Source organism: Alistipes onderdonkii (genome assembly GCF_025145285.1).
GTDB lineage: Bacteria > Bacteroidota > Bacteroidia > Bacteroidales > Rikenellaceae > Alistipes > Alistipes onderdonkii.
Genome location: NZ_CP102251.1, coordinates 2245710 through 2303380, shown reverse-complemented (window position 1 = coordinate 2303380; position 57671 = coordinate 2245710). Strand labels below are relative to the sequence as shown.

General features: G+C 59.2%; 45 protein-coding genes and 1 tRNA gene (2 of these 46 cut by a window edge). 29 read left to right on the top strand and 17 right to left on the bottom strand.

All coding sequences use genetic code 11. The features are described from left to right. From NQ559_RS09340 to NQ559_RS09315, 6 genes are all read right to left on the bottom strand, one after another. Positions 1-620: the 5' portion of a hypothetical protein gene (locus tag NQ559_RS09340; RefSeq protein ID WP_154653981.1), read on the bottom strand. 277 nt of this gene lie to the left of the window's left edge; the window shows 620 of its 897 coding nt (coding positions 1-620); the start codon lies at positions 618-620; its stop codon lies beyond the left edge, outside the window. A gap of 513 nt (positions 621-1133) precedes the next feature. Beyond that, entirely contained in the window at positions 1134-1643 is a 510-nt protein-coding gene (locus NQ559_RS09335) for a hypothetical protein (protein ID WP_018694667.1), read from the bottom strand. Between the two features lie 89 nt (positions 1644-1732). Next, the gene (locus NQ559_RS09330) at positions 1733-2725 is read right to left on the bottom strand and encodes an aspartate-semialdehyde dehydrogenase (RefSeq protein WP_026318157.1); all 993 of its coding nucleotides are present in this window, start codon (positions 2723-2725) and stop codon (positions 1733-1735) included. A gap of 131 nt (positions 2726-2856) precedes the next feature. Then, positions 2857-5271 (bottom strand): transglycosylase domain-containing protein, encoded by a 2415-nt coding sequence (locus tag NQ559_RS09325; RefSeq protein WP_018694665.1) that lies wholly within the window; start codon positions 5269-5271, stop codon positions 2857-2859. A gap of 40 nt (positions 5272-5311) precedes the next feature. Further along, positions 5312-8284 carry a DUF2268 domain-containing putative Zn-dependent protease gene (locus NQ559_RS09320; protein ID WP_018694664.1) on the bottom strand — a complete coding sequence of 991 codons (2973 nt, stop codon included), beginning with the start codon at positions 8282-8284 and terminating at the stop codon, positions 5312-5314. A 1-nt stretch (position 8285) separates the two neighbouring features. After that, positions 8286-8633 (bottom strand): translation initiation factor, encoded by a 348-nt coding sequence (locus NQ559_RS09315; protein WP_018694663.1) that lies wholly within the window; start codon positions 8631-8633, stop codon positions 8286-8288. Positions 8634-8716: 83 nt separating this feature from the next. On the opposite strand from NQ559_RS09315, the gene NQ559_RS09310 reads away from it, so the two are divergent. Continuing rightward, entirely contained in the window at positions 8717-9820 is a 1104-nt protein-coding gene (locus tag NQ559_RS09310; protein WP_018694662.1) for a DUF4435 domain-containing protein, read from the top strand. Between the two features lie 81 nt (positions 9821-9901). On the opposite strand, the gene NQ559_RS09305 is transcribed toward NQ559_RS09310, so the two are convergent. Together NQ559_RS09305 and NQ559_RS09300 are read right to left on the bottom strand one after the other, a co-directional pair. After that, entirely contained in the window at positions 9902-11158 is a 1257-nt protein-coding gene (locus NQ559_RS09305) for an aspartate kinase (protein WP_018694661.1), read from the bottom strand. Positions 11159-11239: 81 nt separating this feature from the next. After that, positions 11240-13375, bottom strand: a complete 2136-nt coding sequence (locus tag NQ559_RS09300) for a prolyl oligopeptidase family serine peptidase (protein ID WP_018694660.1) — start codon at positions 13373-13375, stop codon at positions 11240-11242. A gap of 162 nt (positions 13376-13537) precedes the next feature. Between NQ559_RS09300 and NQ559_RS09295 the strand changes: the two genes are divergently transcribed. The 3 genes from NQ559_RS09295 to NQ559_RS09285 are packed head-to-tail and all read left to right on the top strand — an operon-like array spanning position 13538 to position 16190. Then, on the top strand, positions 13538-14365 hold the full coding sequence (locus NQ559_RS09295) for a 2,3,4,5-tetrahydropyridine-2,6-dicarboxylate N-succinyltransferase (protein WP_018694659.1): 828 nt from the start codon (positions 13538-13540) through the stop codon (positions 14363-14365). A 24-nt stretch (positions 14366-14389) separates the two neighbouring features. After that, positions 14390-15460 (top strand): TlpA disulfide reductase family protein, encoded by a 1071-nt coding sequence (locus tag NQ559_RS09290; RefSeq protein ID WP_018694658.1) that lies wholly within the window; start codon positions 14390-14392, stop codon positions 15458-15460. A 1-nt stretch (position 15461) separates the two neighbouring features. Then, positions 15462-16190: a biotin--[acetyl-CoA-carboxylase] ligase gene (locus tag NQ559_RS09285; protein WP_018694657.1), complete on the top strand. Its 729-nt coding sequence runs from the start codon at positions 15462-15464 to the stop codon at positions 16188-16190. 64 nt (positions 16191-16254) lie between these two features. On the opposite strand, the gene NQ559_RS09280 is transcribed toward NQ559_RS09285, so the two are convergent. Beyond that, complete coding sequence (locus NQ559_RS09280) at positions 16255-16893, bottom strand: hypothetical protein (protein WP_018694656.1); 639 nt, start codon at positions 16891-16893, stop codon at positions 16255-16257. A 3-nt stretch (positions 16894-16896) separates the two neighbouring features. Continuing rightward, complete coding sequence (locus NQ559_RS09275; protein WP_169342427.1) at positions 16897-18198, bottom strand: hypothetical protein; 1302 nt, start codon at positions 18196-18198, stop codon at positions 16897-16899. 400 nt (positions 18199-18598) lie between these two features. Here NQ559_RS09275 and gcvH point away from each other — a divergent pair, with 400 nt between their 5' ends. The 4 genes from gcvH to NQ559_RS09255 all read left to right on the top strand — a co-directional run bounded on the left by gcvH (position 18599) and on the right by NQ559_RS09255 (position 21377). Continuing rightward, positions 18599-18976, top strand: a complete 378-nt coding sequence (gene gcvH, locus NQ559_RS09270; protein WP_018694654.1) for a glycine cleavage system protein GcvH — start codon at positions 18599-18601, stop codon at positions 18974-18976. A 19-nt stretch (positions 18977-18995) separates the two neighbouring features. Beyond that, a complete protein-coding gene (gene mdh, locus NQ559_RS09265; RefSeq protein ID WP_026318156.1) occupies positions 18996-19937 on the top strand; it encodes a malate dehydrogenase in 942 nt (313 codons plus the stop codon). Positions 19938-20313: 376 nt separating this feature from the next. After that, the gene (locus tag NQ559_RS09260) at positions 20314-20445 is read left to right on the top strand and encodes a hypothetical protein (RefSeq protein WP_018694652.1); all 132 of its coding nucleotides are present in this window, start codon (positions 20314-20316) and stop codon (positions 20443-20445) included. Positions 20446-20474: 29 nt separating this feature from the next. After that, on the top strand, positions 20475-21377 hold the full coding sequence (locus NQ559_RS09255) for a hypothetical protein (RefSeq protein WP_018694651.1): 903 nt from the start codon (positions 20475-20477) through the stop codon (positions 21375-21377). 79 nt (positions 21378-21456) lie between these two features. Here the strand turns inward: NQ559_RS09255 and NQ559_RS09250 are convergent, their stop codons facing one another. From NQ559_RS09250 to greA, 3 genes are all read right to left on the bottom strand, one after another. Then, entirely contained in the window at positions 21457-23760 is a 2304-nt protein-coding gene (locus NQ559_RS09250) for a TonB-dependent receptor (protein WP_026318155.1), read from the bottom strand. An 85-nt stretch (positions 23761-23845) separates the two neighbouring features. Then, entirely contained in the window at positions 23846-24178 is a 333-nt protein-coding gene (locus tag NQ559_RS09245; RefSeq protein WP_018694649.1) for a hypothetical protein, read from the bottom strand. A gap of 144 nt (positions 24179-24322) precedes the next feature. Further along, positions 24323-24799, bottom strand: a complete 477-nt coding sequence (gene greA, locus NQ559_RS09240) for a transcription elongation factor GreA (protein WP_018694648.1) — start codon at positions 24797-24799, stop codon at positions 24323-24325. Between the two features lie 267 nt (positions 24800-25066). Here greA and cls point away from each other — a divergent pair, with 267 nt between their 5' ends. The 6 genes from cls (at position 25067) to NQ559_RS09210 (ending at position 31506) form a co-directional block, all read left to right on the top strand. Next, complete coding sequence (cls, locus tag NQ559_RS09235) at positions 25067-26431, top strand: cardiolipin synthase (RefSeq protein ID WP_018694647.1); 1365 nt, start codon at positions 25067-25069, stop codon at positions 26429-26431. Positions 26432-26746: 315 nt separating this feature from the next. Further along, on the top strand, positions 26747-27577 hold the full coding sequence (bamD, locus tag NQ559_RS09230) for an outer membrane protein assembly factor BamD (protein ID WP_018694646.1): 831 nt from the start codon (positions 26747-26749) through the stop codon (positions 27575-27577). A 2-nt stretch (positions 27578-27579) separates the two neighbouring features. After that, on the top strand, positions 27580-27906 hold the full coding sequence (locus tag NQ559_RS09225; RefSeq protein WP_018694645.1) for a DNA-directed RNA polymerase subunit omega: 327 nt from the start codon (positions 27580-27582) through the stop codon (positions 27904-27906). A 10-nt stretch (positions 27907-27916) separates the two neighbouring features. Next, positions 27917-29182 (top strand): bifunctional phosphopantothenoylcysteine decarboxylase/phosphopantothenate--cysteine ligase CoaBC, encoded by a 1266-nt coding sequence (coaBC, locus tag NQ559_RS09220; protein ID WP_018694644.1) that lies wholly within the window; start codon positions 27917-27919, stop codon positions 29180-29182. 8 nt (positions 29183-29190) lie between these two features. Then, positions 29191-30834, top strand: a complete 1644-nt coding sequence (recN, locus tag NQ559_RS09215) for a DNA repair protein RecN (RefSeq protein ID WP_018694643.1) — start codon at positions 29191-29193, stop codon at positions 30832-30834. Positions 30835-30918: 84 nt separating this feature from the next. Beyond that, a complete protein-coding gene (locus tag NQ559_RS09210) occupies positions 30919-31506 on the top strand; it encodes a hypothetical protein (RefSeq protein WP_018694642.1) in 588 nt (195 codons plus the stop codon). 243 nt (positions 31507-31749) lie between these two features. Here NQ559_RS09210 and NQ559_RS09205 read toward each other — a convergent pair whose 3' ends face one another. Continuing rightward, positions 31750-32781, bottom strand: coding sequence for a hypothetical protein (locus NQ559_RS09205; protein WP_154653978.1), 1032 nt, complete (start codon positions 32779-32781; stop codon positions 31750-31752). A gap of 442 nt (positions 32782-33223) precedes the next feature. Between NQ559_RS09205 and NQ559_RS09200 the strand changes: the two genes are divergently transcribed. Next, positions 33224-33901 (top strand): MIP family channel protein, encoded by a 678-nt coding sequence (locus NQ559_RS09200; RefSeq protein ID WP_018694640.1) that lies wholly within the window; start codon positions 33224-33226, stop codon positions 33899-33901. 151 nt (positions 33902-34052) lie between these two features. Here NQ559_RS09200 and groL read toward each other — a convergent pair whose 3' ends face one another. Together groL and NQ559_RS09190 are read right to left on the bottom strand one after the other, a co-directional pair. Next, positions 34053-35684, bottom strand: a complete 1632-nt coding sequence (gene groL / locus NQ559_RS09195) for a chaperonin GroEL (protein WP_018694639.1) — start codon at positions 35682-35684, stop codon at positions 34053-34055. Positions 35685-35791: 107 nt separating this feature from the next. Beyond that, the gene (locus tag NQ559_RS09190) at positions 35792-36061 is read right to left on the bottom strand and encodes a co-chaperone GroES (protein WP_010264892.1); all 270 of its coding nucleotides are present in this window, start codon (positions 36059-36061) and stop codon (positions 35792-35794) included. 231 nt (positions 36062-36292) lie between these two features. On the opposite strand from NQ559_RS09190, the gene NQ559_RS09185 reads away from it, so the two are divergent. The 10 genes from NQ559_RS09185 to NQ559_RS09140 all read left to right on the top strand — a co-directional run bounded on the left by NQ559_RS09185 (position 36293) and on the right by NQ559_RS09140 (position 49420). Then, positions 36293-36368: transfer RNA gene (locus NQ559_RS09185), tRNA-His, on the top strand. Positions 36369-36618: 250 nt separating this feature from the next. After that, positions 36619-36900, top strand: a complete 282-nt coding sequence (locus NQ559_RS09180) for an Arm DNA-binding domain-containing protein (RefSeq protein WP_083923801.1) — start codon at positions 36619-36621, stop codon at positions 36898-36900. 259 nt (positions 36901-37159) lie between these two features. After that, on the top strand, positions 37160-37702 hold the full coding sequence (locus NQ559_RS09175; protein WP_018694637.1) for an RNA polymerase sigma-70 factor: 543 nt from the start codon (positions 37160-37162) through the stop codon (positions 37700-37702). 69 nt (positions 37703-37771) lie between these two features. Continuing rightward, complete coding sequence (locus tag NQ559_RS09170) at positions 37772-38764, top strand: FecR family protein (RefSeq protein ID WP_018694636.1); 993 nt, start codon at positions 37772-37774, stop codon at positions 38762-38764. A 113-nt stretch (positions 38765-38877) separates the two neighbouring features. After that, positions 38878-39246: a hypothetical protein gene (locus tag NQ559_RS09165; RefSeq protein ID WP_018694635.1), complete on the top strand. Its 369-nt coding sequence runs from the start codon at positions 38878-38880 to the stop codon at positions 39244-39246. Further along, a complete protein-coding gene (locus tag NQ559_RS09160; protein ID WP_018694634.1) occupies positions 39236-42418 on the top strand; it encodes a SusC/RagA family TonB-linked outer membrane protein in 3183 nt (1060 codons plus the stop codon). Before NQ559_RS09165 ends, NQ559_RS09160 begins: the two co-directional genes overlap by 11 nt. 12 nt (positions 42419-42430) lie before the next feature. After that, the gene (locus NQ559_RS09155; protein WP_018694633.1) at positions 42431-44182 is read left to right on the top strand and encodes a RagB/SusD family nutrient uptake outer membrane protein; all 1752 of its coding nucleotides are present in this window, start codon (positions 42431-42433) and stop codon (positions 44180-44182) included. A 16-nt stretch (positions 44183-44198) separates the two neighbouring features. Continuing rightward, positions 44199-45077, top strand: a complete 879-nt coding sequence (locus NQ559_RS09150; RefSeq protein WP_018694632.1) for an endonuclease/exonuclease/phosphatase family protein — start codon at positions 44199-44201, stop codon at positions 45075-45077. Positions 45078-45083: 6 nt separating this feature from the next. Further along, positions 45084-47168, top strand: a complete 2085-nt coding sequence (locus tag NQ559_RS09145; protein ID WP_018694631.1) for a beta-glucosidase — start codon at positions 45084-45086, stop codon at positions 47166-47168. Positions 47169-47182: 14 nt separating this feature from the next. Further along, entirely contained in the window at positions 47183-49420 is a 2238-nt protein-coding gene (locus NQ559_RS09140) for a DUF5689 domain-containing protein (protein ID WP_018694630.1), read from the top strand. A 113-nt stretch (positions 49421-49533) separates the two neighbouring features. Here NQ559_RS09140 and NQ559_RS09135 read toward each other — a convergent pair whose 3' ends face one another. Beyond that, positions 49534-49755: a hypothetical protein gene (locus tag NQ559_RS09135; protein WP_018694629.1), complete on the bottom strand. Its 222-nt coding sequence runs from the start codon at positions 49753-49755 to the stop codon at positions 49534-49536. Between the two features lie 727 nt (positions 49756-50482). Here NQ559_RS09135 and NQ559_RS09130 point away from each other — a divergent pair. The 4 genes in view from NQ559_RS09130 to NQ559_RS09115 are tightly spaced (at most 33 nt apart) and all read left to right on the top strand, a layout consistent with a single transcriptional unit that may run on beyond the window. Next, positions 50483-51733, top strand: coding sequence for an IPT/TIG domain-containing protein (locus NQ559_RS09130; RefSeq protein ID WP_083923800.1), 1251 nt, complete (start codon positions 50483-50485; stop codon positions 51731-51733). Between the two features lie 33 nt (positions 51734-51766). Continuing rightward, positions 51767-54874 (top strand): SusC/RagA family TonB-linked outer membrane protein, encoded by a 3108-nt coding sequence (locus tag NQ559_RS09125; protein ID WP_026318153.1) that lies wholly within the window; start codon positions 51767-51769, stop codon positions 54872-54874. Positions 54875-54904: 30 nt separating this feature from the next. Then, positions 54905-56905 carry a RagB/SusD family nutrient uptake outer membrane protein gene (locus NQ559_RS09120; RefSeq protein ID WP_018694626.1) on the top strand — a complete coding sequence of 667 codons (2001 nt, stop codon included), beginning with the start codon at positions 54905-54907 and terminating at the stop codon, positions 56903-56905. Between the two features lie 22 nt (positions 56906-56927). Then, positions 56928-57671 carry the 5' portion of a BT_3987 domain-containing protein gene (locus NQ559_RS09115; RefSeq protein ID WP_018694625.1) on the top strand. It continues 246 nt past the right edge of the window, so the window shows 744 of its 990 coding nt (coding positions 1-744); the start codon lies at positions 56928-56930; its stop codon lies off the right edge, out of view.

The following is a 57671-nucleotide window of genomic DNA, read 5'->3' as shown; positions in this document are numbered from 1 at the left end:
ACACGGCCCTTCTTGTCAGCCTCGCCCAGCTCGAGGATATAGGTCTCGAACTTGAAATGCTTGTCCACGAACCCGACCATGCCCTTGCGGAGGTCTTTCATCGCGTCGTTGAATGCACCGTCCTTCGAATCGGCGTCGATACCCGAAACCGAGAGGTCTTCCGAACCGATCATGGCGCCGTCGGCAATGTTATATACCTTCAGCGAATAGGTCACCTCGGCCTTGTTGTACATCTTGCCGTCGATATCCGACTTGAACTGCGAGAACGAAACGTTGTTGGCCTGTCCGATGACAACCTTCCTGGCACCCAACGCCTTGTAGGCGGCTTCGCTTTCGGTCTTCCAGTTGGCATCGTTCACCACGTCCTCGACGTTACGGTCGGCATAGAGCTTCGACAGCGTACCGTCGGTCAGTGCGTCGACGATGTGGAAACGGCCGCGGTCGGCAAAACCCGACAGGACGGCCGCGCGGATGTTGTCACAGGCTGCCTGGCTGACAGCGGAGGTGTGCGTAAAGGGATTGATGATGACAGTCTCCTTCGAAGGATCGTCCTGGGCCGAGGCGCCCAGCGAAACAAGCACGGCCACAGCGGCCAAGACAGTTTTGAAACAGTTTTTCATATATATAACTAAGATTAAAAGGGTTAGGCAATCACACTCTTTATGACGGGACATGGCAGCCGCAGTCCCCCGCACCCGGGGACTAAGCAATACAAGTAAAATTAAAAAAAGGAAAGCGTGGTGCTGTAGCTATATTTCAGAGTGGGAAGGTTCTTGCAAAACCTCGAGAATAAAATAAGCAACAGTCCCACGCCTATATCCGTAAACGGATAAGACGCGGAGAAATGCTGGCTTATTCTCTTCTCAGTATTAATTTGCAAGATTTACCACTCGAGAATAAACTTACACTTTCCGTGTTAGTCAGTATGTATCACAAATATATAGAATATATTCGGAAAATACAACTTCAGCACCTCTTTTTCGGGACTGTTGCGACTCTAAATTACGACAAAAAATTCTAATTCGCTAACTTCAGGCCCAAAATGTGCCATACGAAGACCCGGCAACGGGCCTTCTCCGATTGCAGGCAGAATAAAGCGCGCACGCCCGAGCCAAGGGCTCCGGCAGCATACCCTACATCGTCATCGCCAACACCACGACCATCAGGGCAACGCACCACAGGGGCAGGTTGCGGCGCTCCCCGGACATCGCGGCATCCAGCGCACGGGAGCGCTCCAGATAAAGCAGGAAGAGGAACCACAGGGCGCCCCATACGACATTCCGGGCAATGCCCCGGATAAACATTTCGGTATCTCCGTACAGATGCGGGTCGTATCCGGCAAAGAGCAGCATGAGCAGCGCAACGAAATGCAACACCACACGCAGCCCGGCATACCAGCGGGCGAGCGACAACCCGTAGGGGCTCCGGCCGGCCAAGCCCCACAGCACGCAGACGGGCAGCGCCACACCGGCCGCAGTGATCAGGGAAAGCAAAGCCGTGCCGCCGCCCAGCCGCCACGAGCCCGAAACGAGCTGCATGAGCAGACCGAACGCCCACTCCCCCAGCCGGGAAACGACATAAGCCCCCAACACCCACACCGGGCCGGGCAACTCTGCAAGACGGGCTGAAAACTTGGATTCCATAAGGCACGAACTTTACGTCGGGAACAAAGATATAAAAAAAAGGGAGACCCGCAGCCTCCCCCTTTTCCTGTTTTTTAAATTCCCGGCCGTCAGACCAGCGTCTCCAATATCTGCACGGCATTGAGCGCCGCCCCTTTCTTGATCTGGTCGCTGACGCACCAGAACGTCAGGCCTCTCTCGCAGGTCAGGTCTTTCCGGATACGCCCCACGTATACCGGATCCTTGCCGGCGATAAACAGCGGCATCGGGTAAACCTTGCCCGCCGGGTCGTCCATCAACACCACACCCTGCGCCCTGGAGAAAGCCTCGCGGGCTTCGGCGACCGACACGGGACGCTCCGTCTCGAGCCATATGCTCTCCGAGTGGGCACGCATCACCGGCACGCGCACGCATGTCGCCGACACGGCGATGTCCGAATGCATGATCTTACGTGTCTCGTGAAACATCTTCATCTCCTCCTTCGTGTAGTCGTTATCGGTGAACACGTCGATATGGGGGATTACATTATAGGCCAGCTGGAATGCGAACTTACCGACCGTCGGCTGCTTGCCGGCCCCCAGCTCGGCATACTGCGCGACCAGTTCGTCCATCGCCGCGGCACCCGCCCCGCTGGCCGACTGGTAGGTCGAAACGTGTACACGGCGGATGTGCGAAAGATCCTCGATCGCCTTCAGCGCCACGACCATCTGGATCGTCGTGCAGTTGGGGTTGGCGATAATGCGGCGCGGGGCGTCCTTCGCATCTTCCGGATTGACCTCGGGCACCACCAGGGGCACGTCGGCATCCATGCGGAAGGCGCTCGAATTGTCGATCATAATGGCCCCGTGCCGGGTGATCGTCTCCGCAAACTCGCGCGATGTCCCGGCGCCGGCCGACGTCAGGGCGAAATCCACCCCCTTGAAATCGTCGTTGTGCTGCAACAGCCTGACGGTAATATCTTCCCCACGGAATTTATACGTCCGTCCCGCACTGCGTTCCGAACCGAACAGCAACAGGGAGTCGATCCCCAGGTCGCGTTCCTCCAAAATTTTCAAAAATTCCTGGCCCACAGCCCCGCTGGCGCCCACAATCGCAATTTTCATCTTCATATCGTTAAAAAATGACCATCGTTCCCGCTCGGACAAACCGTACACGGAAGCTCCGGGGGCAAATATAGCGATTTCGGGCCGAACCGCAAAAAAATCGGCCGGCACAACGGCCGGCCGGATCCATATCAATCGAAGAAATTGTCGTCTTCAGCGATCCCGGGCTCCGTAGGGCGTTCGTCGGGGTCGACCTCCTCGTCGCAGTCGTAGCGCGGCATCATCGCCGGGCGGATGAACTGATCGGCACGGCTCACGCCGAGGCGCCCGTCGTCATAGACCCGTTTCATGAAGTCGCCCACGATCGGCAGCGCCATCACGCTGCCCTCGCCGCCCGCCACGAAATGCACTGCCTGGTCTTCGCCGCCGACCCATGCGCCGGCCACCAGTTTGGGCGCCACGCACATGAACCATGCGTCGCGGTTCTTGTTCGAAGTGCCCGTCTTGCCGCCGATCTCCATGTCGTTGAGGCCGAACTGCCATTTCAGCCGCCCGGCCGTACCCGAGTTGACCACGTCCTGCAACATCGTCAGCATCGTATAGGCCGTGCGCTCGCTCACGGCATCCTGCGACTGGGGGATGAAGTTGGCGATGACGTTGCCCTGCCTGTCCTCGATGCGCGTCACGAAGATGGGATCGGTATGCACGCCCTCGTTGGCGAAAGTCGAGAAGGCGCTCACCAGCTCGAAGACGTTCGACTCCGAGGAACCGAGGCAGAGTGCCGGCACGGGGTCGATAAAGCTGCGTATGCCCATGTTATGGATAAAGTCGGCCACGGCGGCGGGCTGCTTGGCCTGCTTCATGATCCACGCCGAATAGTTGTTGCGGCTGCGGGCGAGCCCCCAGCGCAGCGGGTGCATCACGCCGTCGTACTCGACCTTGCCCGCTTCCTTGGGCGACCAGGCCGTACCGTTGGCCGTCTCGATCGTCACGGGCAGGTTCGGCACCATCGTGCAGGGCGTCAGCCCCAGGTGGTCGATGGCGAACGTATAGACGAAGGGTTTGATGGTCGATCCGATCTGCCGCTTGCCCTGCTTGGCCATGTCGTACTTGAAATAGCGGAAGTTGGGGCCGCCGACATACGCCTTGACATACCCCGTGCGGGGATCGAGCGCCACGAACGACGCGCGCATGATCCGTTTGTGGTGCAGGATCGAATCGCGCGGGGTCATCAGCGTGTCGCGCTCGCCCCGGTACGTGAAGACCTTCATCGAACAGGGCTTGTCGAACGCCGCCATGATCTGCTTCGCGCTCGCCCCGGCATCCTCCATCTCGCGGTAGCGATCCGAATAACGGATGGCATGCCGCATGATCCGCTCCCTCTCCTCGCGCGTCGCGTCGATGAAGAGGGTCTTCGTATTGCGGTACTGCGCGTCCATACGGGGCTGGATCACGCTCTGCATCTGCTTCTGCACGGCTTGTTCGGCATATTTCTGCATCGTCGAGTTGACCGTCGTATAGATCTTCAGCCCGTCGCGGTAGATGTTGTAGGGCGTACCGTCGGCCTTGCGGTTTTTGCGGCACCAGCCGTAGAGCGGGTTCTCCTCGTACTCCTTCACGGCCTGGTCGTAATCCCATTCGGTGTAGAACTGGTTGCGCTTGGGGCGCTCGGCGTTCATCACAAGGCGCAGCATCTCGCGGAAATAGGTCGCCGTGCCCTCGTTATGCGACACGGGCTTGTAGTTGAGCACAATCGGCAGGGCGCTGATCGAGTCGCGCTCCCTGCGTGTCAGCGCCCCGGCATCCTCCATGCGCGAAAGCACCAGGTTCCGCCGTGCGAGGGCATTCTCGGGGTTGCGCACGGGCGAATAGCGCGTCGGGGCGTTCACCACCCCCACCAGCACGGCCGCCTCCTGCACGTTCAGTTCGTGCGGCTCCTTGTTGAAGAAGGTCTGCGCCGCCGACTTGATGCCATAGGCGTTCGAACCGTATTCGACCGTATTGAGGTACATGGCGGCGATCTCCTCCTTCGTATAGTTGTATTCGAGTTTCAGCGCCGTGATCCACTCCTTGAGTTTCGACACGACGAGCTTCGACGAACGGACGATACGCCCCCGGTTGCGCACCGTGTCGCGCGGGAAAAGGTTCTTGGCCAACTGCTGCGTAATGGTCGAACCGCCGCCCTGCGACGTATTCTGCAACAGTACGGTTTTCACCGCCACACGTGCCAGCGAAGGGATGTCGATCCCCGAATGGGTGCGGAAACGGGCGTCTTCGGTTGCGATCAGCGCCGCGACGATCGGCGGCACGTCATGCCCGTCGAGCCGGATGTGGAATGCCGAATCGGCCGGAAAAAGGTCTTCGTACTGCACATAAGAACGGTTCTGCACGAAGAAGGAACCGATCACCTTGCCGTCCTCGGAGTAGATTTCGGTGGCCAGGTTGCTGCGCGGGTTCTCCAGCTCTTCGAACGAAGGCATACGCCCGAACAGCCCCAGGGCCGTCAGCAGCAACATGACCGACAGCAACGCAAAGGGTGCGAAGACCACCCCCCATATCCATTTTATCGTTTTCGGGCTGATGCCCGCCTTTTTCCTTTGTGCCATAGGCCTGAAATTTGCGCTAAAGATACAAAATTTATTACAATCAGAACGGCAGCCCCACGGCCGCGGCCCACCAAACGCCCCCGCTGCTGGGATGGTACACCGACAGTTTGAAGGTCGACGTCGCCGATGCAGGCTGGCGGAAAGCATTGATGTCGAACACGATGTCGCCGCCGACCGACCATATCCGCCGCCAATCCATGCCTTTGCCCGCAGGGCGGCGGAACTGTGCGTAGTCGCCGCCTGCGTTGAGCCGGATACGCTTGAAATAGAGCACCGACCCGATGCCGCCCTCGGGATACCACACCGGCAACTGGTAATCAAGCGACACGGCCGTATAATTGTTCGACACGATGTCGGCCGACGAGAAGCCGCGCGGGATGAGCCGCGTCGACTTGTAGCTCAGGGGCGCATAGCCCGCCGGGAACTTGTAGCCGCCGACCGAAGTCTGGTAAGTGGCCGCCACTTTCAGCGAGTTGTGGGCGGCCAGGCCCGGCAGGTAAGCCTGCCCGAAGAACGAGATCAGGTCGCTGAAATGCACGTTCGCGGGATTGAACGTATACAGCGTGCTGAGCGTATAGCCCCACCGGGGCGCAAAGTCGCGGTGCGCCATGCGCACCTGGTCGGAATAGCCGAGCCCGAACGAGAGTTTGTGCAGCCCCTCGCGGAAACCGATGCGCTGGATATTGGTGATCTGCCCGCCGTCCCATTCGATCTTGTCGAGGTTGGCGACCATGCCGTTCGAATAGTTCCAGCCGGCAGACACCGACAGCTGGCGGGTGTGATACCCCCGCTGGAAATAGAGCGGCAGCGTCGCAGAGAGCCCTATGGAGTAGTATTTGTCGGGACTGGGACGCTTCTGGTAAATGGGGTCGCCCGTCTTCGGATCGTACGACACCAGCGAATAGAAGAGCTGGTTGCCGCCGTACGACGTATCCAGATCGAGGTGCACGCCCAGCCCGAAGTAACGTACCCCGAGGTTGAAGAGCGAACCCTCGTTGCGGTTCCAGCCGTAGGAGGCATAGGCCTCGGTATTCGACAGCAGGTTCTGCGACAGGAGCGTAACGCCCAGATTGAGGTTGATATTATGCTCGTCCACGGCATCGAAGGGATTGAACGCCACGGGCATCCAGCTGTGTACGTTCACCAGGTTGGGCACCTTGCGGTAGCGCCTGGCGCGGAACGTGCCGCACTGGCGCAGCGAATCGGCTCCGGTGAACCGCACCGTGTCGAGGTTCACGACGTCCCAGCGCTTGCGTTCGGGGTTCACGACGTTGAGAGGCAGCTTCGAGGGGGCGACCGGGATCAGCACACTGTCAGCGACCCGCTGTGCGGCGACGCGGTACCCCCTGCGGTCATACGTGGTCAGCAACACCCGTCCTCCGTCCGCGGCATCGTGCCACGGCGCAGGGGAAAACGAACCGAAGGCCGACGTGGTGATGCGGTATTCGCGGCGGGCCATAAGGTCGTAGCAGTGGGCTTCGTCCCTGCCCGATGAGATCGAGCCGTAATAGAGCTTCCCGCCGCCCGCCCTGAGGTTGCTCAGCGTGATATAAGCCCCTTGAGTGACGGGGGACACTCCTTCGTCGTCGATGCGTCCGAGCCACATGCCCGCGTCGTCGGTCACGATGACATAGTAGGCCAGCGTCACGTCGTCCCACGCCAGCCCGTGTATCTCGGCATGGCGGGGCGTGCCGAAACGCCGCTCGGGCTGCCCGTCGCGCTGCACCACGACCCAGTAAGTCCCGTCGGGATTATACTCGACCCAGGCCAGTTCCCCGGGTGCCGGCGTCGGATAGAGCGCATTGCGCCGCCCGGCGAAAGTACGTGCCGTCCCCCGCTCCAGATCCATGTAGCAAAGCTGCGAGTTGACCCGCTGCTCGAAGAGCTTCGAACGGCGGTACTCCGTCCACCATACGCGCCCGCCGGACATCGCGGGGCGGGTCGAAACCAGGCCCGTATAGCACACCGGCTCCTCGGCACCGGTACGGGTGTCGAGCCGTACGAAACGCGACGGACGGTCGTAATCGGTCTTGAGCACCAACACCGTCGTATCGCTGAGCGGCAGCGGCCACTGGTAGGTCGTGTAGTTTCCCTCGGGCATGGGTACGAGCGGCGCGGCGCTGTCCCCGGTTCGGGGCAGCGAATCCCAATGACGTTCCAACGCGTCGAAGGTCTCGCGGAAAAGCTCACGGACGTTCGTGCCGTAATATTTTTCGAGCGCGATGCGGGTGGTGGCCAGCATGTAGGGGTTGCGCGAACCGAACCACGCCACCCTGTCCCACACGTTCTCGTCGTAACGCGCATAGGCATAAGAACATATCTGGTATCCCAGTTCGTAATGGTCGGGGATATAGTCGCGGTAGGATCCGCAGAACCACTTGTCGATGTTGCGGCGGTCGCGGCGCCCCTTGTAATCGCGCCCCACGCGTCCCATGGCACGGTAGCCCATCGAGAACGAAGGCTGCAACCCGCGGCCGAACGACGACATGGCGGTTTCCGACATCACGGCATCGCCCTCCATCGCCCATATCGGCATGCACAACAGGCCGATAGTCGAGCCCTGCTGCCCGAGGATGTAGCTCAGGGCGCGTATCACGCCGCGATTCAGGTTGTTATACTGCACCGCATGGCGGTATTCGTGCGCCACGAGCTGTTTGTACCACGGCATGGAATAGCCGTCGATGGCCGGCGAAGTGAGGAACTCCACACGCTTGGGCAGGTACATCACCAGCCCGTTCGACTGGAAATTCTCGGGGTGCATGACGAAGGGGATGCGCATGGGGCCGTGGCGGAACCCGTACGAGATGTCGGGCTGCACGGTGCGGATGTAGAACAGCGTGCGGCGTGCCACGCCCGACACGGTATCGGGATAGATCATCCGCACGTCGGGCGTGCGGATCGTGCTCCACTTCAGTCCCGCGGGATCGGAACCCCACGTATAATACTGGGCACCGGCTTTCGGCGCGACGCCCAGGGCGCACAGGAACAGTACGGTATACAGCAGCCTGCGCATCTCAGGAGCCGGCTTTTTTACAGCGGTAGCCGCCCTTGGCGAGGATCTCCACAACGCGGTCGCGGTGGTCGCCCTGGATGATGATCTCCCCGTCCTTGGCTGCGCCGCCGACGCCGCATCGGGTCTTGAGCAGACGTGCCAGTTCGTGCAGGTCGGCGTCGCTCCCGACGAAACCCCTGACGAGCGTCACGACCTTGCCCCCGCGTTGCTTGCGGTCGAGCCACACGCGCAGATCCTGCTGCGCCGGGGGCAATGTCACGGGCCCTTGGGCCGTGCCGGTGTCATATTGAAAATCGGGGTTGGTCGAGTAGACCATCCCGAGCCTCGCTTTCCAATCGTTGTCTGCCATATTGTTCGAATAGTAGGAATCGAACGTCCTTTTAGGACGTCTTATTTTGTGCAAAAATAATAAAATATTACCTTTGTTAGCGTATGGCGAAAAAGTTCCGCGAAAAACTGCGCAAATTAAACCCGTTCACGCGCCCGGCCACGCTCGAAGAGCTGCCCAAACCGCTGCCGGCCAACCCCGACCAGCGGCTCGTGAGGGTTTATGTCGAAGGCTACGAGGACGTGGCTTTCTGGCGCGGCATCTTCGACCACTTCCAGAACCCCTACATGCGTTTCGAAATCTCGGTTCCCAACCGCGCCGACCTGCCCAAGGGCAAGAAGGTGCTGATGGGCATGATCCCCCGCTCGTCGGACGAACTGATCCTGTGCGTCGACTCGGATTTCGACTTCCTGTTCGCCGACCGTACGGAGCAGTCGCGCGAGGTCAACAACGCCCGCTACATGTTCCACACCTACGCCTACGCCACCGAGAACTTCCTCTGCTACGCCCCCTCGCTGCACAACATCTGCGTCAAGGCCACCAAAAACGACACCCGCATCTTCGATTTCGTGCGTTTCATGCATGAATATTCCTGCACGATCTACCCGCTGTTCCTCTGGTACGCCTACTCAGCGCAGCTCTCCTCGGAGAACGTCTTTCCGCTCATCGACTTCAAGTCAGCGGTGCGCATCGGCTACCTCGACCTGGCGGACAACGGCGAAAAAACGCTCGAATGGCTCCGGCGCAACGTGGCCAAACGCGAGGAGATGCTCCGCAGGCGCAACCCGAAGATGATCGAGCCGATGAAGGAGTTCGAGGAGCAGCTCAAGGGCCGCGGCCTGACACCCGAGAACGCCTACCTGTTCATGCACGGGCACACGCTGATGGACAACGTGGTGATGATCCTGCTGAACTCCGTGTGCGAGAAGTTGCGGGCGATGTCGATCGCCAAGATCACGGCTTCGAAGAAGCAGGGCGTGGCGCTCAAGAACGAGATGGCGAACTACACCAACTCGCTGCGTTCGATCCGCGACGTACTGCTCGACAACGAGAACTACACCAAATGCCCGCTTTACAAGCGCCTCCAGCGCGACATCGAAAAATACATCGCCCGCACGATCTGGAACATGAAACGCAGCGGCGCGATCCGCGACGACTCGACCTGGACGGTGCTGCGCAACATGCGGCAAGGCTCGGAAATAAAATAGCGAACCGGAAGCGGCCCCGCAGGGCCGCTTCCGGTTTTATACAGGCACGGCGCATCCGCCGATCCCCGTCCGATCCCGCCGCTAACTGCGCTTGCGCACCACGCGCACGGTGGACTGCGTCGCCTGCCGCACGAAGACCTGCGGGCCGCGGGCGTATTTGCGCCACAGTTCGTCGGTATAGCCGCGCACGGTCAGCAACTCCATGTTCTCGGCCTTCATCACGTCGAAGCCCGCCTCGCGCAGCGCCTCGATCGCCTCGTCGATATGCCACGAATTATCGACGCACAGGCTCAGGTTCACGGCCGAGTTGTGGATCAGGTTGGTCTTGATGCGGAAACGCTCCAGCAGCGAGAAGATCGTGGCGAACTTCTCCTCCAGCACGAACGAAAAATCGCGGGAGCGGATCGTGAGCAGCACCTGGTCTTTCTTGAGAATCAGGATCGGCACGACGACCGGCGCCGACATGCCGCGGATCACGGTGCCCGGCTTGCGTTTGTCGCCGAAGGGACGCACGTAGAGCGGGATATTCTTGTTCTGCAACGGTTTGATCGTCTTGGGGTGGATGATCTGCGCGCCGCTGTATGCCAGTTCGATGGTATCGAGGTAGTTCAGCTCGGCGATCTGCTCGGCGTCGGGGAAAATCTTGGGGTCGGCATTCAGCACGCCGTCCACATCCTTCCATACCGACATCGACTCGGCGTCGAGGATGTTCGCCACCACGGCCGCCGAGTAGTCCGAGCCTTCGCGGCCGAGCGTCGTGGTCGTCCCGTCGGGTGCCCCGCCGATAAAGCCCTGCCCGATGAAGATGTTCTCGACGCACTCGGCCAGTGCGTTTTTCAGCAGCGGCTCCGAAGCCTCGAGGTCGACCCCCGCATCCTTGTGGCGCTGTTCCGTGAGGAAGCAGCGGCGCATGTCGATCCAGCGGTTCGCCACCCCGGCATAATTGAGGTATTCCGAAATGATGGTCGTCGACACCAGCTCGCCGAACGCCACGATCGTATCGTACCACAGTTCGGCATCCCCGGGCTTGTAGACCGTACCGACAGCCACGCGCTCCAGTTCGTCGAACAGGGCATCGACCTTCTCCAGCTTCTTCGGGCCGTGCCACAGGTCGTTGATGATCCCGGCATGGTACTCGCGCAGTGCCGCGACATTCTCCAGCGAAAGATCCTTGTCGCCCTTCTGCACCCCCTCGAACACCTTTTCGAGCGCATTGGTCGTCTTGCCCATGGCCGAAACGATGATGAAGAGGTTTTGCTCATCGTCGATAATCTTGCGCAGGTTGCGCACCCCGTCGGCATTCCTCACCGACGCACCTCCGAATTTATAGACTTTCATTATACCTTATTTTACTAACCTGACTAAAAATCGGCCGGTGCCTTCCATGGCCAGTGAAGGCAGCCGGCAATATACCGAAAACTACTTCGCAACGGATTTATAAGGCACCCCGATGTTCTGGAACAGGAACGCATAGGTGTCCGCCTCCTCGTCGATACGCTTCGAAGTGGGTTTGCCTGCGCCGTGCCCGGCCTTCGACTCGATGCGGATCAGGATCGGGGCATCGCCCGCCTGGCAATGCTGCATCTGGGCGGTGAACTTGAACGAGTGCGCCGGGACGACGCGGTCGTCGTGGTCGGCGGTCGTCACGAGCGTCGCAGGGTACTGCACGCCCTCGCGGATATTGTGCAGGGGCGAATACTTATAGATATAGTCGAACTGCTCCTCGTTTTCGCTCGATCCGTACTCCACGGCCCAGCCCCAGCCGATCGTGAATTTGTGGTAACGCAGCATGTCCATCACACCGACAGCCGGCAGGCAGACGGCATAGAGGTCGGGGCGCTGCACCTCGCAGGCGCCGACCAGCAGTCCGCCGTTCGAACCGCCCGCGATGGCGAGTTTGTCCTTCGAGGTATACTTGTTGGCGATCAGGTACTCGGCCGCCGCGATGAAATCGTCGAAGACGTTCTGTTTGTTCTCCAGCATCCCGGCCTTGTGCCATGCCTCGCCGTACTCCGAGCCGCCGCGCAGGTTCGCTTCGCAGAAGACGCCGCCCTGCTCGACGAACATGATGGCCGAGGGACGGAAACCGGGCGTGCGGTTGATCTGGAACCCGCCGTAGGCATAGAGGTAGCACGGATTCTTGCCGTCGAGCTTCAGATCCTTGCGGTGTGTGATGAACATCGGCACCTTCGTGCCGTCCTTCGAGGTGTAGAACACCTGCTCGGTGGTGAACAGCGCGGGATCGAAATTCACGTCCGGGGCCTTGAACAGCGTCGATTCGCCCGAGGCGACATCCAACTTATAGATCGTGGCGGGAGCCGTGTAGCCGGATACCGAATAATAGATTTCGGCTGCCTCGTCGTCGCCGTCGAAGCCTGCGGCGGTGCAGATGCCCGGCAGTTCGATGTCGCGCACCGGTTTGCCGTCGAAGCCGTACTGGACGACCTTGCTCTGCGCATCCTGCAGATAAGAGGCGAAGAAGTATCCCCCGGCGGCGGTCACATTTTCGAGCAGGCTCTTTTCATTTTCCGGAATGACCGCCGTTATGCTCGACGGGTCGTTCAGGTCGACCTTCATCAGCGCATTGTTCGCCGCATCCTTGTTCGTTATGTAATAGAGCCGGTCGTCACGGCACTCTACGAGCGCGTAATCGGCATCGAAGCCCGGCAGCAGCGTGCGGAATTTCGGCTCGGAAACTTTCTTATAGAGTATCTCGGTTCCCGACGTACCTTCCGAAGCGGAAATGAAGAGCCATTTGCCGTCCTTCGAGGGCCATGCCGAGAAGTAACGCAGCGGATGTTCGGCATCCATATAAATCAGCTTGTCGGCCGACTGCGGCGTGCCGAGGCGGTGGTAATAGACTTTCTGAAACTGGTTCTGCGAAGAGAACACTCCTTTTTCAGGAGCGTCGTAAGCGCTGTAATAGAATCCTTTGGAATCGGGCGCCCACTCGGCGCCGGAGAACTTGACCCAGTTGATCTTATCGGTCGTGAACGTGCGGTCGGCGGTGTTCATCACACGAATCTCGACCCAGTCCGAGCCGGATTCGGCCACCGCGCAGGCGCAGTATTTCCCGTCCTTGGAAAAAGCCACCGACGAAAGCGCCACCGTCCCGTCGTCCGAGAGCGTATTGGGATTGAGGAACACCTCGCCTTGCGCACCGGGGGCCGTCGTACGGTAGAGCACTGACTGGTTCTGCAGCCCGTCATTGTAGAAATAGTACCACGCATCGCCGTGTTTGGCCGGGATACCCTCCTTGGGGTAATTCCACAACTGGGTCAGCCGCCCGCGGATCGCGTCGCGGAACGGAATCTGCGACAGGTAATCCTGCGTCACGGCATTCTGGGCCTTGACCCATGCCGCCGTCGCCTCCGAATTGTCGTCTTCCAGCCAACGGTAGGGATCCGCGACCTTCGTCCCGAAATAGTCGTCCACCACGTCGGTGCGCTGCGTCTCGGGGTAGGGCATGTGTTTTATCTGCTTCATGTGGTTGCAACTTGCCATCATCGCCGCCGCCCCCGCGAGGGCCACGGCCTTGCGTGTCAATTTCATCATAGCATTCCGGAGTTTGGGTGAATATCGTGGCAAAGTTAGGAAAAAATAAGAAACCACACACATTTTTCCCCTTACCGGCCTGCAAAAGGGTTATTTTTCACCCTACAAGCCGGGAAACCGAAGTTTTTGCGTAACTTTGGCTTGCAAAAACAACCGAAAATCATGTACAGCGAACTCAAAAAGATAATCGAACAGGCCTGGGAAAACCGGGAACTGCTCAGCGAAGAACCCGTACGGCAGGCCGTGCGGCAGGTGGTGGAACTGGTGGACAAAGGACAGCTGCGCACGGCGGAGCCCGTCGACCCGGCCAAAAGCGAATGGAAAGTCAACGAGTGGGTCAAAAAGGCCGTCATCCTCTATTTCCCGATCCAGCCCATGCGCAAGATGCAGGCCGGGGAGCTGGAGTGGTACGACAAGATGGAGGTCAAGCACGGCTACGAGGAGCTGGGCGTGCGCGTCGTACCGCACGCCGTGGCGCGCTACGGCGCCTACATCGCCCCGGGTGCGATCCTCATGCCGTCGTATGTCAACATCGGCGCCTATGTCGGCACGGGCACGATGGTCGACACGTGGGCCACGGTCGGCTCCTGCGCCCAGATCGGCAAGCACGTCCACCTATCGGGCGGCGTGGGCATCGGCGGCGTACTGGAACCCGTGCAGGCCGCCCCGGTCATCATCGAGGACAACTGCTTCATCGGCTCGCGTTCGATCGTGGTCGAGGGGGCGCATGTCTGCCGCGAGGCGGTGCTCGGTTCGAACACCGTCATCACCGGCTCGACGCACATCATCGACGTCACGGGGCCGGAGCCCGTCACCTCCAAGGGTTACGTGCCGCCGCGTTCGGTGGTCGTCCCGGGCAGCTACCGCAAACAGTTCCCCGCGGGCGAATACAGCATCACCTGCGCGCTGATCATCGGCCAGCGCAAGGAGTCCACCGACAAAAAAACCTCGCTGAACGACGCCCTGCGCGATTTCGGCGTATCGGTATAACCCCGGTCTGCGAACCGCCGCCCCATGAAAAAGACACTGCTCCTGCTGACTGCCGCGACACTGCTGTCCGGATGCCGCCCGACAGGCTTCCGCTATACCCTTACGGGACATATCGAGGGGCTGAACGACTCGGTCGCACTGGTCGAATCCGTCACGAAAGACACGCTCGCCGTGTTTCCCGCCCCCGACGGCTCGTTCCGTTACAAGGGGCGCTACGACGAACCGACGGCAGCCGCCCTCGTGCGTAAAAACGGACAAACCGCCGCGGTGCTCTATATCGAGCCAGGCAATATCCGCATCGAGGGACGCCTGAATGCCGAGGAGTCCAGCAACCACGACAAAATCGAGTACTATCCCTCCGGCACCCCGGCCAACGACGCTTTCGGGGCGCACCTGCGATTCGTGAACCGGGCGCTGCATGCCTACAATTTCGAAGACCACGACCAGGCCTACCGCGCCGCGCTGCTCGACAGCCTGATCGGCTCCTCGGCGCGCAACCTCGCGGCCAACACCGACAATATCTTCGGAGTGGCGATGGTCGACGGCGTTATCCACTACGACAAGGACATTTCGCGGGCCCGGGTCGATTCGATCGTCAGCCTCTTCCCGCCTCACCTGCGCACCTGCCGGCTGATGAAACGCCCCCTCGAACATATCGAGCGCGTGCTCCGGTCGCGGGAACTCGCCCGATACGTGGATTTCACGGCGAACGACGCCGGAGGCAACCCGGTCACGTTAAGCCAGGTCATGAAACGCAGCCGCTACCTCCTGCTCGACTTCTGGTTCGCCGACTGCGTGCCCTGCCGCAGCGAGATGCCGCATATCAGGACTGCCTACGAGGCCTATCACGACAAGGGATTCGAAGTCGTCGGGCTGTCGACGGACAAAGACGCCGGGGCATGGAAAAAAGCCATCGCCGAAGACGGGATGGCGTGGATTAACCTGACGGACGCCGACAGGCGTGTCTGCGACCTCTACTCCGTCACCAAATTCCCGACCAACTACCTGATCGACTGTTCGACGGGCGAAGTCGTCGCCCGCGAACTGCGGGGCAAGGCGCTCGCAGAAACCCTCGGAGAACTTTTCAAGCAATAACATGATTTACCGCATCGCAGAAACCACCTCGACCAACGACGACGCCAAGCGGCCGGAATACCGCCACGGCGACATCGTCTGGGCCGAACGGCAGACCGCCGGGCGCGGGCAGCGGGGGCATTCGTGGACGAGCCCCGAAGGCGAGAACCTCACCTTCACGCTGGTGCTCGAGCCCGTGTTCCTGCCCGTCGGCGAACAGTTCCTGCTCTCCGAAGCCGTCACGCTGGCGCTTACGGACACCTTCGCCGCCTTCGGCATCGACGCCCGCATCAAATGGACGAACGACATCTATGTCGGCGACAAAAAACTGGTCGGCATCCTCATCGAGCACAGCTATTCGGGCCCGACCCTCGCGCGGACGATCGCGGGCATCGGCATCAACGTCAACCAGCGTGCGTTCGACCCCGCACTGCCCAACCCCGTGTCGATGGCGGTCGCCAGCGGCCGCACGTTCGACCGCCGCGAGGTGCTCGAATCCTTCCATGCTTGCTGCATGGGCCGCTACGGCCAGCTCGTACGGGGCGAAAAGGCAGCCTTGCAGGAAGAGTACCGGAAACGCATGTACCGGCTGGGCGAAACCCACCCTTACCGCCGCCCCGACGGCACGCTCGTCGAGGCCGTCCTCGAAGGCGTACGCCCCTCGGGCGAGCTGATCCTGCGCCACGCCGACGGCACGCGGCACGCATACCTCTTCCGGGAGATCGAATTCGTGATCGCCGGGAAAAGCTGAATTGCCATAATCATTAGAATCGATCGCAAAACTCCCGGAGGGCCGTACGCTCGAACAGGCAACGTCAATTCCACGGAGCAGGTTTCAACTCTTCATCCCCGGGATTGCGGGGCCCTGTCGGCACCGTCAAGTCCGGAATTTCAGGTTCCGATGACGGATATTGAAGGCGTATCTTCGAAAAGTTGACAAAACTCATCCCATGCATAAACTGCAATTTCCGGCCGAAAAGATTAACGTCCCATTTCACATATCGCTTGAGATTCTTTTCCAGCAAGGCATATTTCTCCGGAGGAATACTCAACATGCAAGGAACATAATCTATTGTAAACGAAACTTCTTCCGTAACACCCGCTGGTGAAATGACATAACCTATTGTAAGAACGGCTTCTGCATCTGTTCGCAACAGTTCATACTCCTCCCGTGTAAAAGTCTCTGTAAAAGCCTTTTCCACACATCCGGGGATCGTATTCGCAACGGCGTATTCTTCGAATTCCGGTTCGATAGGGCTGCCATCCTTATAAACTTCCGGTGCATTTTCCCGGGTATTGGTTATATTGGCCAAAGATAGAATTACGCCCTGGTAGACAGAAGCCAAAAATGTAATCCCGTCTGCAGTAATACGATCCCGGCCCGTATAGTAATCCTGAGCGGAAACAGTTGATCCAAGCCCCAAAATAATAATAATGCTAAATACTCTTTTCATATGCTATTCATTTTTATATTCCGGACAATCCTCCATCATTTTCATTAAAACATCGACGTTCACAGCATCCTCGGAAAAAGGATATAGCGTAACATCCGCGTATGAACGGCTCATACTCCTTAGCAAGGACGCGGCATTCCGATATTCTTCTCGAAAATTATCACTTTTTATATTTCCGGCCATAATATATTTACTCAAAGTTCCAAATATCCGTCGCCCCTCGCCTTCACTGATATATTTACTGACTCCGTTCATATTCCCGATTTTCAACCGATACATATACCAGCACAGTTTGGCCTCGATCTCGTTATTGAGCCGCATGCCCCTGTACTCTTCGGGGGTTTTGCCCGAACATTGGTGCGTATGGAAAAGCTCTTCGAGCAAAGTGATATCGTCGAGCCGAGACCCCATCCTGATCTCGAAATCGTCCCATACGGTACCGCCTTCGAAAGTATAGGCAGTCGGGATCATCACCGAACTTCCGAAAAAACCGGTGCGGATCGTTACATTCCCCCGGATCGAACCGATAATCTTCCCGGCCATGCAATCCTGGCGCAACGAATCCAGCAACGGTTCCAGTTTTTCCCTGCTGTCGGAAGCAAGCATTATATTTTCATTTTCCCGATAACGGGTGTTGGCCGGACTTCCCGGATTAGAGGAGGCACCGCCACCGCCGCCACCGCTGCCCGAAGGGCCCCGATCCTCTTCGGTAGGCTTGACGGGATCCGTATCCAAACGCTCATATTTGATATGGTTTACAGGGCGCTTGGCAGAAACCACAACCGCCTCTATACCGCCGCCGTCAACCGGCTCGCTTTTCTCTGACTCCGCCTCCGCACGTGTCACCGCTGTTTCCCGGCTGCACACGACACTCAGGCCATCCAGCATTTCGCCCAGGCGGGCAGTATTTTCCGCCTGTGTCCGCGACTTATCGTAAAGGAACGCTTCAGCCTGGCATGCTCCTCCGGCATAACGAACCGCATGAACCGGAAATCCGTCGAGCGAGGTGTAAACCGCCAGCCCGGTGAAATCCCCCTTGGAGCCGCTGTTGAGCAGCCTGTCGTAGTCGTCGGCCGTGCGCCCCGCGGCATAGTCCGGATCGGGAACATAAAAACGCAGATAGCTGCTCATGACACCGCTGCGGGAATCCTTTACGACGACCAGTTTGTGGTAGATCGGGGTAAAACGCGGTTCGCCGTACTCGTCGATCCGATAACGAAAATAGCGGAACTCGCCCCGGACAGGCACATCGGTACTGGAAAGCACTTCCCCGGCCGAGACCGTCGCCAGCGACCAGTCGGGCATATAAGTCCCGAGCGTCAGCGTCCCCTCTTCACTCCCGGCTCTGGTCGGTGCCGCAACACGCTCGAAATAGCGGCGTGCCTCGGCCACGGACATAGTTTCCGGATTTCCGGCCTGCGCGGTATCATTCGCCGCATGATCGGAACAGGCCGAAAGGGCATACAGGACAACAGTACATCCTGCGGCAATCAAATAGGATCGTTTTTTCATAGGCTGTGGTTTCAGGGTTTCCGTCGTGACGTAAGTTGTTTTAAAATTAACAAATATTTACGACATCCCAAAAACTTCGGATACCCTTACGGTTATTGAGTTAAAAATATAACATAAATCCTTGCTGTTACGGAAATAACAGTTATATTTGCAATGAAAAAACCGCATTTGAATTTTAAACGATAACCACACCATGAACGTACCCGCAAATCTGAAATACTCGAACGACCACGAGTGGTGCCGCGTCGAGGGCGACACGGCCGTAATCGGCATCACCGACTTCGCACAGAGCCAATTGGGCGACATCGTCTTCGTCGACGTGCCGACCGTAGGCGAAACCCTCGCCGCGGGCGAAGTATTCGGCTCGATCGAAGCCGTGAAAACCGTGAGCGACGCATTCCTGCCCATCGGCGGCGAGATACTCGAATTCAACGACGCCGTGGATGCCGACCCCGCCATCGTCAACAAGGACGCATACGGCGAAGGCTGGCTCATCAAGGTCAGGATGACCGACCCGGCCGAGTACGACGCACTGCTGAGCGCCGCGGATTACGAAAAGCTGATAGGCTAAACACAAAAAATAAAAAGCTATGTCTAAAGTTACAGTAGTAGGTGCAGGTGCCGTAGGCGCAACCTGCGCAAATGTGATGGCTTGCCGCGAAGTTGCGAGCGAAGTCGTCCTGATCGACATCAAGGAAGGTCTTTCGGAAGGCAAGATGCTGGACATGTACCAGTGCTCGACGCTGATGGATTTCGACACCAAGCTCGTGGGCGTCACCAACGACTATAAGCAGACCGCCAATTCGGACGTGGTAGTCATCACCTCGGGTATTCCCCGCAAGCCGGGCATGACCCGCGAGGAGCTGATCGGCACCAACGCCAACATCATGAAGGGCGTGATCGAGAACGTGGTGAAATATTCGCCCCGCGCCATCATCATCGTGGTAGCCAACCCGATGGATACGCTGACCTATCTGGCGCTCAAGGCGTCGGGCCTTCCGAAGAACCGCATCATCGGCATGGGCGGCGCACTCGACTCGTCGCGTTTCAAGTGCTACCTGGCCAAGGCTACGGGCGCCAACATCAACAATGTCGACGGCATGGTCATCGGCGGCCACGGCGACACGACGATGATTCCGCTCGTCTCGAAGGCCACCGTCAACGGCGTACCCGTTTCGCAGTTCGCATCGAAGAAAAAACTCGATGAGGCCGTAGCCAACACGATGGTGGGCGGCGCGACGCTGACCAAACTCATCGGCACGTCGGCCTGGTATGCCCCGGGAGCCGCTTCGGCCATGATGGTAGAGGCGATCCTCAACGACCAGAAGAAAATGATCCCCTGCTCGTGCTACCTCGAAGGTGAGTACGGACAGTCGGACATCTGCATCGGCGTGCCCGCGATCATCGGCCGCAAGGGCATCGAGAAGATCGTGAAGATCGACCTTTCGAAAGAAGAGGCCGAGAAATTCGCAGCTTCGGCCGACGCCGTCCGCAAGACCAACAACGTGCTCCACGAGATCAAGGCGATTTAAACTGCGAATACACAACAGATTTCAAACCCGTCCCAAACAATCTGGGGCGGGTTTTTCATTGCCTAAACACCTCAGCACCCGCCAATTTCGAACCGCATTTGCTCACCAAACGGGCTGATTTGACATATTAAAGAATTTTGCATACTATGAATTATTGCCGACCTTTGCCGGCGCAATTATGAAGAATACGAGCCTACATAGCGCAAAAATGAACGCCGCCCCTATTCGTAATACGTTCGGGGGGGGGAATTTTGCCATGTAGTTGAGACAATCGACATATCCTTTCAACGGGAACCGTATCCGCATACTGCGGATACGGTTCCCGTTTCATTTTTTACGCGGAATCAATTTTCACTTTCAAATCAATTCATCCCATATGGAAAAAGCAACGTATGAAACTCCGGCAATAGAACTGCTGGAAATCCGCACCGAACAAGGCTTTGCGGTATCGGTCTCCACACCCGAAAACGGACACGACTCGTTCACCGAAGAAGATTATGAATGGTAAACCCACAAATGATGATGAGCATGAGAAGTATGAAAACAATTCTGGCCTGCGCCTGCGCCGTGCTGGCAGTCTCCTGCGCCGAAAAGAATGAAATCGCAAAACCCGCTCCCGAAACCCGTACCATTACCCTCAACGCAACGTCCGAAACAATCGCGTCGCAAGACAAAACCCGCACGGCACTGGATAAGGACGGTCTGAGCGTCGTCTGGAAGAAAGGTGACCTGATCCAACTGTGGTACCTCAAAAATGACGGGTCCTACGCAAAAGCAGGCGAACTTGCCGCCCTGTCCCAAGGCAATAGCACTACGTTCACCAGCGAATGCACTTTCACCGACGAAGCGGAAACACCCGATTATCTCGCAGTTTCATGCTATTGCGCCAATGGCCCCGAAGTACTCAACACGGTAAAATACGAAAACGGGAAATTCATATTCTCCAACCCCGGAGAGGCATCTGCCGTATTCAAACCATCGTTCAACTACCCTTCGAAGAACCCCGATGAGTTCGCAGTTCGTAACCCTGCCGTCGCCCACGGCACCGATCTGAACGCCATGACATTCAAAAATATATTCGGCGTCATGAAGTTGACGATCCAGACAAGACGCAATGCACAATACCAGATTACCTTCCAAGCCACAGGTATGGCCCAAAGAAAGGACTTCACCGGAGAATATCATTACGACCCTGCGACCGGAACCGGAGAATTAATAAGAGAGCATACCACCTCTCCGATCACCATCGAACCGCAAGGGCAGAATATCGGCGCAGAATTCGTGTATTATATCCCCGTCGCTCCCGGCACCTACGACGATTTCACCATGAAAGTTTACGATTTCGGAGAGGATTACTACGAACGAAAAGCGACCAAACCGCTCGAAATAAAGGCTGGTGTCATCACCAACCTCGGAAGATTCGTAGATAATTTACAATAATTCGAACCGCCCGACAACACAAACGTCCGAAGTCTTACTTCGGACGTTTGTCGTATTCAGCAGTCCCAAAAGGAGGGAATCAGAAACTGAACTTCGCGCCGACGAACCAGCTGCGGGGCAGCGACGGGCCGTAAATGTAGCCCGAGTCGCGGTCTACACCCTTGTCGAAGTCCTTCTGGTAGGCGTTGAACAGGTTCTGCACGCCACCGTAAAGCTGCATGGTTATCTCCTTGTAGATACGCACGTCGTATGACAGGCGGATGTTCATGTCGAAGAACGACGGGGTCGAAACGGCCACGTCCTGCCCGACGCCCGACCCGGCCATGTGCTGCACCAGCATCGACCCGGTGCAGGTTCCCGACAGGTCGGCCGTGAAATTCCGCACCGGCTTGAACGACGCGGTGAAATAGCCGTAGGCATCGGGCGTGCGGAACATCCGGCGCGCGGGCGGCACCTCTGCGTCCTCGCTCCAGTATTCGGGCTCCTTGTAACGGCTCTGCTGGAGCGTCACCCCCGCCTGCAACTCGAACCAACGGGTAAAGGCAGCGCGCCCCTCGACATTGAAGCCGCGCACCGTCGCACCCGAACCGTTGTAACGTTCCTTGACCTTGCCGCCGTCGGCCGCATCGTCCATGTCGCGCAGCGCAAACACATCGTCGAGGATCGTATAGAACCCCTCGACCAACAGGTTGGTCTGCACTTTCCCGAACGTATGGTAAAGGTCGGCCGAGAGGCTCACGCTGTGCGAGCGCTCCTCCTTCAGGTCGTCCGCAAGCTGGATGCGCACCCGCTCTCCGCCCACGATGGCGATGTGCATGTCCTCGTCGAACGCCTGCGGGGCACGGTAGCCCCCGGCGTAGCTCACGCGCAGGTTCACCGCTTCCGACGGGTTGAAACGCACGTTGACGCGAGGGCTGAATATCACATGGTCTACGAGGTTGTGTTTGTCGAGGCGGCCACCGACAAGCAGCGACCACTTCCTGGTCTTCCACTCGTTCTGCAGGTAGGCCCCCACGATATGCACCGTCTGGTCGGTGTGGATGTCGTAGCCGACCGAACGGTCACCCAGGTCGTCGTAACTGTACTCCGTTCCGAACGTCAGCTCCGAGGGCATGAACAGCAGCTTCCTGAACTCGTGGATATACTGCATCCCCGCCGCCACGGTCAGGTCGTGCGTCGTCCCGTAGGCATCGGGATCCTGCTTGCTGCCGTAGTAGCTCTTGCGCGCCGTATTCTGGAACGAGACATAGGTGTTGAAACGGTTGCGGCGGTCGGGCGACGAGATGTCGAACGAAAGGCTGCCCCCGTCGATCGAATGGTCGATCTGCTCGGCGACCTGCGCCTCGTGGGGCGGCCGGTCGAGCATGTCGCCCCCGCGGCGGAATTCGTTGATATGGTGGTACTGCGCCGTGATGCGCGAATAGGCGCCCGTACGGAAGAACGAGCGCATGCCCACCGACTGGCTGTTGATGACGGGCACTTCGGTGAAGCCGTCGCCGTCGTGGTCGTAGCCCGAGCGGTGGCGGCTCTGGCCGAAGACGCAAAGCCCCGCCCGGCCGCTCTCGGTGACGAGCGAAGCATTGAGCATCGTATTGTTGTCATAGGAATTGCTGCCGCCGATCGAAGTGAGCGTATGCGACATCTGCGCCGAATTGCGCGAAGGCTCCTTCGTAATGACGTTGATCGTGCCGCCGATGGCCGACGACCCGAACAGTGCCGAACCGCCGCCGCGCAGCACTTCGACACGCTCGATCATGTTGGCCGGGATCTGCTCCAGGCCGTATACGCCCGTCAGGGCCGAGAATACCGGGTGCGAATCGACCAGTATCTGCGAATAATGGCCGTCGAGACCGTTGATGCGCACCTGCGTGAAGCCGCAGTTCTGGCAGTCGTCCTCGACACGCACGCCGGGCTGGAACGACAGCCCCTGTGCCAGGCACGAGGCGTTGGTCTTCTCGAACAACCCGGCGTCCAGCACGCTCACCAGAGCAGGCGCCTCCCGGCGCAGCCGGGCGGAACGGCTGGCCGACACGACCACCTCGTCCATCGAGATGCCGCTCTGCACCACCTCGAAATTCAGTTCGGCCGTCTGTCCGCGTCGAAGCGTCACCTGCTGCGTCTGCGAGGCATAACCTAACGCGCGGACTTCGAGCGTCAACGCGCCCTCGGGCAGGTTTTTCAGGAAATAATGCCCCGAAGCGTCGGTCGTGGTACCGAATGCCGTGCCCGTCACGGCGATGGTCGCATAGGGAATATGTTCATGCGTGTCGCGGTCGACCACATGGCCGAAGATATTGGCGTCGGTACTTTTCTTCGGCGCCTCGACACCCAGTACCAGTACGCACCGGCACATGAAGAGTGCCAGCAAAATATATTTTTTCATTGCTTGTCAGATAATAAGTAAATAGTATGACCCGGGCTGCATGCACCCGGTAAACCGATCGGAGAAGAAAACCCAGGGATTGGGGCTACGCCACGGGAGGCGCACGCAGCGAAATGCCCGACGCCTGCTCGTAGAGTTTGCAGCGGGTTGCCTCGGGCAGCAGCACGGCCAGCATCCGGGCATAGAACGAATGCACGGTCGGCGCGATGTCGAGATAGGGGAAGAAATAGAAATCGTCGATGATACACCTGTCGACGATGATCGTATGCGCGCCGTTGTCGGGCACCAGGTCGCCGCAGTGCGCGGAGAAATGCGCATGGTCTTCGTTGTAGATGTGCACCTTCTGCCCCGCGTAGGCCGCGAGCAGGATCAGCAGCAGCAAAGCCGCATAGAGTCTTTTGGGTGCGTAGCGTATCATCTTTCCGAGCCAAAGATAGCAATAAAAAAGGGCCGTTCAAAACGGCCCTGCAAAAATACCCGAAAATGGGGATATATGTCGTGTCCTCGCACCCGGTTGCCGGGAGGCGGACGATGGGCGCCGCCACCCTGCGGATCGGGCGCCTCAGATGCTGATGTCGAGGATCTCGAAATGGATCGTCCCGGCGGGCACCTCCACGTCGACGCGGTCGCCTTTCTTGTGCCCCAGCAATGCCTTGGCGATGGGCGTACCGATCGCCAGCTTGCCTTCGCGCAGGTTGGCCTCGTGCTCGGCGACGATCGTGTAAGCCACCTCCTTCTTGGTGTTGTGGTTCAACAGCGACACCTTGCTCAGTATCTGCACCTTGCTCTTGTCGATCTTCGACTCGTCGATCACCCGGGCATTGGCAAGCGAATCCTCCAGCTTGGCAATACGCATCTCCAGCAGACCCTGCGCCTCGCGGGCGGCGTCGTACTCTGCGTTCTCCGAAAGGTCACCCTTGTCGCGCGCTTCGGCAATAGCCGCCGATATCGCCGGACGCTCGACGGAACGCATGTGGTCGAGCTCATCCTTGAGTTTTTTGTAACCCTCCGCTGTCAGATAAATAATCTCTTTTGCCATAATATTAAACGAGTCCGACGTACTTGAATTTCATAACGCTGCGAAAGATTCCGAACATGGGGCCCGTCGAACTCACATTAGGCATCCGGTGATGCCCGTCCCACATCCAAAATCCTCCTGTATTCCCCTTTGCGGCGGGGGAACCCTGTAAAACAAACAACGTAAAAAAATAAGAATCCTGACCGGTGAAGGCCAGAACCCTGTTTCCATTGTATACAGCAAAGATAGAAAGTTATTTTCTAATTTCCAAATCTTTTTTCGCGGCGCATGGCACGGAGTATGCGCCTCGCGCGGGATATGTATATCGTACTCCTGCTCCACTTAGCCTGGGCGCTCATGGCCGTCCCCGTCGTCACGCGCCAGCAACGCGTCCCCGCCTCGGCGGCAGCCTGGCTGGCGCTGATCCTGCTGCTGCCCGTCGCCGGCACGCTGCTCTACATACTGGCCGGCTACCGCCGCAACGGCCCCGCGGCGGATTGCCCCGCCTGCCGCGGCGACCGCCTCGAACAGATCATCGCCCACGGATGCGGCACACGCCCCACCCGGTACAACCGCGTCGGGCTGCTCCACAACGGCAACAACGCCTTCACGGCACTGATCGCCTCGCTGCAACGGGCCACGCGCTCGATCCACATGGAGTACTACATCATCCGCGACGACCGCATCGGGCGCACCATCGCTGAAATACTGATCCGCAAAGCCCGCGCGGGGCTCGAGGTGCGGGTGATCTACGATGCCGTCGGCTCGTGGCGCCTGAGCCGCAAGACACTGCGCCGCATGCACGACGCGGGGGTAGAGACGGCAGCTTTCGAACCGATCCGCTTCCCGTGGTTCACCACGCGCGTCACGCACCGCAACCACCGCAAGATAGTCGTCACCGACGGCAAGGTCGCCTACCTGGGCGGCATAAACATCGCCAAATACTACCTCGACGGGGATTACATGGGCAAATGGCGCGACGAACACCTGCGCGTGGAGGGCGACGCCGTGGCCGACCTGCAACGGCTCTTCATCGCCGACTGGGCGCGTGTACGCGGCGAATACCTCGACAGCCGCCGCTACATCGCCCCGCACGGCATCAGGCAGCGACTGCCGATCCAGCTGGCCTGGGCCGAGGAGGGGCCCTCGCGGCTGACCATCGCCGACGCCTTTGTCTCGGCCATCGTCCGGGCGCACCGCACCATACGCATCTCCTCGCCCTATTTCCTGCCCCCGGCCCTGTTGCTCGACGCGCTCCGGCTGGCGGCACGCGGCGGGGTGCGGGTACAGGTGATGATCCCCTCGTGCAGCGACTCGCCGTTCACCGACCTGATTTCCGACTCCTACATCGGCGACCTGCTCGACGCCGGGGTCGAACTCTACCGCTACGACAACGGCTTCCTGCACGCCAAGCTGCTGATCGTCGACGAGGACACCGCCTCGGTCGGCACGGCGAACATGGATTACCGCAGCCTGCTGGACAACCTCGAAGTCACGGCTTTCATCCGCGACCGGAGCGTCGTGCGGGCGCTCTCGGCCACCTACGACGACGACCTTGCCTCGTGCCGCCGGATCGCGCGGGAAACATGGCGGCCTGCGGCATGGCGGCGCACATTGGGCGACGCGCTGCGGCTGGTCTCGCCCCTGATGTAGCGCAAGCCGCCGATCGACATTTCCGCACCGGGCCCGGCGCGCCGTTCCCCTGATTTCCGTAATTTTCCCCTCTTACCGCCTGCCTGTCCGCGCCGCCGGGGAGAGGCTTCCCTCCGTCCGCCACCGGCGCCGGAAGCACCTCCGGCCACGGATTCGGATGCCGCCGTGCGGCATCCCGGGAGACCCGCGGGCCTCCCGCCCGGACGGGAACGGGAAATACGGCTCGGCGCCTTATTATTACGCACAATAAATTTTTTTGGAAATCGTTAATTTATGCGTAACTTTGCGCGATAAAGCGCCGTAAAAGATTTATCAATGAAGCAGACTTTTTTATACGCCGTGTGCGGGGTGATTCTGGTCACCGCATTTAGCGGATGCGCAGGCATCAACTCCCTGCTCAAAAGCGGACAACCCGAACTGATTTACAGCAAGGCGCTGGAGTACTACCAGAAAGAGAAGTGGTCGCGTGCCTCGACGCTCTTCGAGGGCGTCCAGCACTACTACATCGGCACGCCGCGCGAAGACAGCGTCTCGTTCTTCAACGCCCGCTGCAAGTTCAAGAACCGCGACTATGACACCGCCTCGGCCCTGTTCGACGATTTCCGCCGCAAGTTCGGCCGCAGCGCCTTCATCGAAGACGCCGAAGGCATGTACGCACTCTGCTTCTACTACCTCTCGCCCGGCCCCTCGCGCGACCAGACGATGACCGGACAGGCACTGATCGCCATCAACGAGTTCATGTCGCGCTACCCCCACAGCGACCGCGTCGAGGATTTCAAGCAGATCAACGGCGAACTGACGCAGCGGCTGCACGACAAGTCCTACCTGAACGCCTACACCTACTATAAGATAGGCCGCTACAAATCGGCCATCGTATCGCTGAAGAATGCGCTCAAACAATTCCCGGACAGCAACCACCGCGAGGAGATCATGTACATGATCGTGGACGCCAGCTACCGCTTCGCCAACAACTCGGTCGCAAACAAGCAGACCGACCGCTATCTCTCGATGCTCGACTCCTACCTCTCGTTCAAGGAGGAGTTCCCCGAATCGAAATACACCAAGGAGGTCGACCGCATGGCCAAGCACGCACGGGACTACCTCGACCGCAACAAGAAGGACGAAGACAAAGACAACAACATATAACAATGGAAATCAAGAAGAACATCCCCAACAACACCATCACGCGCAAGCTGGTGGATCTGGACAAGGAAACGGGCAACATCTACGAAACGGTGAACATCATCGCCCGCCGTGCCAACCAGATCTCGACCGAACTGAAGACCGAGCTCAGCCGCAAGCTCGCCGACTTCTCTTCGCCGACGGACACCATGGAGGAGACCTTCGAGAACCGCGAGCAGATCGAAATCTCGCGCTACTACGAACGCCTGCCCAAGCCCGCGATCATCGCTACCGAGGAGTTCCTCGACGGCGAACTCTTCTACAAGGAGAACAAAGAGGTCAAGGAGTCCTAAGGATACCGCCATGGATTTGCAGGGAGGTGGCATACAAGGCCCCGGCGCAGGCGCTGCCTGCCCGGCCGAAGGAGTGGCCGGACGGCACATACTGCTGGGCATCACGGGAAGCATAGCGGCCTACAAGGCGGCTGTGCTCTGTCGTTTATTGAGGACGGCGGGCGCCGAGGTGCGTGTCGTGATGACCCCGCTGGCCAAGCAGTTCATCACCCCGCTGACGATGGCCACGCTTTCCAGGAACCCGATCCTCGTGGAGTTCTTCGACCCCGAGAACGGGGCCTGGAATTCCCATGTCTCGCTCGGCGAATGGGCCGACTGCTACCTGATCGCCCCCGCCACGGCCAACACACTGGCCAAAATGGCATGCGGCATCGCCGACAACCTGCTGCTGACGACCTACCTCTCGGCCCGCTGCCCGGTGGTCGTCGCCCCCGCCATGGATTTGGACATGTACGCCCACCCCACGACCCAGGAGAACCTGCGCCGGCTGGCCGGGCACGGCGTGCGGATCGTCGAACCCGCCGAAGGGGAGCTGGCCAGCGGGCTCACGGGCAAGGGACGCATGGCCGAACCCGCGGAAATCGCCGCCTATGTGGGCAAACTCCTCTCCGCGGGAACCCCCGAAAAAAAAAAGCGCCTGTCCGGTAAACGCTTTGTCGTAACGGCAGGCGCCACGATCGAAGCCATCGACCCCGTGCGGTTCATCTCGAACCACTCGTCGGGAAAGATGGGCTACGCCATCGCCGGAGCGCTGGCCGCACGCGGTGCGCAGGTAACCCTCGTCACGGGGCGTACGTCGCTGCCGACGCCCCCGGGCGTGGAACGCGTGGACGTGCTCTCGGCCGCCCAGATGTACGATGCCACGACCCGAGCCTTCGAGGGCGCCGACGGCGCTGTCATGTGCGCCGCCGTAGCAGACTATACGCCCGACACGGTTTCGCAGACCAAACTCAAGAAGGGCGAGGGCGAAATGCACATCACCCTGCGCCGTACGCGCGACATCGCCGCAGAGCTGGGAGCCTCCAAAGGCGGCCGCCTGCTGGTCGGCTTCGCCCTCGAAACGCACGACGAACAGGCCAACGCCGAGGCGAAGCTCGCGCGAAAGAACTTCGATTTCATCGTCCTCAACTCGCTGCGCGACGCCGGCGCGGGATTTCGCGGCGACACCAACAAGGTGACCTTCATCGACCGCAACGGCCGCGAGCCGCTGCCCCTGATGCCGAAGAGCGAAGTAGCCGGACGTATCGTCGACAAAATCGAATCACTGTTAAAATAAAGACCGCCATGTTACGCCGTCTGTCGGTTGAGAACTACGTGCTTATCGACAAGCTCGAAATGGAGCTGGATCCCCACCTGAATATCATCACGGGTGAAACGGGAGCCGGGAAATCCATCCTGCTCGGTGCCCTCGGCCTGCTGCTGGGCGCCAAGAACGACGGCTCGGCCATGAAGGACGCCGCACGCAACTGCGTGGTCGAAGGCACCTTCGACCTCTCGGGGCGCGACATGGAGGCTTTCTTCGCCGGGAACGACCTCGACTATGCGCCGGAGACTACCGTAACGCGCATGATAACCCCGGCCGGCAAGAGCCGCGCCTTCATCAACGACCTCCCGGTGCAACTGGCGCAGCTGCGCGAATTCGGCACCCGCCTGATCGACATCCACTCGCAGCATCAGAACCTGATCCTCTCCTCGGAAGAGTTCCGCACCTCGGCGCTCGACACCGTGGCCGGGAACGGGGAACTGCTCGCACAATATGCCGCGCAGTATACGCGGCTTACGGAACTGCGGCGCCGGCTCGCCGCCCTGCGCGAAGCCGCCGCCGGCGGACGCCGCGACGAGGAGTGGCTCCGCTTCCAGAGCGAAGAGCTCACGGCTGCCAACCTCCGCGAAGGGGAACAGGCCGCCATCGAGGAAGAACTGGCCGTACTGGAGAACGCCGACCGCATCGGCGAGGTGCTCACTACGCTCCGCAACGCCCTCGATGCCGACGAAACCGGAATGCTCACGCTCCTGAAAAATTCCGAGAACGACCTGACGCGCATCCGCGAACATTTTCCCGCGGCCGGGGAATACGCCGCACGTCTGCACTCCGTACTCGAGGAGCTGAAGGACATCGACAACGCCGCCGCCGCCGACAGCGAACGCCTCGATGCCGACCCCGAACGGCTGGCCAAACTCGCCGCACGCCTCGACGCCCTCTATGCCCTGCAACAAAAACACCGTGTCGCCTCCGAAACGGAGTTGATCGCAGCCCGCGACCGCTATGCCGCACAACTCGCCGCCATCGTACACGGCGACGAAGAGATCGCAGCGGCTGAAAAAGAACTGGACGCGGCCGCGCAGAAGGCCGGCGCGTTGGCCGACAGGCTGCACAAGGCACGTGCAAAAGCCGCCCCGGCCTTCGAAAAACAGATCCTGGAGACACTCGCCCAGCTGGGCATGCCCGAAACCGTATTCAAGGTGACGCTCACCCCGCTCCCCGACCTCGGGCGCACGGGACGCGACGGCGTGGCGTTCCTCTTCTCGGCCAACCGCAACGCGACGCCACAGAGCGTCGAACGTATCGCCTCGGGCGGTGAGCTCTCGCGGGTCATGCTGGCGCTCAAATCCCTGCTGGCCCGGCGCATGCAGTTGCCGACGGTCATCTTCGACGAGATCGACACGGGCGTCTCGGGGCGCATCGCCGACGCCATGGGCGAGATCATCGAATCGCTCTCCGCGACGTTGCAGGTCGTGGACATCACCCACCTGCCGCAGGTGGCGTCGAAAGGCGCAGCCCATTTCGTGGTCTACAAACGCGACGGGCGCACCGGCATCGCCCGCCTGACGGACGAGGAGCGCATCACCGAGATCGCCAAGATGCTCTCCGGCAGCCGCATCACCGATGCCGCCATAGCCCAGGCACGCATCCTGCTGGGCAAATAACCGCACACGCAACGCCCCGGCATCGGGACGGATAATCCGTCCCGACGCTCTTTTAACCCCGCAATAACCGCAACTTTACACATCATGGACGAATTACTGAAGATCGCCGCCGCCAACCAGCAGCGCGCCCGCGAAGTTATCCGCGATACCGACCTCGAAGCGATCTGGCAACAGGTCGGCGCCGAACCCAACCTGGTCGGGTCGCTCCGTACGGGACTGCTGATGACGCACCGCGACATCGACTTCCACATCTACTCCTCACCGCTGCGCCTTGCGGACAGCTTCGCCGCCATGGCACGCCTGGCCGAAAACAGCCGCATCCGCAGCATCACCTTCAACAACCTGCTCGACGCCCCCGACCAATGCCTCGAATGGCATGCCTGGTATGCCGATGCCGACGACCGGTTATGGCAGATCGACATGATCCACATGCCGAAAGGTTCGGCCTACGACGGCTATTTCGAACGGGTGGCCGACCGCATCGCCGCCGTGCTGACCGACCGGACGCGCGAAACGATCCTCCGGCTCAAATACGAAACCCCCGAGGCGAAGAAGATCATGGGTATCGAATACTACCAGGCCGTACTGCGCGATGGCGTGGGTACCTATGCGGAATTCGAAGCCTGGCGCGCCGCCAACCCCGTGACGGGGATCCTGGAGTGGATGCCCTGACAAAAAGTGGAGCCCCGTCCTGCAAGGGAAGGATCGGAACCGGGAGCCGGGAACAGGGCCGGCAATGGCGCAGCACACGCCGCCGGTATCGGGCATTCAACACCGTGCATCGGGCAATCCGGCATCCCCGGGGCACGCAGCGCATGACAACAAGCCCGCACATAAAAAAAAGCAACCCCGCAGGGTTGCTTTTTTCAATCGGCGACGGCACCGCAGCCCGCCTCGGCCGCTATCGGCACGGGCTCAGTCAGCCCGGTATTTCCTGTTGGTGACGTCGATCGTCCGGGCTTCGAACAGCCCCAGGTCGGCAGCAGGGCAAGCATTCGCAGGGACATTCCTGCCATCGTAAATATCGGCAAAATTATAGCTGCTGTCCGTAGTCAGCCAGTTCCACATCTCGGGATATACCTCCTTGATATGCACCGATTCGCGCGGATAGTTGAACCAGTCGAACCCGCAGAGGTAGCCGCCTTTCTCGTCGACATATTCCGTCCCCGTGGTGGTGATCACCAGTCCGTAGGGCAATTTGTCCTTGTCGAACGAATCGTTCAGGTAGGCAGTCGACAAGGCATAAAGTTCCACGCCGTTATCCACCTCGATATACCACTCAACGCGCATCGGGCCGTTCCCTTCGATCTTCGACACATCCCAGTTGCGGATCGTCGACCCCAGGTACTCCCCGACCTTGATATTGGCCTTGTCGTAGGTATTGAGCGTTCCCTCCATCGACTTGAAATACTGCGACCGGCAATCGGCACCTTCGGGGGTGATCAACCCCTTGAAGATACGCTTGCCGCCCTTGTAAACGACACATCCCAGTTTGATGGATTTCGTCGACCCCAACGCCACGGGCTGTACGCCGAACCCGAAGATATTCTGCCGGGTCTGGTACAGCACATGGATGACCAGGTCGTTGTAATCGTAATCCCCGCGCCTGGAGTCCTCGAAACATACTACCTGGAACAACTGCGATTTGTTGCCTGCGAAATTGGGGTACTCATCGCGCGGGACGAACGTCGTCGTCAGCCCCTCGTCCGAACGGGTCAGGGTCATCCGCGGCACCCAGATCGTCATGGGGCTTTCGGCTTCGGCCAACGTCACCCCGTATGCCTTCACTACGGTGATGCAACCTTCTTTCACGGGGACATCGTACGTGCCGGCCGTTTGGTAATGGTCGATGTCGACGTCCACGGGACTGCCGGGACGGACATCGCTTTTCTCAATGCAGGAGGCAGCCAGGAAGGCCAGCATCAAGATCGTAAGACATTTCTTCATTATGGGCATGTTAGATCAATCAAATAGGTTCCGCATCTCCCGTTGCACATCTTCCCACTCCAAGGAACCCGATTATTTTTCGCAGCCAAAGATAGACATTACAACTCCGAAAACCAAACAAATCGGCCAAAAATAGATACGATATAGCCCAACATCCTTTTTCCGGGGCAATAATTCCCGCTGCCACACCGCACAGGCCGCCCCTGCTGCAACACCTGCCATCGTACCGGCTGCCAACGCCCCGCACCCGGGCGGCCGACTGCCACCCGGGCCCCACACAACCGAACCAGAGGGTGCATTTTTCCGCCCGTATTATCCGCAGGGCAAAAGATGCAGACACCTGACACACAGTTCCCGAAATGTCTACCTGCCGGCCTTTTTTTGCTATTTTTCGTATATTTGCCTTGCAAACAGGGCTCCGGCCCGCTAAATTCTAACGACTATGAAGAAATATTTTGCAGAAATGCTGGGGACAATGGTTCTCGTACTGATGGGCTGCGGAAGCGCCGTATTCCTGGGCTGCGACGCACCGGCCGAGATACTGGCCGTAGCTTTCGCATTCGGCCTGTCGGTCGTGGCAATGGCCTACTGCATCGGCGGCATCTCGGGCTGCCACATCAACCCTGCCATCACACTCGGCGTATGGCTCTCGAAGCGCATGAGCGGCAAAGACGCAGCCGGCTACATGCTCGGTCAATTCGCCGGGGCGCTGATCGGCTCGGCCATCCTCTACCTGCTCACCTCGACGGGCGGCTACGGCGCAACCACAGCCACGGGGGCAAACGCCTTCGGCCAGGGCGAAATGGCACAGGCCCTTGTCGCCGAAGTGGTCTTCACGTTCATCTTCGTGTTGGTCGTGCTCGGCTCCACGGACAGCGAAAAGGGCGCAGGAAACCTGGCCGGACTGGCCATAGGCCTCACGCTGGTGTTGGTGCACATCGTCTGCATCCCCATCACGGGCACCTCGGTGAACCCCGCCCGCAGTTTCGGCCCTGCGCTCTTCGCAGGGGGCACGGCGCTCTGCCAGCTATGGCTCTTCATCGTCGCGCCCTTCATCGGGGCAGCCCTCTCGGCCGGCGTATGGAAGATGCTGGGCTGCAAATGCGCGGACAAAAAATAGCCCTGCGGCCAACGAAGTACCCGCCGCCCCGCGCGGAACCCCTCCCGGCCAACCGCCCGCAGCGCCGGAGAATGCCGCCTCGATCGCTTCGCGGCAAAACAAAAATCGGAGCCTCCGTAAGAGGCTCCGATTTCCTATTATGAATCGGTGACTACATCATGCCGCCCATACCGCCTGCGGGCATCGCAGGCATGGCGGGAGCATCGGATTTCTTCTCCGCCAGCACGCATTCGGTGGTCAGGAACATCGAAGCGATCGAAGCGGCATTCTCCAGCGCAACGCGCGACACCTTCGTCGGGTCGATGATACCGGCCTTCAGCAGGTCTTCGTACTTGTCGTCGCGGGCGTTGTAACCGAAGGCATCCTTGCCCTCCTTCACCTTGTTGACAACGACCGAACCTTCGCCGCCGGCGTTCTCGACGATCTGGCGCAGCGGCTCCTCGATCGCACGTTTCACGATCTGGATACCGGTCGTCTGGTCTTCGTTGGCACCCTTCATCCCTTCGAGAGCCGCCGTAGCGCGGATGTAAGCCACACCGCCGCCCGGGACGATACCCTCTTCGACAGCGGCACGGGTCGCAGCCAGTGCGTCGTCCACGCGGTCTTTCTTCTCCTTCATCTCGACTTCGGTAGCGGCACCCACATAGAGTACGGCCACACCGCCGGCCAATTTGGCCAGACGCTCCTGAAGCTTCTCCTTGTCGTAATCCGACGTAGCCTTGTCGATCGAGGAGCGGATCTGAGCAACACGGGCTGCGATCTCCTCCTTCTTGCCGGCACCGTCGACGATCGTAGTGTTCTCCTTGTTGAGCGTCACCTTGTCCGCCGTACCGAGCATCGAAAGGTCGGTATCCTCCATCTTCATACCCTTGTCGGTCGAGATCACCGTAGCACCCGTCAGGATGGCGATATCCTCGAGCATCTCCTTGCGGCGGTCACCGAAGCCCGGAGCCTTGCAGGCGGCGATCTTCAGCGTACCGCGCAGCTTGTTGACAACGAGCGCCGACAGCGCCTCGCCGTCCACGTCCTCGGCGATGATCAGCAGCGAACGGCCGCTCTGCGCCACCGGCTCGAGCACGCCCATCAGCTCCTTCATCGTCGAAATCTTCTTGTCGGTAATCAGGATGTAGGGCTTCTCGAGCTGTGCCTCCATCTTCTCGGGATCGGTCATGAAGTAAGCCGAGATATAACCGCGGTCGAACTGCATACCCTCTACGACCTCCACATGGGTCTCGGTGCCCTTGGCCTCCTCGACGGTGATCACACCTTCGTTGTTGACCTTCGCCATCGCCTCGGCGATCAGCTTACCGATCGTCTCGTCGTTGTTGGCCGAGATGGTGGCCACCTGCTCGATCTTATCGAAATCCGAACCCACCTCCTGGCTCTGCTTGCGCAGGGACTCGACCACCTTGGCCACGGCCTTGTCGATGCCGCGCTTCAGATCCATCGGGTTGGCACCGGCCGTCACGTTCTTCAGGCCTACGCCGATGATCGACTGTGCGAGCACCGTGGCAGTCGTCGTACCGTCGCCGGCATCGTCGTTGGTCTTCGAGGCGACCTCGCGTACCATCTGGGCGCCCATGTTGGCGAAAGCGTCTTCGAGCTCCACCTCCTTGGCCACCGTCACACCGTCCTTGGTGATCTGCGGCGCACCGAATTTCTTGTCGATGATCACGTTGCGGCCTTTGGGGCCCAGCGTCACCTTCACTGCGTTCGACAGCGCATCGACACCCTCCTTGAGCAGTTCGCGCGCCTCAACATTATATTTGATATCTTTTGCCATAACTTTATATTTTATATTCGTTCATAAGCTTATCCCCGAAGCCACCCTTTTCAAGGGGATTTTCAGAGGGAATGTAAAAATTTCGAGGTCAGAACAACCTGTTGTCGTCAGATAATCGCCAAAATATCGTTCTGCTTCATGATCAGGTAATCCACGCCGTCGACCTGAATCTCCTGCCCGGCATACTTGCCGTAAAGTACCTGATCACCGACCTTGACTTCCATCTTGACCTCCGAAGTACCGGGGCCCACAGCAACTACTTTACCTGCCAGCGGTTTCTCCTTCGCCGTGTCGGGGATGATCAGCCCGCCGGCCGTTTTCTCCTCCGCAGGGTTCGGGAGGACGAGTACACGATCCGATAATGGTTTTACATTCATAGCTTTTCAGTTTTTAGTTTATTATTGAACAGTTTGTTGCGCGTTAGCACCCATAGTTCCATCAATAGATGTGCCAACCGTTTTTTGGCAGACGCCATGTGACAAAGGTACAGTCCGGCCTGCCATTTTGTCACCCGGGGCATTTTCCCGAAGATTTTTCACCGTTTTTTTTGCACGGACAAAAAAAGTGTATTACATTTGCATCCCGATACGACCGTTCGACGGTCACACGGTGGATGTAGCTCAGTCGGTTAGAGCGTCGGATTGTGGTTCCGAAGGTCGTGGGTTCGAGCCCCATCTTCCACCCTTGAAGCCTTTGAAATAAGAGGCAAAACAGAGTAAAAAACCTTATGTATCAATGATATGTAAGGTTTTTTCATTTTTAGGCCGAAGCCGATAAAAGCAACGAAAAGCAGGTTTTTACGACCTTATCGGCAACCTGTTTTGCTCGAACCGAAAACAGGTCACTAATGTAAGTTATTGCATTAACTGTCAGCTTTTTGCCTCGCAACATTTCTATGCTGTAAACATATTACTCACCAACCATTTACAGCAGTATGGAAAGAAAGACTTTCAACAAAGTTGAAATTCATTCTCGCCTCGGCATAGCTCGAACAAGTCCGGCTCGGCCCTCGGCTCGGCGAACTTTCAGCGTGGTGTTCTTACGCAGGAAGACCAAAATCGACAAGAAAGGCAAAGCGCCTATCTATGCCCGTGTAACCACCAGCGGACATGCGGTCGAAATCTTCACGCAATGCCATACTGAGCCGGATCATTGGGATCAACGGGCCGAACGATCATTGTGCAGGCATTTCTCGCAGCAGGATTCCAGAAAGTAATTACATATTTTGATGTACCAGAGATTTCGGAACCTATTTTTGTATCGAGTCACCGTTATTCATGGTCTTATTATCGTGTTTGCAAATCTGATTTTTCCTCAAATCGCCCGCCCGCAGCCGGGCACCGCGAAGCCGGGTTGACCGGCATCAATATAGGTATCCGTCACAGGACACCGCAAGCGGATTAATTTTTCCCGGAAATTTCTTGCAGGTTATAAAAATTCACTACTTTTACCTGACAATACCCCGACGGATCATAATGGATGAAGAAAGACGATACCTCGAGGCACTGGCTCGAGACGACCGTTCCGCTTTCGATGCGCTTTACCTGAAATATGCTGCGAAGACGGAAGAATTCTTGTATCGTATGCTCAAGGATCACTCCGAAGCAGAGGACATCACGCAGGATATTTTCCTCAAAATATGGCGCAACCGCACTTCGATCGGCGCCGTGGACGCATTTGGCCCCTACCTCTTCCGCATGGCTCGCAACGCCGTCTACGACCGCTTCGACAACCGTTCGGTGCGCGAGAATTACGCCCGCAGGGCCAGCCTGCTGCCCGAATACGAGCTTCCCGACAGCGCCATCGACAGCCGCGACCTGCTGCTGCTGATCCGCATGGTTGTCGAAAAAATGCCCGAACAACGGCGCCGGATCTTCCGCATGAGCCGCGAAGAGGGGCTTTCGAACGACCAGATCGCCGAACAGCTCTCCATCAGCCGCCGCACGGTCGAGAACCAGATTTCCCGCGCCCTGGCCGAGCTGCGGAAGCTTGTGAAGCTGATTCTTTTCTTTTTCTGAAAAATAATTCCACTTGCGACGTGCGTAGTCCCGATATGAACCGTCTTATTGGTAAACGGGCGAATCATTATGCGCAAAAACCATATAAAAGAGATCATCGAAACATTCCTCGGGAATGAGATGCCGCAGGAAGTGCAGCAGGCGTTCGGCGACTGGCTGCGCGACCCGGAAGCACGCACCGAGAAGGAACAAACGCTCGAAACCTACTGGGAAAGGCTCGAGGCCGCCGAGCGGCCCGGCCGCGACCGGAAGCTGGCCCGCCTGCACGAAGCCATCCGGCGCGAAGAGAGCTTCCGCCGCCGGAGCCTCTGGCGAAAGGTCGCGGCGGCAGCGGCGGTCGTACTGCTGGCCGTGGGCGTCAATTACTTCGCCGCACAGGGCTACCTGCGCAGCAGGGTACAGACCAACATCGTCACCTCGGCCCACGACAAAGGCGAGTACGTATTACCCGACGGCACCCGCATCTGGCTCAACGCCGGCAGCGTGCTGCGCTATTACGGTGATCTTTCGGGCCGCAAGCGCGTGGTCGAGCTCACCGGCGAAGCATTCTTCAAAGTCCGCCGCGACGAAAAACGCCCGTTCATCCTCAAAGCCGACGACATGAATATCGAGGTTCTCGGCACGGAATTCGATTTCATCAACTACGCCGAGTTCAGCACCACGGAAGTAATCCTCTGCAGCGGAAGCGTCCGCGCCTTCGGGGGCCGGCTGCCGCGGCCGGTGATCCTCAAGCCGGGCGAACGGCTGGCCTATTCGAAAAAAGACGGTCGCATCTCGCTGTCGCAGGTCACGGCGCTGAACTATTCGCAGTGGATGAACGGTGAGCTGTCGTTCGACAACGCCCCGCTCAGCGACATCATCGCCAATCTCCAGTGCTGGTACGCCGTCGAGATCGACTGTCCGGAAGAGTGGGCGCGCCAGGTCAGGATGTCGTTCGCAGTAATTCGCAACGAGAGCATCGACGAGATACTCAAAGCCATGTCGTTGGTCGTGGACATCAACTATGCGCGCGAGAACCGCCATGTGACGATTATTCCCAGAGAAAGTAGAAATCACAAGTAATACCAAACCTCAGCCTATGTAACATCGACTACCCGAACTTTCGTCCGGTCGGAACTTCCCGGCCTTGTGCCCTGGGCACAAAACTCCGCAAACCTAACCTAAACTTAAAATCTATGCGTAATTTTAGCAAAACCAGAATCCTCGGTGTCGTCTGTCTGGCATGGCTGCTGCTATGGCCCGCAGGTAGCCGGGCGCAAAGTTCGCCCACCGTCAGCATCGCCAGGACCAATGCGACCGTCCAACAAGTCCTGCGCGAGATAGAGCGCATGACCGAATACACGTTCTTCTACAACAACGGCGATTTCGACATGGAAAAAACCGTGTCCGTATCGGCCGTGAAACGTCCCGTGACCGAAATCGTCCGGGAGATGCTACCCGACTGCACCTGCAAGATCGAAAACAGGCGTATCATACTGATGAAGGCGCCCGCAGTAGCCGGGGGGGGGGAAACCCGTTTCCCTGAAAGGCGCAGTGAAGGATGACAAGGGCGCTCCCGTCGTCGGAGCCACAGTACTACTCAGCGACGGCGGGCAAACCAAGGGCATCACCACCAGTTTCGACGGCAAATTCGCATTCCCGGCCGAAATCCTCTCGACCGACGCCACGCTCAGCGTTTCGTTCATCGGTTACACGTCCTATCAGGCCAAGATCGGCAATCGCACCTTCTTCGACGTGGTGCTGACCTCTTCCGAGCAGAGCATCGACGAAGTGGTGGTTGTGGGTTACGGCGTGCAGAAGAAGGCCAACCTGACGGGCGCCGTGGCCAGCATCTCGCAGAAAGAACTCCAGGATCGTCCCGTTTCGAGCGTGGGCAGGGCCCTGCAGGGTGCCATTCCCAACCTCAACGTCACCCTCTCGTCGGGACAACCCGGCGCGGGAGCTTCGTACAACATCCGCGGCAACACGTCGCCCAACGGCGGCAGCCCGCTGATCCTGATCGACGGCGTGGAAACCTATCCCGAACGCATCAACTCGAACGACATCGAGTCGATCACGGTTCTCAAGGACGCCGCTTCGGCAGCCATCTACGGCGCCCGCGGCGCATTCGGCGTCATCCTCATCACCACCAAGAGCGGCAAGTTCAACGAGAAGGCCGAGGTTTCCTACAACGGTTACTTCTCGGTGTCCAGCCCGACAACCTCGACTGATTACGAAACCCGCGGCTACTACTCGGCCAAGATCGCCGACCTGTTCATGCTCTCGGCGCAGAACACGCCCTACACCTCGTACACGGAGTCCGATTACCAGGCGTTATGGGAGCGCCGCAACGACAAAAAGGAGAATCCGGCGCGGCCCTGGGTCATCACCGACCGCCGCAACGGCCAGCAGCAGTACGTCTACCTGGCCAACTTCGACTGGTACAACTACCTCTACGACGACACCCGCCCGACCTGGGATCACAACATCAACATCAAGGGTGGCAGCAAGGCGCTTTCGTACATGGTCAGCGGCCGTTACTACCAGCAGAAGGGTATCAACAAACTGCTGCCCGACATGTACAAGTCGTACAACTTCCGCGCGAAGCTGTCCGCCGAGCTCCGGCCGTGGCTGACCATCTCGAGCAACACCAAGTTCTTCCAGTCCAATTACAAATACTACGGCTATGAGGACGAATACAACAACTTCCGCAAACCGACGCTCCATGCGCTGGCATCGTTCGTCCCGGTGAACCCCGACGGCACGGCCGTGTCGCACACCTCGGGCACCAACTCCTCGACCCACTACGTCATGGACGGCTACAACGCCATGATGCAGAAAGGCAAGAGCGGCGGCAACAAGAAGATCCAGGAGTTCACCACCACGTTCGAAGCTGAATTCAAGCTCCACAAGAACTTCAACGTCAAGGCAGACTTCAGCTATACGCAGGGCTATCTGCATTACGATTACCGCAGCGTGAACGTCGAATATTCGAAATATCCCGGCGTGGTCGAAACCGAACCCGAAGGCAACTTCCCCAACGCATACAAGGAAACGGTCTACGATCAGAACTACTACGTGGCCGACGTCTACGGCACCTACAACAAGACCTTCAGCGATAAGCACAACCTGACGCTCATCGCCGGCTACAACTACGAAGCCAAGTACTTCCGCGACCTGAAAACGGGCCGCAACGGGCTGCTTTCGGAAGACCTCTCGGACTTCAACCTCGCCACGGGCACGACCATCGACCTCACGGGCGGCCGCAACGAATACGCTATCATGGGGTGGTTCTACCGCGCGGCCTACGATTACAAGGGCAAATACCTGTTCGAGATGAACGGGCGCTACGACGGCACTTCGCGTTTCCCGCGCGGCAAGCGTTTCGGCTTCTTCCCTTCGTTCTCGGCGGCCTACCGCATCAGCGAGGAGTCTTTCTTCGAACCGCTGCGCAGCACCATCGACAACCTGAAGCTCCGTTTTTCGTACGGTTCGCTCGGCAACCAGCAGATCGGATACTATGACTTCATCCAGACCATTTCGACCAAGGGCACGATGAACGACTACTCGTTCAACGGCTCGGCACTGGGACAGCACGCCACGGTCAGCGACCCCGTATCGGGCAACCAGACCTGGGAGAAAGTCGTTTCAAAAAACATCGGTATCGACCTCAATATGCTCCGCAACCGGCTTTCGCTCTCGGCCGACTTCTATATCCGCGACACGAAAGGCATCCTGAGCCAAGGCAAATCGCTGCCCTCGATCTACGGGGCCAAAGAACCCCAGGTCAATGCCAACGACCTGCGCACGAAGGGCTACGAACTGGTGCTCGGCTGGCGCGACTCGTTCAAGCTGGCGGGCAAACAGTTCAGCTACGGCATCTCGGCTTCGCTGTCCGACTACACGGCCAAATACACCAAGTGCGACAACCCCACGGGACTGATCGGCGATCCCTACGTCGGCAAGCGGCTCGGCGAGATCTGGGGCTATAAGGTCGGCGGACTGTTCCGCACCGATGAGGAAGCCGCCGAATACGCTTCGCGCATCGACTACAGGACGGTCGCTCCAGGATACTACTCCTCGACGGGCGAATACGGCAAAGGCGTGCGCGCCGGCGACGTGATCTACCTCGACCTGGACGGCAACAACATCATCAACGGCGGCAAGGGCACGCTCGACGACACGGGCGACCGCCGCATCATCGGCAACTCGCAGCCCCGCTACCAGTATGGCGCCACGGTCAATTTCTCGTGGTACGGATTCGACGTATCGGTATTCGTGCAGGGCATTGGCCGCCAGGACTGGTACCCCGGCGCCGACAACCTTCGCTTCTGGGGCCCCTACAGCCGTCCCTACGCGACATTCATCCCGCGCGACTTCATGAGCAAGGTCTGGAGCGAAGAGAACCCCAACGCCTACTTCCCGCGCGCCCGTGCCTACAGCTCGCTCAACTCCACGTCGGGCGTGGTCTACTACACCAACGACCGTTATATCCAGAACCTGGCCTACTGCCGCCTGAAGAACCTGACTGTCGGCTACACCATTCCCACGCACCTGACCTCGAAGATCGGCATCAAGGAGCTGCGCATCTATTTCAGCGGCGAGAACCTCGCCACCTGGACGGCGCTCAAAAGCAAATTCCTCGACCCCGAACAGGCCGCCGCCGACTCGGACAAGAAGGCCAACGTCTATCCGTGGTGCAAGACCTACTCGATCGGTTTAAACCTCACCTTCTAAATAACTGCCGTTATGAAAAAACTGATAAAATATACGCTGGTCGGAATCGCCGCGCTGGGTCTGTACGGATGCGAAGACCAACTCGACCGCTACCCCAAGGATAAGCTCACGCCCGATAAATTCTTCCGCAACGAGCAGGAGTGCCAGCTCTACACCAACGATTTCTACACCATTTTCCCGACGACCGTCTACGGCGAGTCGGCCGACGTCATCGCCAAGAACGTGCTGACCAGCGAAGTGCTCGGTAACCGCACCGTTCCCGCGACCGCCTCGACCTGGAAGTGGGAGAAGCTGCGCGACATCAACTTCTTCCTCGAATACTCATCCAACTGCAAGGATCGCGACGTGCGCCTGCAATACGAGGGCCTCGCCCGTTTCTTCCGAGCCTATTTCTATTTCGAAAAGGTCAAATACTACGGCGACGTACCCTGGGTGGATCGTCCGCTGGCTTCGAACGAAGAGGAGCTCTACAAGGGCCGCGACTCGCGCGACCTGGTGATGTCGAAGGTCATCGAAGACCTCGACTTCGCCATCGAGCACCTCTCCCCGACCAAGGAAACCTACCGTGTGAGCGAATGGACGGCACTGGCGCTGAAAAGCCGCGTCTGCCTGTTCGAAGGCACCTTCCGCAAGTACCACGGGCTCGACGACGCCGACTATTACCTGGCCGAGTGCGTATCGGCCGCCGGAACCTTCATCGAGAAAAGCGGCTACACCATCTACAAGTCGGGCAGCACGCCCTACCTGAACCTCTTCTCCTCGATAAACGCCATCAGCTCCGAGATCATCCTCGCACGGGCCTTCAACACAGCCATCGGGCTCAAACACGATGTCAATGGCTACCTGACCGGCACGACGATGGGACGCCCCGGCCTGTTGAAGAACGTCGCCAACATGTACCTGATGAAGGACGGCACGCCCTTCACCTCGCAGCCCGGCTGGGAAACGATGCAACTCCCCGACGAGAGCAAAAACCGCGACGGCCGCTTCGCACAGACCGTCCGCACGCCGGGCTACAAACGCATCGACGACGACAAGGAGTCGGCGCCCAACCTGGCCGCGACCATGACCGGCTACCAGCTGGTGAAGTTCCTGCTACCGGCCAAATACGACGCTTACCAGGCTTCGACCAGCGACATGCCGCTTTTCCGTACGGCCGAAGTCTACCTCAACTACGCCGAAGCCAAAGCCGAGCTGGGCACGCTGACGCAGGAAGACCTCGACAAGACGATCAAGCCGCTGCGCGAACGCGCCGGCGTGGCCAACCTCTCGCTGGAGTGGGCCAACGCCAATCCCGACCCCTACCTGGCATCGGCCGAGACGGGGTATGCCAACGTCACGGGAGCGAACAAGGGCGTCATCCTCGAAATCCGCCGCGAACGCACCGTCGAACTGCTCATGGAGAACTTCCGCTACTGGGACATCATGCGCTGGAAAGAGGGCAAGCGTTTCGAAAAGCCCTTCGAAGGGCTCTACTTCCCGGGCGTCGGCTCGTACGACCTCAACAGCGACGGCACGGACGACGTCTGTATCTGGTCGGGCACCAAACCCGACACCAAAATCCCCGTGGTCTATGAACTCGGCGTGGACGTCAAACTGAGCGAGGGCGACCACGGCTACATCCGGATACACGACGATCCCAACCTCGTGCGCACCTGGAACGAAGAGCGGGATTACCTCTATCCCATCCCGACTGACGACCGTGTACTGACGCAGGGCGCCATCAGCCAGAACCCCGGCTGGGACGACGGACTCAAATTCTAACAAAAAAACGCTGACCATGAAATTCAAAAACTTAGCATACCTGCTGCTGGCATTCTGCACGACAACGACCTTCGCCGCGTGCAACGAGCTCGACGGCGACAACTCCGATTTCGATTTCGGGCACTCGGCCGGAGCGGCCGAGAACCCCTACAAGGACGGTTACGGACGCCTGCCCAATTCGATCCGGCTGGCGACCTACAACACCCACCGCTGCGAAGGCTGGGAGACCCAGACCAACGTGGATCGCGCCAACTACAACAACACAGCCAAGGTCATTTCGCTGATAGACCCCGACGTGATCGCCCTGCAGGAGCTGGACAAATTCACCACATGGCACCCGCACGACCAGCTCCAGGAGCTGGCCGACCGCACGGGCATGAAACCCTACTACTGCAAGACGATCGACTACCGCGGCGGCGACTACGGCATCGGCATCCTCAGCAAGCGGGAACCGCTGCGCACCGTATCGGGCGACCTGCCCGGCACCGAGGCGCGCAAGTTCTTCCTCGCCGAGTTCGACGATTACATCTTTATCGCCACCCACCTCTGCCACCTCGAAACGACCAACCGGGCGCAGTCGGTGGAGATCATCAACGCCTACATCGCCGCCAACTACGCATCGTACACCAAGCCCATCTTCCTTGCGGGCGACTTCAACGAAAGCAACATGTCGTCGGAGATGATGGTCAAGCTGAAGGAGAAATGGGAGATCATCAGCACCTCGTCCAATACCTTCATGAACACCGCCACCCCCAAGCGTATCGACTACATCGTGCTTTACAAAGGCAACAAGGCCGCCTGCGAAGTGCTGGGAACGGCCGTCCCGTCGTACGACGAGATCAATGTCAATAAAGTGTCGGATCACCTGCCCGTATTGGTGGACATCAAAAAATAACCTGTTATGAAAAAGATCGCATTATCGACCTTACTGCTCTTTTTTGCCGTTTCCGGTTTCGCCCAGCCGCGCATGAGCGTGGTCGAAGCCGCCCGGCAGGCCGACAGCCTGCTATCGAAGATGACGCTCGACGAAAAAATCTCGATGACGCGGGGTTACAGCCGCTTCTTCTTCAACGGCATCGAACGCCTCGGCATCCCCTACATCTACCTTTCGGACGCTTCGCAGGGCGTGAACATGCGCCACAACCTGCCCGACCCCACGATGGTTCGGCAGCTCGAAAAGTCCACCGCCTTCCCATGCCCGATCATGCTGGCCGCCACGTTCAATCCGGCGCTGGCCTACGATTACGCCCGATCCATCGGCGAGGAGTGCCGTGCGGGCGGCGTCGAGGTACTGCTCGGCCCCGGACTGAACATCTACCGCAATTCGCAGTGCGGCCGCAATTTCGAGTATTTCGGCGAGGATCCGTTTCTCACGTCGCGCATCACCGAGAACTACGTGCAGGGGATGCAGAGTACCGGCACGGCCGCCTGCCTGAAACACTTCCTGGCCAACAACACGGAATTCTACCGCCGCCGTTCGAACTCGATTCTCGACGAACGCACGATGCGTGAGATCTACCTGCCCGGCTTCGAAGCCGGCATCGCCGCAGGCGTCGCCTGCGTAATGACCTCGTACAACCGCATCAACGGCGAGTGGGCGGGTCAGAGCAAAGAGGTCATTACCGACCTGCTGCGCGGCGAACTCGGATTCGAAGGACTGGTCATGACCGACTGGAATTCGGTCTACGACATGCAGAAGCTGATTCTTTCGGGTCAGAACGTCGAGATGCCTGGCAGCTGGAAAGAGGATATCACGGCACAGGAGCTGCTGTCGCAGGGCAAAATCACCGAAGCCGACATCGACGCGATGATCCGTCCGCTGATCGCCACCTGCATCCGGTTCGGGCTGTACGACCGCAAGGGCGACGAAAAGTACAAACCCGAACTGCTGGCGAAACTTCCCGAACACGAAGCCGCCGCTTACAGAACGAGCTCCGAGGGCATCGTACTGCTCCGGAACGACGGGCTCCTGCCGCTCAAACCCGGAACGAAGATACTCGCGGCAGGCCAATTTCTCGACGAAATCCCGCGCGGGGCAGGTTCGGCGGCAGTCAAGGGTTACAACAATGTCACCCTGCGCCAAGCGCTCGAAGAGCAGTTCGGCGCCCGGGTGACCTTCGCCGAAAAACCCTCGAAAGAGCAGTTCGCCGCCGCGGACGTCGTACTCGTAAGCGTGGGGACGCTCGACGCCGAGAGCATCGAACGTCCGTTCGCGCTCCCCTATTCCGCGGAGAAGCTGGTGCAGCAGGCCGTCGGGGCCAATCCCCGCACCGTCGTGCTGGTCAATTCCGGTTCGGGCATCCGCATGACCGGCTGGGCCGACAAAGCCGCAGCCATCCTCTACGGCTGGTATCCGGGACAGAACGGATTCCGCGCCATCGCGAAAGTGCTCGCCGGCGAGCTGAACCCGTCGGGCAAACTGCCGATAACCATCGAAAAGGAGTTCGCCGACTCTCCGGCCAAAGGAAGCATTCCGCCCGACGGACAGTTCTACAACGAATGCCGCAACGAACGGCTCATCCAGCTTTACGACATTCCCTACACCGAGGGAGTGCTGGTAGGCTACCGCTGGTACGACACCAAGGGCATCGAGCCGCTCTTCCCCTTCGGGCATGGGCTCTCCTACACCACCTTCGAGCTGTCGAAGCCCCGCCTTTCGGCCAAAGCCATCGCCGACGGCGAGAAAGTCAAAATCTCGGTAAGGCTCACCAACACGGGCACGCTGCCCGGCGCCGAAGTCGTCCAGCTCTACGTTTCGGAGAAGAACCCAGCGGTGATACGTCCCGTGAAGGAGCTCAAGGGCTTCCGCAAAACGGAGCTGACGCCCGGAGCGTCGCAGGTCGTGGAGTTCGAGATCGCTTACAGGGATCTGGCTTACTGGTGCGACCAGACGCACGCATGGCGTGTAAACCCCGGCGATTTCGAGATACTGCTGGGCACCTCTTCGGCAGATATCCGGCACACGCTGCCACTTATTGCTAAATAAAAAATGACCTGACCATGAAAAACAACCTTATAAGACCATTCAGGCTTCTCGCCACAGCCGCCGCCATACTCGCGGCGTGGGCCTGTCAGGACGATGTGGATCTTCCGATGCCGACGCTCAGGATGAGCACCCCGACGCTGGTAGCCCCGTCGTTCGCCACGACCCTGTCGTTCAGCGTCGATTCGAACTGCGACTGGGAAATCACCGTCGAGGGCGCCGAAACGTCCTGGGTCGAACTCTCCGAGACCTCGGCCGTCGGCAACGCCACGATCGAAGCCGCCCTGACCAAAAACGACACACAAACGTCGCGTTCGGTGACGATCACCGCCCGGTCGCTCTCGCACCCCGACGTCAAGGACGTACTGACCGTCACGCAGGGCGCGGCGGCCGCAGAAGGCTACATCACCATCCCCGACCTCAAGGCGCTCGCCGCCGAGGGCGACTACACGGTGCCCGACGAGGTGAAGATGCGCGGCACCGTCGTATCGAGCGTAGAGGACAACAATTACTTCGAGCACTGCATCGCCCTGCAGGGGAGTCCCGAACCCGGCACGGGCATCACGCTCCGGCTCGACGACATCCATTACTACAACATCGGCGAAGAACTCGAAGTAGACCTGAAAGGGGCCGTCGTCAGCCGCAGCGCCCAGAACGGCGTCATGGAGCTGAAACCCGTTTCCGACGACCGGGCCAGACGCACCGAAACGTCGCAGGTGATCCTCGACGCCACGACCATCACGTACGAGCAGTTGATGTCGGGCGTATACGAATCGATGTACGTGGGCGTTTATTCGCAGGTGTACGTCGAAGAGGGGCACTCGCTCGACGGCATGAAGGTAATGGACGGGCTGACGATGCAGACCCCCGACAACGACCGTTTCGCGCTGATCGCCGACCAGATGGCTTCGTTCGGCATCAACGCCGCGCCCACAGGCAGCGGCACGCTGAAAGGCATTGCCGTCCCGCACGACCGCACGGTCGGCATCCGCCCCTGCACCGAGAACGACCTCAGGCTGACGGGCATCCGCTTCGGCGCGTCGATCGGTATCAAGCTGCCCTACGTATTCTCGTTCTACGCCTCGTCGCAGGCCAACAAGGACTGCAAGTACATCACCATCAAGGACGGTACGTTCGACAAGCAGGGCACAGACTTCAAGGCCGAAGATAAGGATAACAACATCTGCGCCGTCCTCACGGCACGGGCCATCGGCCGCACGTCGAGCGATTTCCGCATGACCCACTGGGCCGACGAGGGCGCGCACGACAACATCCCGGCCAAGTCGATGGTCGCCGGCCAGAACTGCTACTTCCTGCTGACGCTCCCGCTGGCGCAGGACATGCCCGCCAAATTCCGCGTGTCGTTCGGACTCTCGGGTACGGGCGGCGCCCCGCGCGACTGGGTTCTGGCCTACTCCAACGACAACGAAACCTTCATCACGCCCGACGACAACTCGACAGCGATCTCCGTCACGCAGCCCATCTCCAGCAGCGGTTTCTTCTTCTATTACACCGTGCCCCTCACCCCGACGATCAACCTGACCAAGGGGCAGACACTCTACCTGAAACTCTACCCCACGGGAAAAACCAGCGTCAACGGCGGCACGGCGGGCTACAACTCCGACTCGCGCCTGCACTCGTGCTTCGCGATCGAGGCGATACCGTCGTTCCACACCGCCAAACCCGCCGGAGCCCTCTATTTCGAACCGTTCGACAACCTGACCGAAGGACTCGACTACCTGCTGGGTGACAAACTGGCGGCAATGGCCAACTACTGCGGCAGCGACATCACGTCATGGGCGCCGTCCGTGAAGAACGGAATTTCGGGCGAGAACGTCCGCCAGCGTCCGGGCTATGCCCAAATCGGCTATGTCGAAACGCAGGCCGTGGCGCGCAACGCCTACAAGAACTCGCCGGGCTACCTGCTGACACCGGCTCTCGGCACCGCCGGCAACCTGAACCTCTCGTTCAAAGCCATGGCCTACAAGACCTTCTCCGACCGTCCCAAAGGCAAGGCCGGGGAACCCGCCGACAAGAAAGGCGACCTGACGACGATCGTCGTCGAGGTAACGGGCGGCGGAACGATCAGCGGAGCGACCAGAACCACCGTCGAAAACCTTTCGACCACGGCCTTCAACAACTATACGCTGAAGATCGAGGGCGCGACGGCTTCGACCCGCATCAAATTCACGAGCGACGCTGCCAGCGGCGAATTCTCGCGGTGGTTCATCGACGACATCTGCGTCACCAAGTAACCCCACGCGACCATGCGAAAAGGGCCGGACAAAATGTCCGGCCCTTTCTATTTGCATGCCTTCAGGCTTCGTCGCCGATCAACGAGTGCATCCTCATCGGCTCAACCACCGTTTTAACCGGCTTCCGGCAGACGGGCATATTGGTTGCGAAGATAATCCCCGACAAGTCGCCCGACAAAATCAAGTGCGATTTCCACATGAGCCGCTGCAATACCTTTTAATAAGGGCTGCGCACAATCCCGGAACAAGATACGAAAACCGTCCGCTTCTAAAAAACGGACGGCTTTCCCGCATATTATATCCGCCCCTGCCGTTTGCGTCGAGTGCATCCTCATCGGCCCAGGTCGGTTTTCCCTCTGCCATCACGCCCACGACGACGTCCGGCGCGGGATTGAGGGAAAGTTGCGGTCGCCCCAGTGCCCGGACAACAGCTATCAGTGTCCGATCCTCCCAATCCCACAGGCGGGGCAAGCCGTCAAAACGCCGGATATTAAATCCGCATATCCACCGGCAACTCTAATTCCCGTTTACCAAAACGGCAAACAGCCGAGCATGCAACGCAATGAAAAACAGCATGTTAATTTTCAGAGCGAGTTAACATACATCTCATTTCAACTCCGGCGGACTTGAATTACACCCGCAATTAGGTACTTTTGTATAAGTACAAAAACTCCTGACGGACGAATGCTCCGACGGGACTTGCGAAACGTAAATGAACCTGACCCACCAACCTGCGGGGAAACCGTCAATGCGGCTCATACGCCCTTTCCCGGGCGGCGGGACGACCCGTCCCGTCGCCGCGGTGTGTTTTGTCCCCGACCGTCCCGCATCGGGTTCGGGGCGCCCCTGCACGGCCGCGGCACACCGGGGTGGTTAAAACCGCCGCAAACCACGCGTCAACCTATTAATATATACCCTACTAAAACCAACATTCATGAAAAACTTCTACTGCAAATGCCGGTTACACTTATGGCTCGCCTGCCTGACGGCAGGAATCGGGCTGTCAGCGTGCTCTGACGGCGACGAGGGGGGGGGAATTCGGGATACCAACCCGACAAACCCATCGAACTCGAATCGTTCTATCCTAAAACCGGGCCGATAGCGACCCAGGTAATCATCAAGGGCAAGAACTTCGGCACCGACGCCAAAGCCCTCAATGTCTACTTCAACGAAAAGCGCGCAGCCGTAATCTCCTCGACGGGAGACCGCATGCTCGTCCTTGCCCCCAAACTCCCGGGCGAAGAGTGCGTCATCTCGGTCTCCGTGGGTGAGAACGAGCAGAACAAGGTACAGTTCGACGAACTGTTCGACTACATCATCCAGACCAATGTTTCCACGATCGCCGGGGGCATGAAGGGCACTACCATGCCCGAAGGAACCACCTCGCTGATCGGGTCGTATTTCTCGTCGAAGCCCGAATCGGGAATCGCCGTCGACAAGCACGACAACCTCTACGTCCGCTTCAGCATAGACGACGGAGGCAAGCACCGCGTCTACATGATGAACGAGGAGGCCGGAAATATCAAAGTCCTCAATGATTTCGGCATCCTCGTAACGGGTATCCTCCTGAGCACCGACCTGGCCACAGGCAATGTATATTGGTACCACACCAACATCGGGAACAAGGGATACGGTTATTTCGACCCCGTCGCCGACTACGCCAACACGAACATGGGAGACATCAAGTGGGATCACGACCTGTTCTATACCGACGGCAATTTCGCTCCCGTGTGGAATGCCATCCAGACCTTCACGATGTGCCCGGCCGACAATAAATTCTACTTCTACACCAACGAGGGCGTCGTGGCCCGCTGGGATCCCGCCACCGGAAAGGGCGAGGATCTCACGCCTCCCGGCCGCTTCATAGACTCCCAGGGCGACATCATGGGCGTCGTCTTCGATCCGCGCGACCCCAACATCGTCTATTTCGCCAACCAGGGCCAGCACTGCATCTACAAGCACGACATCGCCGCTGGCACCATCGAATTGTGGGCCGGGCGGAAAAACACGGCGGGCTATCTGGACGGGCCGCTCGCCGAGGCGCAGTTCAACTACCCCTGCCAGATGTGCGTAGACCCCGAAGGCGAGGCCATCTACGTAACGGACAGGGAGAATCACTGTATCCGTAAGATCACGCTCTCGAATGGCTACGTCTCCACGTTTGCGGGGACGCCCAAATCGTCCGGCTATGTGAACGGCCCTGCCGACGCGGCCAAATTCAACAAACCGGTCGGCCTGGCCATCACCGCGGAAGGCAACCTCTACATCGGCGACAGCGAGAACTATGCCATCCGCCGCATAGCCATCGAATAAGTAGGTTTATTCACCTAACAATCCTAAACAGACATGAAGCGAATTCTATTGATATGCGCCTTCCTGCTCGCGCTCGCGGTACAGGCAGGTGCCCAGAGCAAACAGCAACAGCAGCAGCCGGTCGAGGTGAACGGACTGGTCGTGGATTCCGACAACGTCCCCATCGTCGGCGCCACGGTCTATATCAAGGACGAGCCGGGCATCGGCTCCATCACCAATTCGGAAGGCCGGTTCAAACTCACCGCCAAACTGTACAATACGCTGGCCGTATCGTTCATGGGGTACGAAACCGCCGAACAGATCATCACTTCGGCGGCCGACGTCAAGATCACCCTCCGGGAAGGCAACCAGATGGAAGAGGTCGTCGTCATCGGTATGGGTACGCAGCGCAAAGTCAGCGTGACGGGCGCCGTGGCGGTGGTCGACACCAAAGACCTCGAACTGCCCGCGACGAATATCGTCAACACGCTCGGCGGCCGCGTCCCGGGCGTGATTTCCATCCAGTCGAGCGGTGAGCCGGGGCGGAACATCTCCGAATTCTGGGTGCGCGGCATCGGCACGTTCGGCGCCAACAGCGGCGCCCTGGTGCTGATCGACGGACTGGAAGGCAACCTGAGCCAGATCGACCCGGCCGACGTCGAGAGCTTCTCGGTGCTCAAGGACGCCGCCGCAACGGCCGTCTACGGCAGCCGCGGTGCGAACGGCGTGGTGCTCGTGACCACCAAGCGCGGAAAACAGGAGCAGCTCAAAATCACCTTCCGCTCGAACTACACCATCTCCGAGCTGCGCCGCCTGCCCCGCTACGTGGGTGCCACGCAGTATGCCGAAATGGCGAACGAAGCAGCCGTAGCCTCGGGCATGAGCCCGATCTACAACGACACGCAGATGGACATCATCCGCTACGGGCTGGATCCCGACCTCTACCCCGACATCGACTGGCAGGACGTGATCCTCAACCCCACCTCGTTCCAGCACACGCAGTATGTCAGTGCACAGGGCGGCGGCAACATCGCCCGCTATTTCGCCAGCCTGGGCATGTCGCAGGAATCGTCGGCCTACAAGAGCATGGACGACAGCAAATACAACAAGGGCGTCGGCTACGACACCTATAATTTCCGCACCAACATCGACATCAACCTGACCAAGACGACGCAGATCTACCTGGGTGCCATGGGCTTCATGTCGGTGAACAAGCGTCCGAGCATGGGTAAGAAGTACAGCCGCACCGACACGTCGCTCACCGACTGGATCTGGGATTCGCAGTCCAAAACGACCCCGCTGATGTACCCGCTGCGCTATTCGAGCGGCGAGCTGCCCGCCTCGGGTTCGGACAGCGACATCCCGCCCCATGTGCTGCTCAACTACACGGGCAACACCGTGGAGAACAAAAGCCGCACGCTCTTCAACATCGGCATAAAACAGGATTTGTCGATGCTCACCGAAGGGCTGAACATCGAGGCCACCGGTTCGTGGGATTCCCAGTCGCTCTACGGCGAAAGCCGCTACTCCATGCCGGCCCTCTACCTGGCACGCGAGCGCAACCAGAAAGGCGAGCTGATCCTTTCGGAACAGGTCACCGAGGCTTCGGTGCAGTATAACTCCGAGGCATGGAACTGGCGGAAACTCTATTTCGACGCCAAAGTCAACTACGACCGCACCTTCGGGAACCACCGCGTAGGCGGCTTGTTGTTCTACTACCTGGAAAGCACGACCGAATCGGGTGCCGACAGTTCGATGAACGCCATCGCAAGGCGTTACCAGAGCCTCTCGGGGCGCTTCACCTACGGCTTCAAGGATACCTATTTCCTCGACGTGAACTTCGGCCTGAACGGTTCGGAGAACTTCCAGAGCGGCCGGCAGTACGGATTCTTCCCGGCCGTGGCCGTGGGCTGGGTTCCCACGCAGTACGAATTCATGAAGCGGATCAAGTGGATCGACTTCATGAAGATCCGCGCCTCGTACGGTATGGTGGGTAACGACCGGATTTCCAGCGTGCGCTTCCCCTACCTGACGATCATCGAAGAGAAGACCGACGGCACGCCGTGGGGCGGTTCGGGCGTACTGACCGAGAACCGCGTGGGCGCTGACAACCTGGCGTGGGAGAAAGCCAAGAAATTCGACATCGGTATGGATCTCCACCTCTTCGGCGACCGCTTCACCATGACGGTGGACTATTTCCGCGACCGCCGTGAGGGCATCTTCCAGGAACGCGCCCAGATTCCGGACTACGTGGGCGTCATCAGCATGCCCTACGGGAACGTCGGCAGCATGACCAGCTGGGGCGGCGACGGAAACTTCGAATATTTCCAGCCCCTCGGCAAAAACTTCCACTTCACGCTGCGCGGTAACTTCACGCTCTCGAAGAACAAGATCAACAACTGGGAAGAGGCCACGCAGCCTTATCCCTACCTGAGCAAGACCGGGTTCTCGAACGACGTGCAGCGGGGATTCATCTCCCTGGGACTCTTCAAAGATCAGCAGGACGTGGACATGAGCCCCGAGCAGTTCGGCACGGTACGCCCGGGCGACATCAAGTACAAGGACGTGAACGGCGACGGCGTGATCACCGACGACGACAAGGTGCCCCTGTTCGCCTATTCCGGCATCCCGCAGTTCATGTACGGATTCGGCGCCGAAGTCCGCTACAAGAACTGGACGCTCAACGTCCTGTTCAAAGGTACGGGCAACAACTATTTCCTCTACGGGGACAAGGACGGCTCGAAATTCGACGGTTACATTCCCTTCAACGGCGGATACAAGGGCAACGTACTGGCCCTGGCCTACAATCCGGCCAACCGCTGGACTTCGGCCGACTACTCGGGCAACCGGGCGACCGAGAACCCCAATGCGCGGTTCCCGCGCCTTTCCTACGGCAACAACGCCAACAACACCAAACCCTCGACCTTCTGGAAAGGCAATGCCCGCTATCTGCGCCTGCAGGAGCTGAGCCTGAACTACAACCTGCACACGCCGGGGCTGCGCAAAGCGCTCGGCCTGCAATCCATCGACTTCCAGATCATGTGCGAGAACCTCGCGGTATGGGACGGCGTGGAGATTTTCGACCCCGAGCAGGCCATGCAGACCGGGCACGCCTACCCGATCCCGCGCCGCTTCTCGCTGCAGATTTACCTGAACTTCTAACCCGAATCTCTCCTAAGAACATAAACTACCATGAAAAAATCATTCATCATACCCCTCGCGCTGGTCGGCCTGCTCACCGCGTCGTGCAACTTCCTGAACGTGGACGACTACTTCGAGGACACCTTCTCCGAAGAGCGTATCTTCGAGAGCCAATACAACATCGAGCGCTATTTCAACGGTGCGGTGAACCAGCTGCCCAAAGAGGGCCGCATCTACTACTGGTGCAGCGTCCCCGGCGCCACCGGGTCTGACGAGGCCGTCAGTTGCGGGACATTCTACAACGGCATCCTGGACGTCTCCTTCCCCGGCACGGAGCTGACCACCGACAAGATCACCTACACCGAGACGGGCGGCTGGGACTGGAATTTCAATGTCTGGCCCAACTGCTACAAGGTCATCCGCAAGGTGAACACCATCCTGCCCCACATCGACGAGGTGCCCGACATGAACGCCTTCGACAAAATGGAGTTCCGTGCACGCGCACGCTTCCTGCGGGCTTATGCCTACTACTGGATACTCCAGAACCAGGGTCCCATGATCCTCGTAGGCGACCAGGTTCTCAACACCAACGAAACGCCCGACTATTACCAGGCCGAGCGCAGCACCTACGACGAATGCGTGGATTACATCTGCTCCGAGCTCGAAGCCGCTGCGGAAAGCCTCGAAACCGAGCAGCCGTTGGATCTCTTTGGCAGCCCGACCAAAGGCGCCGCGCTGGCGCTGGTCGCACGCCTGCGCCTGCAGGCCGCGAGCCCGCTTTTCAACGGCGGAGCCGCCGCACGCCGTTATTTCGGGGCTTTCAAGCGTAAATCCGACGGGGTGCACTACATCTCCCAGACCTACGACGAAAGCAAGTGGGCCGTGGCAGCCGCCGCGGCCAAGCGTGTCATCGACCTGGGCATCTACCGCCTGCATACGGTGCCGGCCGACGAATACACCCTGCCCCTGCCCTCGAACGTCCCCTCCGATCCCTTCCCTGCGGGTGCGGGCGGCATCGACCCCTTCCGTTCCTACTCGGAAATGTTCACCGGCGAAACGACGAACGTGACCAACCCGGAGCTGATCTGGGGCACGACGCAGAACATCACCGACCAGCAGGACGTCGTATTCCCGCTCAAGTTGGGCGGCAACAGTTCGATCAGCATCCCGCAACGCATCGTCGACGCCTACCGCATGGCCGACGGCCGCGACATCAACAACGCGAGCGCCGAGTACCCCTACGAGGATCGTCCCTACGACCAGACCTGCGTCACCGCAGCCGACAAGCAGCTATCGAAGAACTACACCCTGCCCGGCGGCACCTACAAGGCCTATGACAACCGCGAGCCGCGGTTCTACGCGAGCATCGGTTTCTCGGGCACCCTGTGGCAGATGCAGTCTACGACCTCGGAAGAGATGCGGAACAAGATCGTCGAGTACTACAATGGCGCCAATGCCGGCAAAAACCAGGCGGGCGTGACCAACATCTACAACCTGACGGGATACACCTGCTACAAGTACGTCCACCCGCGCGATGCGCGTACGGGCAGCAACGCCCGCACGGTTCAGAAGACCTTCCCGCTGATCCGCTACGCCGAAATCCTGCTCTCCTACGCCGAGGCGCTGAACAACCTGACGAAGACCCACGAGGTCAACGGCCAAAGCTACTCGCGCGACCTGACCGCCATGGCCGGGGCTTTCAACCAGGTGCGTTACCGCGCCGGGCTCCCGGGCGCCGACGCCGGCGAACTGGTGGACGCCACCAGTTTCAACGAGCTGATCCGGCGCGAACGCATGGTCGAGTTCCTCCACGAAAACCGCCGCTACTACGACATCTGCCGCTGGGGCATTTTCGAGGAACTGGAACGCGAGCCGCTGACGGGCCTGAACGTCGAAGCCGGAAAATGGGAGGGATTCTACGCCCCGACGGTCATCTCGTACCGTACGATCCGCGAACGGACATTCAAGTCCAAGTACATGTTCATGCCGCTGCACCGCAACGAACTGCGCAAAGTACCGAGCCTGGATCAGAACCCGGGCTGGGAGAAATAGTCAATTCCAAAAAATTCAGAAGATGAAAGCATTCAGCAAAATAACGATACTCGCCGCCGCGGCCGCCTTCCTCTGCTCCTGTGAAATGGAGTATTACAAGGAGGAGCTTTACCGCAAGGAGATATTCATTGTCAGCGGCGAAAACAACATCCTCGGGCAGGAGTTCGAATACGGCGAGAAGGGCTTCCAGGGAGAGCTGGCCATCTATGCCAGCGGCACGACGGGGCTCGACCAGAACGTCACCGTCAAACTCGGGCTGGACTTCGAGGCGATCGGCGAGTACAACAAACGCAATTTCGACACGAAGTTCGAGGAATACGCGATGGAACTTCCCGCCGAATACTATACGATCGACCCCATGAGCGTCGAGATGGAGGCCGGCAGCTGTTCGGCGAGCCTCCCGATCAACGTCAGGGTAGACGAGCTGCTCCCCGACCAGACCTATTTCATTCCGCTGCGCATCGAGTCCGTATCGTCCTGTATGCCCTCGGCCACCAAGAATTTCGTACTTTTCGAGATCCAGCGCAGGAACGACTACGCCACGACCAAGAGCAGCACCTACTACACCATGACCGGCACCACGCAGACCGGCTGGATCGTCGACAACATCTTCGGCTCGAACACCCGGCGCCAGGCGATCAACTCCTCGAAGCTGGTCATCCCCGTGGGTGAGCGCTCGGTGCGCATCCTCCCGGGCGCCACGGCCGCCAACGACAAGGTGACGACCCGCAACAACAGCCTGCGCGTGACGGTCGACCCCGAATCG

Bases quoted from the DNA above. Each gene is read 5' to 3' on its own strand.
- NQ559_RS09335 (WP_018694667.1), bottom strand. From the start codon at position 1,643: ATGGAATCCAAGTTTTCAGCCCGTCTTGCAGAGTTGCCCGGCCCGGTG.
- NQ559_RS09330 (WP_026318157.1), bottom strand. From the start codon at position 2,725: ATGAAAATTGCGATTGTGGGCGCCAGCGGGGCTGTGGGCCAGGAATTT.
- NQ559_RS09325 (WP_018694665.1), bottom strand. From the start codon at position 5,271: ATGGCACAAAGGAAAAAGGCGGGCATCAGCCCGAAAACGATAAAATGG.
- NQ559_RS09320 (WP_018694664.1), bottom strand. From the start codon at position 8,284: ATGCGCAGGCTGCTGTATACCGTACTGTTCCTGTGCGCCCTGGGCGTC.
- NQ559_RS09315 (WP_018694663.1), bottom strand. From the start codon at position 8,633: ATGGCAGACAACGATTGGAAAGCGAGGCTCGGGATGGTCTACTCGACC.
- NQ559_RS09310 (WP_018694662.1), top strand. From the start codon at position 8,717: ATGGCGAAAAAGTTCCGCGAAAAACTGCGCAAATTAAACCCGTTCACG.
- NQ559_RS09305 (WP_018694661.1), bottom strand. From the start codon at position 11,158: ATGAAAGTCTATAAATTCGGAGGTGCGTCGGTGAGGAATGCCGACGGG.
- NQ559_RS09300 (WP_018694660.1), bottom strand. From the start codon at position 13,375: ATGATGAAATTGACACGCAAGGCCGTGGCCCTCGCGGGGGCGGCGGCG.
- NQ559_RS09295 (WP_018694659.1), top strand. From the start codon at position 13,538: ATGTACAGCGAACTCAAAAAGATAATCGAACAGGCCTGGGAAAACCGG.
- NQ559_RS09290 (WP_018694658.1), top strand. From the start codon at position 14,390: ATGAAAAAGACACTGCTCCTGCTGACTGCCGCGACACTGCTGTCCGGA.
- NQ559_RS09285 (WP_018694657.1), top strand. From the start codon at position 15,462: ATGATTTACCGCATCGCAGAAACCACCTCGACCAACGACGACGCCAAG.
- NQ559_RS09280 (WP_018694656.1), bottom strand. From the start codon at position 16,893: ATGAAAAGAGTATTTAGCATTATTATTATTTTGGGGCTTGGATCAACT.
- NQ559_RS09275 (WP_169342427.1), bottom strand. From the start codon at position 18,198: ATGCCCGACTGGTCGCTGGCGACGGTCTCGGCCGGGGAAGTGCTTTCC.
- gcvH (WP_018694654.1), top strand. From the start codon at position 18,599: ATGAACGTACCCGCAAATCTGAAATACTCGAACGACCACGAGTGGTGC.
- mdh (WP_026318156.1), top strand. From the start codon at position 18,996: ATGTCTAAAGTTACAGTAGTAGGTGCAGGTGCCGTAGGCGCAACCTGC.
- NQ559_RS09260 (WP_018694652.1), top strand. From the start codon at position 20,314: ATGGAAAAAGCAACGTATGAAACTCCGGCAATAGAACTGCTGGAAATC.
- NQ559_RS09255 (WP_018694651.1), top strand. From the start codon at position 20,475: ATGAAAACAATTCTGGCCTGCGCCTGCGCCGTGCTGGCAGTCTCCTGC.
- NQ559_RS09250 (WP_026318155.1), bottom strand. From the start codon at position 23,760: ATGAAAAAATATATTTTGCTGGCACTCTTCATGTGCCGGTGCGTACTG.
- NQ559_RS09245 (WP_018694649.1), bottom strand. From the start codon at position 24,178: ATGATACGCTACGCACCCAAAAGACTCTATGCGGCTTTGCTGCTGCTG.
- greA (WP_018694648.1), bottom strand. From the start codon at position 24,799: ATGGCAAAAGAGATTATTTATCTGACAGCGGAGGGTTACAAAAAACTC.
- cls (WP_018694647.1), top strand. From the start codon at position 25,067: ATGGCACGGAGTATGCGCCTCGCGCGGGATATGTATATCGTACTCCTG.
- bamD (WP_018694646.1), top strand. From the start codon at position 26,747: ATGAAGCAGACTTTTTTATACGCCGTGTGCGGGGTGATTCTGGTCACC.
- NQ559_RS09225 (WP_018694645.1), top strand. From the start codon at position 27,580: ATGGAAATCAAGAAGAACATCCCCAACAACACCATCACGCGCAAGCTG.
- coaBC (WP_018694644.1), top strand. From the start codon at position 27,917: ATGGATTTGCAGGGAGGTGGCATACAAGGCCCCGGCGCAGGCGCTGCC.
- recN (WP_018694643.1), top strand. From the start codon at position 29,191: ATGTTACGCCGTCTGTCGGTTGAGAACTACGTGCTTATCGACAAGCTC.
- NQ559_RS09210 (WP_018694642.1), top strand. From the start codon at position 30,919: ATGGACGAATTACTGAAGATCGCCGCCGCCAACCAGCAGCGCGCCCGC.
- NQ559_RS09205 (WP_154653978.1), bottom strand. From the start codon at position 32,781: ATGAAGAAATGTCTTACGATCTTGATGCTGGCCTTCCTGGCTGCCTCC.
- NQ559_RS09200 (WP_018694640.1), top strand. From the start codon at position 33,224: ATGAAGAAATATTTTGCAGAAATGCTGGGGACAATGGTTCTCGTACTG.
- groL (WP_018694639.1), bottom strand. From the start codon at position 35,684: ATGGCAAAAGATATCAAATATAATGTTGAGGCGCGCGAACTGCTCAAG.
- NQ559_RS09190 (WP_010264892.1), bottom strand. From the start codon at position 36,061: ATGAATGTAAAACCATTATCGGATCGTGTACTCGTCCTCCCGAACCCT.
- NQ559_RS09180 (WP_083923801.1), top strand. From the start codon at position 36,619: ATGGAAAGAAAGACTTTCAACAAAGTTGAAATTCATTCTCGCCTCGGC.
- NQ559_RS09175 (WP_018694637.1), top strand. From the start codon at position 37,160: ATGGATGAAGAAAGACGATACCTCGAGGCACTGGCTCGAGACGACCGT.
- NQ559_RS09170 (WP_018694636.1), top strand. From the start codon at position 37,772: ATGCGCAAAAACCATATAAAAGAGATCATCGAAACATTCCTCGGGAAT.
- NQ559_RS09165 (WP_018694635.1), top strand. From the start codon at position 38,878: ATGCGTAATTTTAGCAAAACCAGAATCCTCGGTGTCGTCTGTCTGGCA.
- NQ559_RS09155 (WP_018694633.1), top strand. From the start codon at position 42,431: ATGAAAAAACTGATAAAATATACGCTGGTCGGAATCGCCGCGCTGGGT.
- NQ559_RS09150 (WP_018694632.1), top strand. From the start codon at position 44,199: ATGAAATTCAAAAACTTAGCATACCTGCTGCTGGCATTCTGCACGACA.
- NQ559_RS09145 (WP_018694631.1), top strand. From the start codon at position 45,084: ATGAAAAAGATCGCATTATCGACCTTACTGCTCTTTTTTGCCGTTTCC.
- NQ559_RS09140 (WP_018694630.1), top strand. From the start codon at position 47,183: ATGAAAAACAACCTTATAAGACCATTCAGGCTTCTCGCCACAGCCGCC.
- NQ559_RS09135 (WP_018694629.1), bottom strand. From the start codon at position 49,755: ATGAGGATGCACTCGACGCAAACGGCAGGGGCGGATATAATATGCGGG.
- NQ559_RS09125 (WP_026318153.1), top strand. From the start codon at position 51,767: ATGAAGCGAATTCTATTGATATGCGCCTTCCTGCTCGCGCTCGCGGTA.
- NQ559_RS09120 (WP_018694626.1), top strand. From the start codon at position 54,905: ATGAAAAAATCATTCATCATACCCCTCGCGCTGGTCGGCCTGCTCACC.